A 40743-nucleotide genomic window follows, 5' to 3' on the forward strand; every position below is an offset into this window, starting at 1 on the left:
GGCCGGGCGGGGCCCTGCCCCGCGAGTAGTCGTCGAAGTGCGGAGAGGCACGCCCTCCCGCGCGAATCGGCGCCGCCGTGCGCGCAGGGGTGGGCTCAGTCCAGCTCGGTCGGCAGGGACGGGTCGCGGTGGTGCGCCAGGCACCGCTCGAGCTCCCAGCGGGTGGTCCGGCCCTGGCTGAGCTCGGGGAGCTCGTCGAGGCCGAACCAGCCGATCTCCAGGGTCTCCAGCTCGTCCGGCGGGCGGACGTCGCCGGTCGCGCGGCAGAGGAAGAAGAGCTTGACGACGTCGACGCTCATCGACGGCCGGTGGCCACGGGTCTCGCGGTCCCAGCACCCGACGAGCCCGACCACCTCGGCGGCGTGGCCGGTCTCCTCCCGGACCTCCCGCAGCACGGCCGACGAGGGCGTGTCGCCGGGGTCCGCCCAGCCGCCGGGCGCGGACCAGCGTCCGTCCGTGCGCTCGCGCATGAGCAGCACCCGCTCGTCCTCGTCGACGAGGACGCCGCGGACGTCGACCTTCGGCGTCGCGTAGCCGGTGTCGCGGCGCTCCAGCTCGAGCGAGAGCTCGGCCGCGCCGTCGCCGGGCAGCCCGGACAGCACCGCCATGAGCTCGGCCGCCAGCGCGCGCGCCGTCTCGAAGCGCTCGCGGTCGTAGTCGGTCGGCGTGTAGGCCAGGCCGCTCTGCGCCAGCGCCGCCAGGCGCACGGCCACCGCACGGACGCGCTCCGCCGGAGCGGGGGCCCCGGCGCCGGCGTCGGACGCGGCGTCCAACGCGGCGTCGGCGTCGGCGTCGGGCACAGCGCTCACGGCACCACCACGCCGCGGCCGGTGAGCGTGCCCTCGTGCAGACGCTGGTACGCCGTCGGGGCCTCGTCGAGCGTGAAGGTCTCGGTCTCCACGGCGACCTGGCCGCGCTGCGCGAGCTCGACCACCTCGAGCAGCTCCTGCCGGTACCCCCAGTACGGCACCAGGACGCTGACCTCGTACGGCACCCGCCCGAAGCCGACCGCCATCGACGGGGCCCCCGGACCGATCCCCACGACGGTGAGGTCCCCGCCCACGCGGACGAGCTGCGGCGCGAGGTCGAGCGTCGCCTGCAGGCCCACGAAGTCCAGGACGACGTCGGCGCCCCGGCCGCCGGTGAGCTCACGGACCGCGCCCACCGCGTCCGGGGAGGAGGTGAGCGCCTCGTCCGCCCCGACCCGGCGCGCCAGGTCCAGCTTCGCGTCGCCGACGTCGAGCGCGACGACGCGTGCCCCCGTGAGCACCTTGAGGAGCTGGACGCCGACGTGGCCCAGGCCGCCGACGCCGATGACGACGGCCGTCGAGCCCGCGCCGAGCTTCGGCAGCGACCGCGAGACGGCGTGGTACGGCGTGAGGCCCGCGTCGGTCAGCGGCGCCGCCGCGACCGGGTCGAGGTCGCCGATCGGGACGAGGTGGCGGGCGTCGTCGACGAGCATCTGCTCGGCCATCGCGCCGGGGGCACCGAGCCCCGGAGGGGCGATGCCGAGCTCGGCCGCCCGCTCGCAGTAGTTCTCCTGACCGGCGGAGCAGCGCACGCAGCGCCCGCAGCCCCAGGGCCCGTAGACGACGACGCTGTCGCCGACGTCCACGCCGCTCACGCCCTCGCCGAGCGCGGCGACGCGACCGGCGCCCTCGTGGCCCAGGGTCAGCGGCAGCCCGTAGACGTACTCCTCCTCGGGCAGGCCCATCACGTGGTCGTCGGAGTGGCACAGGCCCGCCGCCGTCACGTCGAGGAGCACCTGGCCCGGCCCGGGCGACAGGTCCTCGACCTCCACCACCTCGGGCCGACCGCCGATCTCCCGGTACTGCACCGCCCTCATGGCCGCCGTCCTCTCCGTCGTCGTCGGTGCGGGGCCGCCGTCCGTGGACCTCGCGCCCGCCCGACGCTATGCCGAGGGGCGCGTCCCCGCCGTGCGGCACCGGGTGTGACGATGAACCCGTGGGACGACGCGCCGCGGGGGCGGCTCTGGCGGCGCTGGTCGGGCTGGTCCCCGCGTCGGCGGCGGCGGCATCGACGCCGTCCCTGCCCTCGCCGTCCCTGCCCTCCCCGTCCCTGCCCTCCCCGTCCGGGTCCTCGACGCCCTCCCCGAGCGCCTCCGGCGAGCCGGCCGAGGACGCCCCCGAGGTCGACGTCGAGACGTCCACCGTGCCCGTCGGCGCCGAGCCGAGCGCCCCCGACGACGACGTCGCGCTCGACGTCGCCGTCTACCGCACCCCGGGCGGCGGCACCGACCGGCGGCCGGCGGTGCTGCTCGCCCACGGCTTCCTCAGCACGCGCGAGGACCGCGACGCCCAGGCGCGCGACCTCGCCGCGGACGGCTTCGTCGTCCTCACCTGGACGGCGCGCGGCTTCGGCGACTCCGGCGGGCTCGTGCACCTGGACGCCCCGGACTTCGAGGTCGCCGACGCGAGCGCGCTCGTCGACGTCCTCGCGGGGCGCGACGACGTGCTGCTGGACGCCACGGGCGACCCGCGCGTGGGGCTCGTCGGCGCGTCCTACGGCGGTGCGCTGGGCCTGCTCCTGGCGGGGACCGACGACCGCGTCGACGCCGTCGCCGCCTCCGTCACCTGGCACGACCTCGCCGACGCGCTCGCGCCGTCCCCGGTGCTGGACCCCGACGCCCGGACCCCCGCCGCCGTCACCGACCGGGACCCCGGCGTGCTCAAGCGTGCGTGGCTCACCCAGCTCGTCGCGGCCACCGGCGCGCTGCCCGTCGGCAGCGGACCGGGGTCCTGCGGCCGCCTGGCCCCGGACCTGTGCGCCGGCTACCAGGACGCCACCGAGAGCGGTCGGCTCGGGGACGACCTGACGTCGCTGCTGCGTGCCTCGAGCCCCGCGACCGTCCTGGACGCGGTCGACGTGCCCGTGCTGCTCGCCCAGGGGCAGCAGGACAGCCTGTTCCCGCTCACCGAGGCCGACGCGACGGCCCGGGCGCTGCTCGACCAGGGTGTCGACGTCCGCGTCCGCTGGGTCGAGGGAGGGCACGACGGCGGCCTCAGCCGCGACGGCTTCGGGTCGGCCGACGGCGACGTCCCGCCCTTCCTGGCCGGCGCGCTCTCCTCGGCGGACGGCTCCGGCGTCCCGCCGACGACGGACGTCCCGGCCTTCGCCGCCGACCTGCCCGGCGGCGGTCAGGACCTCGAGGCCGCCCTGGAGGAGGTGCAGCAGTCGCCGGGCGCCCCGCCGGTCGCGGGTCCCGAGCAGCCCGAGGAGCGCGACGTCCTCGAGCTGGCGGCCTACCCGGGCACCGCCGGGAGCGACCCGCTCGAGGTCCGCGACGTGCCGCTGCTCGGCGACCCCCAGCAGGTGCTGTCCCCGACGGGCGGCACCCCGTCGTCCCTGACGTCGCTGCCGGGCGTCGGCGCCCTCGGCGGCGCCGCCGGGGGGCTCGCCTCGGCGCTCGCCGTCCTGCCGGGCCAGAGCGCGACGTTCGACTCCCCGCCGCTGGAGGAAGACGTCCTCGTCAGCGGTGCACCCTCGGTGCGCCTCGTCGTCACCTCGACGGCGCAGGACGCGACCTTCTTCGCGAGCCTGCTCGAGGTCGACGAGACGGGCGGTGCCGAGCTGCCGCGCGGGCTCGTCTCCCCGGTGCGGCTCACCGGGCTGACGCCGGGCGAGCCGACGCGCGTCGACGTGGCGCTGCCGGCCGTCGTCCACCGCTACGCGAGCGGCAGCACGCTGCGGCTCGCGGTGTCCAGCACCGACCAGGCCTACGCCGTCCCGGACGACGGCCGCGTCTACGGCGTCGCCCTGGCCACCGAGGACGCCGACCCGGCCGTCGCGCTCCCGGTCGCCCCGGTCGACGAGGTCGTCACCGTCTCGGCGGGGACGGCGGCGGGCGTCGACGTGCCCTGGGGCCTGGTGGTCGCGCTGGCCGTCGTCCTGCTGCTGTCCGCGCTGCTCGGCCCGGTCGGCCGCCGCCTCGAGCGGCGCGGCGCCCGGCCCGCCACCGTCCCGGCGCTCGGCGGCGGCGTCCTCGCCGGGGCCGCCTCGCTCGAGGGCGACGGGCCGCCGCCGCCGCTCGTGGTCGACGGGCTCGCGCTCGTGTACGCCAACGGGCTGCGCGCCGTCGACGGCGTGAGCTTCACCGTCGGCCGCGGCCAGGTCGTCGGCCTGCTCGGGCCCAACGGTGCCGGCAAGACCTCGGCGCTGCGGATGGTGCTCGGCCTCGTGCACCCCACCGAGGGCCGCACGCTCGTCCTCGGCCACCCGGTCGTCCCGGGCGCCGAGGTGCTGTCCCAGGTCGGGGCCTTCGTCGAGGGCCCGGGCCTGCTCCCGCACGTCTCCGGCATCACGAACCTGCGCCTGGCCTGGCAGGCGACCGGCCGTCCCCTCGAGGACGCACGGATCGACGAGGTGCTCGAGATCGCCGCCCTCGGCGACGCCGTCCACCGCCCGGTCCGCGGCTACAGCCAGGGCATGCGCGCCCGCATCGCCATCGCCCAGGCGATGCTCGGCCTGCCCGACCTCCTCGTGCTCGACGAGCCGACCAACGGCCTCGACCCGCCGCAGATCCGGGCGCTGCGCGACGTCCTGCGCTCCTACGCCTCGTCCGGCCGTGCGGTCCTCGTCTCCAGCCACCTGCTGGCGGAGGTCGAGATGACCTGCACGCACGCCGTCATCATGCGGCGCGGGCAGGTGGTCGCCGGCGGGTCCGTGGAGGAGCTGACCAGCGGCGCCGGCGGGCACGGCGGGACCTCGGTCGTCGTGGACGACGTCGCCGCGGCGCGGGCGGCGCTCGCCGCCCTGCCGGGCGCCCGCGTCGACGAGGGGCGCGGCGACCCCGGCCCCGGCGTCGCAGGTGCCGGCGTCGGAGGTGCGGGCGGCGCGTCGCAGGGACCGGACGACGGGGAGCTGCTCGTCTCGGGCGTCGAGCCCGAGGACGTGGTGCGCGCGCTCGTGGGGGCCCGCGTGGGCGTGCACCGGGTCGCCCCGCGGCGCCGGCTGGAGGAGGTCTTCCTGGAGGTGACGGGCACGTGAGCGCGGAGGGCACCACGTCGGCGCAGGAGCCGCCCCGCGGGGAGGCGCACCCGAGCGGGACGGACGAGCTGGCGCGGGCGCTGGACGAGGGCGGCGCCCCCGACGAGGTCGCCGCCCCGGACGGGCGGTGGGCGCCGGCCGGCACCGGGGCGGCGGAGGGCTTCGCCGCCCGTCGCACCCTCACGGTGCGCGCGGAGGCGGCGCGGCAGGTCACGCGGCGGCGGACCCTCGTGACGGCGGTCCTGCTCGCGGCGCTGCCGCTGATCCTCGTGGGCGCCTTCGCCCTCGGCAGCGAGGAGGACACGGGCGCACCGGACTTCGTGGCGCTGGCCACCGAGAGCGGCGCGAACCTCGCGCTCTTCACCCTCTTCGCCGCCACGGGGTTCCTGGTCCCCCTCGTCGTGTCGCTGCTGTGCGGGGACCCGCTGTCCTCCGAGGCGAGCTGGTCGAGCCTGCGCTACCTGCTCGTGTCGCCGGTCCCGCGCGGGAGGCTGCTGCGCAGCAAGCTCGTCGTCGCCCTCCTCTCCTCGGTGGTGGCGGTCGCCGAGCTCATGGTCGTCGCGTACCTGGTCGGGACGCTCGCGTACGGCACCGACCCCCTGACCTCCCCGGGCGGGGAGACGTTCACGACGGGCGGCGGGGTGTGGCGGCTCGCCGTCGCCACCGCGTACGTCCTGCTCGGGACCCTCGCCTTCGGCGGCTTCGCCTTCTTCGTCGGGACCCGCACCGACGCCCCCCTCGCGGCGGTCGGCAGCGCCGTGCTCCTCGTCGTCGTCTCGACGGTGCTCGACCAGATCGACGCCCTCGGCGACCTGCGGGAGGTGCTGCCGACGCACTACCAGTACTCCTGGGTGGGCCTGCTCCAGGCCGAGCCCGCCTGGGACGACCTGCTCGCCGGGAGCCTGTGGGCGCTGCTGTGGGCGGTCGTCGCGGTCCGGCTCGGGTTCTGGTCCTTCCGCCGCAAGGACGTCCTGAGCTGAGCCCCGACGTCGGCCCCCGGTGCCACGATCACCGCCGTGGAGAGCTCGACGGGCCGCCGGACGACGACAGGGACGACGGCGGCGACGACGCCGGGGCCGACGACGGAGGAGCGGCTCGTCGCGCGAGCGGTGGCGCCGCAGGAGGCGGACGACGCGGGGCTGCGGAGGGACCTCCTCGCCACCTGGGTCGACGTCTCCGAGGCCGGGGGCGCGGTCGGCTTCGTCCCGCCCGTGGACCCGGCGGCGGTGGCGTCGGCGCTCGACCACCTGCTGGACCGGGTGCGCAGCGGCACCGACGTGCTCGTCGTCCTGCAGGAGGAGCCGTCCGGGCGGGTCGTGGGCCTGGGCGTGCTGGTGCGCGGGACCGTCGCGCTGACGGCGCACTGGCGGACGGTGCGGCGGCTCATGGTGCGGCCCGAGCGGCAGGGCCGGGGCGCTGGCCGACTGCTGCTCGAGGGCGTGCACGACGCCGCGCGCGACCTGGGCCTCGAGCAGCTCGCCCTCACCGTCCGGGGCGGGCAGGGCCTCGAGCCCTTCTACGAGCGGCTCGGGTACGTCGAGTGCGGCCGGATGCCCGGAGCCCTGCGGATCGCGCCGGGCGACGACCGCGACGAGGTGCAGATGGTGCGGCGGCTCTGACGGGTCCGCCGCGGGCCGTCAGCCCCCGATCGGGTCCCGGCCCTGCGTGACGCCGAGGTGCAGGTGGTCGGCGTGCAGGTCGTCGCTGAAGTACCCGCCGGTCTGCCCCTCCTGCCGCGGGCCGTCGAGGTCGACCGGCCCGCCCACCTCGGTCGCGCCCGCGGCCCCGGCCGTGCGCAGGGCCTGGACGACGACGTCGCGGGAGGCCGGGTCCACGACGGGCCGGCCGTCCACCCGCCACACGTCGACGGCGCGCCCGCGCGAGTGGTTGGACGTCCGGTCGGTCCCGAAGACCTCGACCGGGTGACCCGTGCGCACGACCGACACGTCGAGCACGTGGTCGCGGGCGACCCCGAGGAGCACGCGCAGGACGGCGTCGTCGACGAGGCCGCTGCGGACGTCGGCGGCCGCGGCGTCCGGCAGCCGCACGTGCGGCGACGCCAGCACCTCCTCGACGAGCGGGCGCGCCCCCGAGGGGGCGGGGCGGGCGTCGGCGGGCCGCACGCCGGTCACCCGCCAGCGGCCGTCGGGCGACGGGGCCGTGCGGACGTCGAGGGTGGTCCCACGGCGCACGAGCCCCCCGTCGGCGCTGCGCAGCCGTTGCTCGACGACGACCATGACGCTCGCGGCGTCCTCCGTCAGGCCGCCGTACTGCGGGTAGACGACCTCCGCCGCGGCCGCCGTCGCCCCCGCGTCGGCGAGCGGCTCCAGCGCGGCGGCGAGCGCCGACGCGTCGACCCCCTCGCCGAGGAGGCCGGCGACCGCCGAGCGCTCGACGAGGGCGGCGGCGGCCCCGTCCCCGGCGGAGCCCCAGGAGCCGGCGCCCTCGACGAACCTCGCCGCGGCGGTCTTGACCTCCGGCCGCACCTCGCCGGGGCCGGCCGTCCACGGCTCGGGCGTCGGCAGCGGTGCGGGCGCGGGGCCGGGCGCCGGTGCGGTGGGCGGAGGCGTCGGGGAGGACGACGCCACCGGACCTCCGGACGACGTCGCGGGACCCGCGGACGGCGTCGCGGGCGCCGAGGTCTGCGCGCCCGAGGGGTCGCTGCAGCCGGTGACCACCGCCAGCACGACCAGCGCCGTCCCCGTCGTCCGCGCGCGGGCACGGCGTCGACCGCCCGACGACGACGGCGCGGCGCGCGCCCGCGGGGCGCCCGGGCTCACGCGGCGGCGGGGCGGTGCTCCACCGGCTGCTGCACCGGCTCCTGCACCGACTGCTGCACCGGCTCCTGCACCGACTGCTGGGACGCACGACGCGGCCGGGGCGGTGCCGGGGCGGCGACCTCGGGCCCGCCGGCCAGGGCGCACCGGTAGGTGAGCACGACGACGCCGTCCCGGTCGGCCCGCTCGCGCACGCGCTCCCAGCCGAGCCGCTCGTAGAAGGCCGCGGCGCCGCTGTCGGCCCGCGTCACGAGCTCGGCGACCTCGGTCCCGGCGCCGCGGGCGGCGTCCGCGAAGGCCGCGAGGAGGGCCTCGCCGACCCCGGCCCCCCGGGCGGCGGGGGCGACCACGACCGCGGCGACGACCGCGACGGCGCCCTCGGCCGCACCGGCGTCGTCCGCGGTGCCGGGGGAGTCGCGGCCCAGGAGCCTGCGTGCGTAGGGCCGCAGCCGGGTGCGGGCGAAGCGGGCGGCGGTGCGCGGGCGGCGGAGCAGCGCGAGCGCGGCCGCGAGGGCGAGCGGCCCGCGGTGGTGGGCGACGACCTCGCGCACGTGGGCGACCTGGTCCGTGGCGCCCACGAGGAAGCCCACGGGGACCCGTCCCCGCGCGCCGGCGTCGAGCTCCGCGACGAGCGCGACCCCGTGGCGGCCACCGAGGTGCGTCGCGTGCCACCGCCGGACGAAGCGGGTGCCCAGGCTCGGGAAGAAGCCGTGCGGCAGGTGGAGCACCTGCCAGCGGGCCGTGCGCGGGAGGTCGGAGGCCGTGGCCGGTCGGACGACGACCGAGGACGCCGACCGCGGCCGCGAGACGGCCTCCTGCCGGGAGGACGGGGTCACGACCGCACTCCTTCTCTCGACGGGCAGTGGCGCCGGGTGACGCCCTGTCACATCATCGGCGGCCGTCCCTCGAACGGGTGGTGCGACACGCAGGCCCCGCCACCCCGGCCGCCGGCGCGCGGGGGGCCGCCCGGAGGCCTGCGCGCGGAGCGGTCCCGGACGCGGACGACGCCCGCCCCTCGGGGGGCGGGCGTCGTCGAGGCGCGGTCCGGCCGTCGTGGCCGGGGGCGGGCTCAGCTCTTGGCGGCGGCCTTGAGCTTGCTGCCGGCCTTGATGCTGACGCCGGTGGTGGCGGCGATCTCGATGGACTCGCCGGTGCGGGGGTTGCGGCCCTGGCGGGCGGCGCGCTCGACGGTCTCGACGCTCATGAGGCCCTGGATCGTGACGCTGTCACCGCTGGAGACGGCGTCGGTGAGGACGTCGGCGAAGCCGCCGAGGACCTTGTCGACGTCGCCCTTGGACACGTCGCCGTCGAGCTTGTCGGCGATCTTCTGGACGAGCTCGTTGCGGTTGATGGACACGCGGGACCTCCAGGTCGGGCCGGTGGGCCGGCCGGTCTCTCGGCGCCCGCCGGGAGCGGGGCGCCTCGTCGGGTGGTGTCGTTCGGTGCGGTGGTGCCGGTCGAGCTGGGTCGTCGGGGAGGCCCCGTCGACCCGGTGCACGCTGAGTGCTCGGCGACGACCCTACGCGCTGCCGGGGCGCCGGGGGCGGACGCGGTCCGTGCCGCCGGGCGCGTCGTCAGGCGCCGGTGCCCGCCAGGGTGGCCACCATGACCGCCTCGATGGTGTGCCGGCGGTTCTCCGCCTGGTCCCACACGACCGACGCGGGGCCGCGGAACACCTCGTCGGTCACCTCCATCTCCGTCAGGCCGTGGCGGGCGTGGACGGCGCGGCCGAGCGACGTGCCGAGGTCGTGGAAGGCGGGCAGGCAGTGCATGAAGCGGACGTCCTCGACGCCCGTCGCGGCGAGCACGCCGGCGTCGACGCGGTACGGCACGAGCAGGGGGATGCGCTCGTCCCACGCGCTCTCGGGCTCGCCGAGCGAGACCCACACGTCGGTGTGGACGAAGTCGGCGCCCTGCACGCCGGCGGAGACGTCGTCGGTGACGGTGAGGCGCGCGCCGGTGGCGCGCGCGGTCTCCCGGACGGCCGCGAGGACCTCCGCGGACGGCTGGAGCGGCTCGGGGGCCACCACGCGCGCGTCCATGCCCGTGAGCGCCGCCATCGCGAGCAGGGACGCCGCGACGTTGCCGCGCCCGTCGCCGAGGAAGGCGAAGGACGTCTCGGCCAGCGGCCGGGGCGAGTGCTCGGCCATCGTCAGCGCGTCGCACAGCGACTGGGTCGGGTGCCACTCGTCCGTCAAGCCGTTCCAGACGGGCACCCCGGAGACCTCCGCGAGCAGCTCGACGGTGGCCTGCGCGGCCCCGCGGTACTCGATGCCGTCGTAGAGCCGCCCGAGCACGCGACCCGTGTCCTCCACCGACTCCTTGTGGCCGAGGTGCGAGCCGGCCGGGTCGAGGTAGGTCGTGGTCGCGCCCTGCCCCGCGGCGGCGAGCTCGAAGGCCGCGCGGGTGCGGGTGCTCGTCTTCTCGAAGAGCAGGGCGACGGCGCGCCCCTCGAGCCGCCGGCGCGAGGTGCCGGCGCGGTGCTCGGCCTTGAGGCGCGCGGCGAGGTCGAGCAACGCGGACCACTCCTGCGGGGAGTGGTCCAGCTCCCGCAGGAAGCTGCGTCCTCGCAGGTCGACGTCGCGGTGCGGGTCGGCGTGGCCCGGGGCGGAGGTGGTCGTGTCGCTCACCGGCCCGATCCTGCCGTGGTCCCCGTCGCGTCGAGGACCACGGGCACCGGCGCGGCGCCGGTCGTGGTGGTTCCCGCGCCCGTCAGGAGCGGACGTCGACCGGCTCGCACTCCTCGCACGTGACGAACCCCTCCGAGGCGAGCCAGTCGCGGGCGACGAGGGCCGGGTCCTCCCCGTCGACGTCCACGCGGCGGTTCAGCTCGATGAGGACGTCGTTGCTGAGGGCCTGGCTGATCGGCTGGAGGACGTCCGCCAGCTCGGGGTGCGCGTCCAGCGTCTCGGTGTGGAAGACGAGGGCGGCGTTGTAGGCGGGGAAGAAGTCGCGGTCGTCCTCGAGGACCGTGAGGTCGAGGGCGGCGATGCGGCCGTCGGTCGTGAAGACCTCGCCGAAGCTGCAGCTGCCTGCTGCCGTCTCGGAGTAGACGACGCCGAGGTCGTAGATGCCCACCTGGTCGGCCGGCACGCCCTCGGGGGAGCCGAGCGGCAGGTCGTAGGCCTCGAGCAGCGGCTCGAAGCCGTCGGAGCGGCTGCGGAACTCCGGCTCCAGGCAGAAGGTGCGGTCCTCGACGGGCACCTCGGCGATCTGCGAGGTCGTCGTGATGCCCAGCTCGGCAGCGGTGCCCGGTCCCATGGCGAACGCGTAGGCGTTCTCCATCGGCGACGGCGGCAGCCAGGTCAGGCCGTTCTCCACGTCGAGGTCGCGGACGGCCTCGTACTGCTCCTGGGGGTCGGGGATGGTCTCCGTCTGCCCCAGGTAGGTGAGCCATGCCGTCCCCGTGTACTCGAACTGGACGTCGCTGCCGCCCTCCACGAGCGAGCTGCGGGCGGAGACGCTGCTGGGGATGCCGGACCGGTCGACGACGTCGGCGCCGGCCACGTCGAGCGCGATGGCCAGCATCTTCGTGAGGATCAGCTGCTCGGTGAAGCTCTTGCCGGCGACGATGACCTCGACGTCCTCCAGCGACGGCACCACCTCGATGGAGCCCGGCTCGGCGGCGGGGATGAACTGGTTGGCGCCCTGCAGGCCGCAGGACGCCGTCGACGTGACGAGCGCGGCGGCGACGGCGCTCGCGGCGAGGGTGCGGCGGGAGATGCGCATGGGTGCCTTCCGGGCGTGGCCGCGGGGGCGGCCGAGCGGTGGAGCGAGGAGCGGGACCGTGCGGGCCAGACGGGCGGACACGTCGGGCGGAGGCGTCGGGCGGGGCTCAGAGCCCCTTCGGGCGGGCGACCTCCTCGACGACGCGTCCCAGCCAGTCCACGAGCAGGGCCAGCAGGGCGACGAGCAGGGCGCCGGAGGCCAGCAGGAGGGGGTCGTCGAGCGTGATGCCCGTGGTGATGAGCTCGCCGAGGCCGCCGCCGTTGATGAAGGCGGCGAGCGTCGCGGTGCCCGTGACGAGGACGAGCGCCGTCCGGACCCCGGAGAGCATGACCGGCACGGCCAGCGGCAGCTCGACGCGGACGAGCACGGCGGCGGAGCTCATGCCCATGCCGCGGCCCGCCTCCACCAGCCGCTGGTCGACGCCGCGCAGGCCCGTGATGGTCCCGGCGAGGACGGGCAGCACGCCGTAGGCGACGAGGGAGACGACGGCGGTCCGGAAGTCCGCGCCGAGCCAGATGGCGAGCAGCACGATGAGACCGATGGCGGGGGCGGCCTGGCCGAAGTTCGCCACGAGGACGACCGGTCCGGCGGCGCCGCGGGCCCCGGGCCGGGTGAGCAGCACCCCGAGCGGGATGCCGATGACGAGGACGACCAGGGAGGCCGCCACCGTGAGCGAGAGGTGCTCGCCCGTCAGCGACAGGACGGATCCCGGCGTGAGCAGCGGCGCGGCCGTGCCGCTCACCTCGGTGAGGTTGAGCCACAGGGCGTAGAGACCGAGGACGGCCAGCACCACCAGCGGTTGCACCACGAGCCTGGCGTGCTCGCGCAGCACGCCGCGGCGGCGCTCCGGCTCCTCGGACCCGGCGGGGGTCCCGGCCTCCTGCACGCCGGGCGCCTCGCGCTCGGCGCGTCCCTCACGGGTCTCGTCGGCGAGGTCCTGCGCCGGGCGGCCGTCCCCACCGCCGGGGCTGGTCGTCGTCGTGCTCACGCGGCACCCTCCTCGACCGGGCGGGTGTCCTCGAGGGCGCGGGCGGTGTCGTCGTCGTTGCCGGCGACGGGCGTGGCCTCGCGGCTCTCCCGGCGGCGCGAGGTCTGCACGGCCTCGATGGCCGTCTGGACGAAGAGCACGCCCTCGTAGCCGTCCCGGCGGCCGGTGACGACCACGCCGCCGTAGCTGGAGCCGAGCATGGCGTCCAGGGCGTCGTTGAGCGTCGAGCGCCGGCCCACGGTGGGAAGGTCGTCGGCCCGGTCGCCGACCCGCTCGCCCTCCTCCTCCAGCTGGCGCACCCACACCCACCGGAGGGGACGGTTCCGGTCGTCGAGCACGACGGCCGCGGCGTCCTGGGCCGCGCGGGCCCGCGCGGCCACGTCGGCGACCGGCTCGCCGACCCGTGCGGTCGTCGTCTGCTCGAGGCCGTCGAGGTCGTCCACGCGGACGAGCGTCAGCGCCTTCAGCGCCGCCCCCGAGCCCACGAAGTCGCCGACGAAGCTGTCGGCCGGGTGCGAGAGGACCTCGGCCGGCGTGTCGTACTGCACGACCCGTGCGCCCTCGCCGAGCACGACGATGCGGTCGCCGAGCTTGACGGCCTCGTCGAAGTCGTGCGTGACGCACACGATCGTCTTGTGCAGCTCGTCCTGGATGCTGAGCAGCTCGTCCTGCAGGCGCTGCCGGGTGATGGGGTCCACGGCGCCGAAGGGCTCGTCCATGAGCAGCACCGGCGGGTCGGCCGCGAGCGCCCGGGCGACGCCGACGCGCTGCTGCTGGCCGCCGGACAGCTCCCGGGGGAAGCGGTCGCGGTAGCGCCTCGGGTCCAGGCCGACGAGCTCGAGCAGCTCGTCCGTGCGCTCGGCGATGCGCCTGCGGTCCCAGCCGAGCATGCCGGGGACGATGCCCACGTTCTTGGCGACGCTCATGTGCGGGAAGAGGCCGCCCGCCTGGATGACGTAGCCGATCTCCCGGCGCAGCTCGTCGCCGTCGAGGGACAGGACGTCACGCCCGCCGATGGTGATGGTGCCGCTCGTCGGCTCGATGAGCCGGTTGATCATCTTGAGCGTCGTCGTCTTCCCGCAGCCCGAGGGGCCGACGAGCATGACGATCTCCCCGGCCGGGACCTGCAGGCTGATGCTGTCGACGGCCGGGGCGCCCTGGCCCGGGTACGCCTTCGTGACGCCCACGAGGTCGATGGCGGCGCCGCTGACGCCCTCGCCACCGCTCGCGAGCGAGCCGGGGGAGGGAGCGGTCTGGGTCGCGGAGCGGTCAGGCACGGATCCCCCTGGGGGTGGTCAGCCGTCCGAGCAGGACGAGCAGCAGGTCGAGGACGAGGGCGAGCACGACCACCAGGAGCGTCCCGGTGAGCGCGGACTCGAGGGCGTTCGCGCCGCCGAGCCGGGTCAGGCCGGTGAAGATGAGGCCGCCGAGGCCGGGGCCGGTGACGTAGGCCGCGATCGCCGCGATGCCCATGGTCATCTGGGCCGAGACCCGGACGCCGGAGAGGATCACGGGCCAGGCCAGGGGCAGCTGCACGCGCAGGAGGCGGCGCGAGCGGCCCATGCCGAGGCCCTGCGCCGCCTCGAGGAGCTGGCCGTCCACGCCGGAGAGGCCGACGACCGCGTTCCGCCAGACGACGAGCAGGGCGTAGAAGGTGACGGACACGACCGCGGCGGTGATGCCCTGCCCGGTGGCGCCGTACACGAGGGCGATGACGGCCAGCGCGGGCAGCGTCAGGCCGATCGAGGAGACGGTCGAGGCCAGGCCGCGCGCCCAGGCGCGGCGGTGGCAGACCACGCCCAGCGCGGTCCCGAGCACGGTCGCCAGGAGGACGCACTGCACCACCAGGCTGACGTGCTGGAAGCCCTGGAAGGCGATCTGCTCGCGGCGCTCGACCACGAAGTCCCACAGGTCCATGGGGCGGGACGCTAGGCGGAGCCCTCGTGCCCGGCGAACCAGCCCGCGTCCGGGCGGCCCGCTCTGGCGCCGAGACCTGTTGTGCCGCAGCGGTTCAGGCGGTCACGTCACGATGTGGTCACTGCGCCGGCCCGGGATCAGGCGGAGGGGGCGCGAGCCGCCTCGGCGGCGGCCTCGAGGCCGCCGAGCGCGAGCACCTGCTCGGCGACCTCCGCCACCTTGCGTCGCGCCGAGCGCGACGCCCGGCGGAGCTCGCCGAAGGCGTCGGTGGCGTCGACCTGGCGCTGCGCCATGAGGTAGCCGACCGCCCGCTCGACGACGACGCGGTGGTCGAGGGCGTGCTGGAGCTGCTCGGCGAGCCGTGAGGAGCCCTCGGCCGCCGCGGCGGTGCGCAGCAGGCCGGCGGCCAGGCGCGCCGAGGACTCGAGGACCTCGAGCTGCGCGGGGCTCCACTCACCCGTCTCCTCGCGGACGGCGACGAGGCAGCCGACCGGGCCGCCCGCCACCGCGACCGGGACGGTGGCGACGGCGCGCGGCGCGCCACCCCTCGGGGCGGGGGTGCTCCCGTCCGGGCCGCGCCCGGAGTCGCGGCGCAGGACGTCCCCCTCGGACCCGACGTCGCGCCCGGCGCCGTCGGCACGCAGCGCCGGGCCGAGCGAGGGCCAGCGCGGGTCGACGAGGACGTCGGAGGTCGCGCGCGGCGAGCCGAGCACCTGGGCGTCCGTCGCGGGCCCGGACACGACCTCGTCCTCCGCCTCCTCCAGCGTCCGGGACGCGGAGCCCGTCCAGGCGACGCAGGCGAGCCGGCCCCCGGCGTCGCGGAGCATCAGCCCGGCCGAGGCCAGGGGGAGGGCGGAGGAGAGGGCCGAGAGCACCTCCGCGAGGGAGTCGGCGGCGGAGGAGCCGAGCGCCGGGGAGCCGTCCAGCTCCTGCAGGCGGGAGAGCCCGGCACGGAGGGCCTCGGGGTCGACGTCGGTCATCCACCCATGGTGACAAGGACGGGGGGCCCGCGCCCGTCGGCGCCACCCCCGTCCACCGTCCGCCGTTCCGGCCGCGGGGCGGCGGGCTCAGGCGGGCAGCGGCGTCCCGGCGCGCAACTCGGCCACGAGGGCGTCGACGACGGCGACGAGGTCCCCGCCGCTGCGGGCGGCGACGGCGCGCTGGCGCTGGTAGCCGGCGCCGCGGCGGGGGATCAGCTCGACGGCGGCGAGGGCGTCGGTGCACCCGAGGTCGCGGGCCACGGGCTGCAGGTCCTCGAGCAGGTCTGCCAGGTCGTCGGTCACCAGGCGCTCGCGCCCGGCTGCGTCCAGCACGACCTCGGCGTCCAGGCCGTAGCGCGCGGCACGCCACTTGTTCTCCTGCACGTGCCACGGCGGCATCGAGGGCAGGTGCTCGCCGGCGGTGAGCCGGCGGTCGAGGTCGACCACGAGGCAGTGCACGAGCGCCGTGACCGCGCGCAGCTCGGCCAGCGTCGGGACGCCGTCGCAGACGCGGACCTCGATCGTCCCCAGGTGCGGCGCCGGCCGGATGTCCCAGCGGACGTCGGACAGCGAGTCGATGACGCCGGTCCGCAGCTGGTCGTCGACGAAACCCTCGTACTGGCTCCACCGCTCGAAGGCGAAGGGGAGGCCGGCCGTCGGCAGCTGCTGGAACATCATGGCGCGGTTGCTGGCGTAGCCGGTGTCCGTCCCGGCCCAGAACGGCGACGACGCCGTCAGCGCCTGGAGGTGCGGCGCCCGGGTGAGCAGCGCGCCGAGGACGGGGAAGACCTTGTCCGCCGAGTCCAGGCCGACGTGCACGTGGACGCCCCAGATGAGCATCTGCCGGCCCCACCACTGCGTGCGCTCGATGAGCTCGGCGTACCGCTCGCCGTCGGCCAGCTGGTCGGTCGACCACTGCCCGAAGGGGTGCGTGCCCGAGCACGCCAGGTCGACGCCGAGCGGCTCGGCGACGGCGCGGACGGCGGCCAGCGTCGCGTCGAGGTCCTCGGCGGCCTCGTCGGCGTTCTCGCAGACGCCGCTCACGACCTCGACGGTGTTGCGGAGCAGCTCTCCGGTGACCGCGCCCTCGCGGACGGTGCCGGCGGCGCGCACCCCGTCCAGCACGTCGGCGGCGACGCCCGCGAGGTCCCGCGTGCCGCGGTCGACGAGCGCGAGCTCCCACTCGACGCCCACCGTGGGCCGCGCGGAGGGGGTGAAGGCGACGGCCACGGGATGATCGAAGCACGCCCGGCCGCGCGCCCGGGCTCCGCCGGGGACCCGGCCGCCGGGACGACCGGGGCCGGGCCGGGCGACGGCTCCGCTCGCCCGCGCGAGGTCGGAGGGCTTTGCTGGGCGTCGAGGACGGCCCCGGGAGCCGACGGGGACGACCACCGAGGCGAGGAGGAGCACGTCATGGCACGCAGGACAGCCGTCGTCACCGGGGGGACCGCCGGCGTGGGCCGGGCGACCGTCCGCGAGCTCGCCGCGCAGGGCTGGGACGTCGCCGTCCTGGCCCGGGGCCGCGCCGGCCTGGACGCCGCGGTCGCCGACGTCGAGGCGGCCGGCCGTCGCGGCCTCGCCGTGGTCTGCGACGTCGCCGACCACGCCGCGGTCGACGCCGCCGCCGAGCGGGTCGAGTCCGAGCTCGGCCCCGTGGGCGCGTGGGTGAACGTCGCCTTCGTCGGGTCGCTGGCGCGGTTCTGGGACACCACGCCCGAGGAGTACCGGCGGATGACGGAGGTCACCTACCTCGGGCAGGTCAACGGCACCCGCGCGGCGCTACGGCACATGCGGCCCCGGGACGCCGGCGTCGTCGTCAACGTGGGGTCGGCGCTGTCGCACCGCGGGATCCCGCTGCAGTCCGCCTACTGCGGGGCGAAGCACGCCGTGAAGGGCTTCACCGAGTCGGTCCGCGTCGAGCTGAAGGCCGAGGGGAGCCGCGTCCGGGTGTGCCAGGTGATGCTCCCCGGCCTGAACACGCCGCAGTTCGACTGGAACCTCACGCGGATGGAGCACCACCCGCAGCCCGTGGCCCCGATCTTCCAGCCCGAGACCGCGGGACGCGCCATCGCCTTCCTGGCCGCGCACCCGCGCCGGATGATGTGGGTCGGCGTCTCGACCGCGTACACGATCCTCGGCGAGCGCGTGGCGCCGTGGCTCGTGGAGGCCTACCTCGCGCGGACGGGCATCGACGGCCAGCAGGTGGCGAAGGACCTGCCGCGGCACGGCTCCAACGTCTTCGAGGCCCGGGACGAGCACGCCGACCGCGGGGCGCACGGCGCCTTCGACGACCGGGGCCTGTCGTCGGACCCGTGGTCGGCGGTCTCCATGCGGCGCGGCGCCCTGGGTGCGGCGGCGGCGGGCGTCGGTGCCGCGGTCGGGGCCCTGGCGCTGCTGCGTCGGCGCTGACGCCGCTCCCGGGCCCGACCGGGTCAGGGGAGCCGGCGGTAGCGGCGCACGCCCCAGACGCACCACCCGGCGGCCACGGCGGCGTCGGCGAGCGCGGCTCGCCGGCGACGCGCGTCGCCCAGGCCGAAGGCCGCCGCGGTGAGGGCGTGGACGGCGTCGACGGCGGCGCCGCCTCCCACCGCGAGGTGCGGCGGCAGCAGCCGGGCGCCGGCGGCCTGCACGAGGTGCCGCGCGCCGAGCACGCGGACGACGCGACGGGCGCGCACGTCCGGCTCCCGCCCGGCGAGAGACCGCTCGACGAGACCGGGCGCGAGGAGGCACACGGTCCCCCAGGCGGCCCGGGCGACGTCGGGCGTCGTGGAAGGGTGCCGCGGGGCGGCCGTCGGCGAGGCGCTCATCCGGCCAGGGTGCGTCGGTCGGCGACGTCGCGCCCGTCGACGCGAGGTGTCACCCGCTGTTCACGTCGACGTCCTTCTCGTCCCGTCTGTCCGTCGCCCGGGCTCAGCAGCCTGCGGCCATGACGACGACGAGCTGCTCCCCCGCCCCCGAGGCCCGTGAGCCGGAGCCCCGGGTCGCGCCCCGGACCGGGCCCCGGACCGGGCCGCGCCGCGGCCTGCGCCAGCCCCTGCCGATGACGGGCCACACGCTGGGCTCCCGCTCGGCGCAGACCTGCCACTTCCGCTGCGGCGACGCGTGCCTGACGCCGAGGCCCAGCTCCTCGACCGCCCCGCCGTTCGAGGAGCTGGCGCAGCAGGCGGTCGGCCGCCGGGCGCTGCTCGCCGGCCTGGGGGCCGCCGCCGTCGCGGGCGCCGCCCTGGCGCCGCGGCAGGCCCGGGCCGCCGGCCGCGCTCGGGGCTCGCGCGCCGCCGCGGTCGTGGCCCCCGGCGCCGCGGCGCCCGCCGGCGCCCTCGCCGGCTTCGCGCCCGTCGGCCCGGTGCCCGCCGACGTCGACGACGTCGTCGTGCCCGACGGCTGGGAGTGGCACTGCGTCATCGCCTGGGGCGACCCCGTGGTCGCGGGCGCGCCCGCGTTCGACCTCGACGCGCAGACGCCCGAGGCCCAGCTGACGCAGTTCGGCTACAACTGCGACTACCTCACGGTGCTGCCGCTCGGCGGCTCCGGGAAGCGGGCCCTGCTCGTGGCGAACCACGAGTACACCAACGAGAACATCATGTTCCCGGGGTACACGGACGACGCGTCCCTCACCGCCGAGCAGCGGATGATCTCCATGGCCGCGCACGGGATGTCGGTGGTCGAGGTCCGCCGCGACGGGCCGGGCCGCCCGTGGCGCTCGCTGCCGTCGCGCTACGGCCGCCGCATCACCGCCTCGACCACGCCTTTCCACCTCACGGGCCCAGTGGCGGGCAGCGAGCTCGTGCGGACGTCGGCGGACCCGGAGGGACGCACCGTGGTCGGCACCCTCAACAACTGCGCCGGCGGCACGACCCCGTGGGGCACGGTCCTGTCCGGCGAGGAGAACTTCCAGGGCTACTTCAGGAGCAGCGACCGGCTCGACCCGCGCAACGGCGTCTACGGCATCAGCGACACCGGGCGGGGCTGGGACCTCGGCGACGAGCGCTTCGACACGGCGAAGGAGCCGAACGAGGTCAACCGGTTCGGCTGGATCGTCGAGGTGAACCCCTTCGACCCCTTCTCGACGCCCCGCAAGCACACGGCGATGGGCCGCTTCCGGCACGAGGGCGCGACGCCGTCGATCGCCGAGGACGGGCGCGTCGTCTGCTACATGGGCGACGACACCGGCGGCCAGCACCTGTACAAGTTCGTCTCCCGCGACCGGGTGGCGCAGCGCCCCCGGTCCGGCCGGGAGAACGACGTCCTGGAGCACGGCGACCTCTACGTCGCGCGCTTCGCCGTCGACGGCGAGCCGAGCAGCGACCACGACGGCACCGGCGAGTGGCTGCCGCTGACGCTCGGCGGCCGGTCCGTGGTGCCCGGGATGAGCCTCGAGGAGGTGCTCGTCTTCACGCGCACCGCCGCGGCGGCGGTCGGTGCCACGCCGATGGACCGCCCCGAGGACGTCGAGCGGAACCCGGTGACGGGCAAGGTCTACATGGCGTGCACCAACAACTCCGGGCGCCGCGAGCCGGGCCCGGCGAACCCGCGCGTGCGCAACCGGTACGGGCACGTCGTGGAGATCACCGAGGACGGCGACCAGACGGCGACGACCTTCACGTGGGCGCTGCCCGTCGTGTGCGGCGACCCGGAGGACCCGAGCACCTACTTCTCGGGCCTGCCGGCGTCGGAGGTCATGCCCATCGCCTGCCCGGACAACGTGGCCTTCGACGCCTACGGCGGCCTGTGGGTCTCCACGGACGGCCAGCCCGGGTCGCTCGACCTCGCCGACGCCCTCCACCACGTGGCCACGGAGGGACCCTTCCGCGGGAAGGTGACGACCTTCCTCACCGTGCCGGTCGGCGCGGAGACCTGCGGGCCGCTCGTCGACGCCGAGGAGGGCAGCGTCATGGTCTGCGTCCAGCACCCCGGCGAGGTGGACGGCGCCAGCGTGGAGAACCAGGTCTCCCGCTTCCCCTACGACGGCGCGGTCCGGGTGCCGCGGCCGGGCGTGGTGCAGGCGCTGCCCCGGCGATGACCGGGTGACGACGGCCCGGTGACGACGGCGGCCCGGTGAAGGCGGCCCGGTGACGACGGCCGTCGTCACCGGGCCCCCGTCGGTGCGGCGCCCTACCGTCGTGGGCATGAGCCAGGACACGACCGGAGACGGCCCGGGGGAGCGGGAGGCCGCGTACGGAGGGCACGGCGACGCCCCGCCCCCGACCCCCGGCACCAGCCCGCGGGGGCCGGCGGAGGCCGAGGGCGGCTCCGCCTCGGCCGTGCCGGAGCTCACGGACGACGAGCTCGCCTTCCTGCACGGCGTCTTCGACGCCGCGCGCGAGGGCCGCGCCGACGAGCTGGCCCGGGTGGTGGACGCGGGCGTGCCGGTGGACCTCACGAACTCCTCCGGCGACACGCTGCTCGTGCTCGCCGCCTACCACCAGCAGCCGGCGGCCGTCCGCGTCCTGCTGGAGCGCGGGGCCGACGTCGAGCGCACGAACGACCGCGGGCAGTCGGCGCTCGCGGCGGGTGTCTTCCGCCAGGACGCCGAGGTCGTGCGGACGCTGCTGGCCGCCGGGGCGGACCCGCACGCCGGGCCGAGGTCGGCCGTCGAGACGGCTCGGGTGTTCGAGCTGCCGGAGATGCTCGCCCTGCTCGAAGGAGGCTCGTCCGCGCCGTGAGCGGGTCCCGGCACGGGGTGCCGCACGCCGTCCTCGTCGGCTAGGTTGGAACCAGTCCAGACAAGGCCACGGGCGGCACGCGCCGCCCACCGGCCCGGCGCGCGCACGTGCCGGGCCGACGGCGAGGGACGACAGAGAGGGCATCCGCGATGACGACGACCGAGGACCGCGGCCAGCACGTGCTGACCAACCGGCAGGGCCACCCCGTCTACGACAACCAGAACCAGCGCACCGTGGGCTCCCGCGGCCCGGCGACGCTCGAGAACTACCAGTTCCTCGAGAAGATCAGCCACTTCGACCGCGAGCGGATCCCCGAGCGTGTCGTCCACGCCCGCGGCACCACCGCCTTCGGCCACTTCGAGGCGACGGGGCAGTGGGGCGACGAGCCGATCGAGCGCTTCACCCGCGCCCGGCTGTTCGCCGAGGCCGGCAAGAAGACCGACCTGGCGATCCGCTTCTCCACCGTCGCCGGCGGCCGGGACTCCTCCGAGGTGGCCCGCGACCCGCGCGGCTTCGCGGTGAAGTTCTACACCGAGGACGGCAACTGGGACCTCGTCGGCAACAACCTCGCGGTGTTCTTCATCCGCGACGCCATCAAGTTCCCCGACTTCATCCACAGCCAGAAGCCGGACCCGGTCGACTTCGAGCGCCAGGTCGCCAACCGTGTCTTCGACTTCATCAGCCAGAGCCCCGAGGCGCTGCACATGATCACGCTGGTCTTCGGGCCGCGCGGGATCCCGGCCTCCTACCGGACCATGCAGGGCTTCGGCGTCAACACGTACAAGTGGGTCAACGCGGCCGGCGAGACGAAGCTCGTCAAGTACCACTGGCTCCCGCAGCAGGGCGTGAAGTCCTACACGGCGGCCGACGCCGCCGTGGTGCAGGGCTCAGACCTCGGCTCGCACACCCGCGACCTCTACGACGCGATCAACCGCGGCGACCACCCGAAGTGGGACCTGTACGTCCAGATGATGGACGACCACGACCACCCGGAGCTCGACTTCGACCCGCTGGACGACACCAAGGTCTGGGACGAGACGCAGTTCCCGCTGGGCAAGGTCGGGACCATGACGCTCACCGGCACGCCGACCGACTTCTTCACGGAGAGCGAGCAGATCGCCTTCGGGACCGGCGTCCTCGTCGACGGGCTCGACTTCTCCGACGACAAGATGCTCGTCGGGCGCACGTTCTCCTACAGCGACACCCAGCGCTACCGCGTCGGGCCGAACTACCTCCAGCTGCCCGTCAACTCCCCGAAGGGCACCCGCGCGGCGACCAACCAGCGCGACGGCGCCATGGCGTACGTGGTGGACCGCCCCGAGGGCGCCAACCCGCACGTCAACTACGAGCCGTCCACGCTGGGCGGGCTGCGCGAGGGCGACTACCCCACGCACGACGAGCAGGGCCCGGAGATCACGGGCCGGCTCACGCGCAAGCGCATCGCCCGCACGAACGACTACCTGCAGGCCGGCCAGCGCTACCTGCTGTCGGAGCAGTGGGAGAAGGACGACCTGGTGGCCAACCTCGTCGACGGGCTCTCCGCCTGCGACCGGCACATCCAGGAGCGGATGGTCTGGCACCTGCTGATGTGCGAGGACGAGCTCGGCGGCCGGGTCGGCGAGGGCATCGGCATCAGCGCGGACGACGTCCGCCACCTGGACCCGCTGCCGACGCAGACCCTCAGCCCCGAGGAGACCCAGCGCGTCGAGAACCTCGGCAAGAACGGGCCGCGCGACGTCTCCGGCGTCTCGCTCACCCACGTCGTGCCGAACGAGCGCGTCGAGCGCTGACCACCGGCTCCGCACGGGGCCACGAGCACTCCCCGCAGGCCGCACCGGACGTCCGGTGCGGCCTGCGGCATGCTCGGGCCGTGACGAGCGCCGCTGGTCCCCGGACGAGGCCGGCCGTCGCCGACGAGGTCCGCTGGGTCGAGACCACCTGGGACGACCCGGCGGCGACGGCGCTGCGCGCGGCCATGGACGTCGAGATGGGCGAGCGGTACGCCCACGTCGAGGACGTCTTCTCGACGCTCGTCATGCCCGCCGGCACGCGGTGGCTCACGACGTGGGTGGCGCTGCGGGGCGAGCAGCCGCTCGCCACCGCGACGCTGCGGTGGCTGGGGGAGGGGCCCGGACGCCTCGCCGAGGTGAAGAAGGTCTACGTCGCGCCGGCCGGCCGTCGCCAGGGCCTCGCGAGCGCCGCGCTGGGGCGGGTCGAGCAGACCGCGCGCGAGCTGGCGGTCGGGCGCCTGCACCTGCACACCGGGAGCCTCCAGCCCGAGGCGATCGCCCTCTACGAGCGGGAGGGCTGGCAGCGCGTCCCCGTGTTCCCGCCGTACGAGGTGCTGCCCGTCAGCGTGTGCTTCACGAAGCCGGTGCCCGCCCGGCCGTGAGCCTCGACGCCCTCCCGTGGCGAGAAGTCGTCGACGTGCGGGGGGACGGCGCCCTTCGCCGCGAGAAGTCGTCGAAGTGCGGCAGAACGGCGTCCTTCGTGACGAGAAGTCGTCGAAGTGCGGAAGAACGGCGCCCTTCGTGACGAGACGTCGTCGACGTGCGGGGGGACGGCGCCTGCTGGCGGTGGTCTCGGGCCTGCGCGTCAGGTCGAGGGGGACGGCTCGGGGACCCGACGGCCCGCCGCCACCGCGACCGAGCCGACGCCGAGGAGCAGCACGGTGAGCGAGCCGACGACCACGAGCAGCGGCACGGCCCAGGAGCCCGTCGCGCCGTGGACGGCCCCGAGCACGGAGGGCCCGAGCGCGGCGAGGGCGTAGCCGCCGCCCTGCACCAGCGCCGACGTCCGTCGGGCCTGGCGGTCGCTCGCGGACATGCGGACGACGAGCAGGAAGACGATCGTGAAGACGCCGCCCTGCGCGACGCCGCCCAGGGCGGCGAAGACGAGCCACCGCTCCGGGGCCAGCAGGAGCCCCACCGGCAGGGCGAGCCAGCACGCGCCGACGACGCCGAGCGCGACGACGGGGGTCGAGCGGGCGAGCAGCACGGGCACCCCGAGCGCCCCGACGACGGCGAGCAGCTGGAAGACCGACGACGCGGCGCCCGCCGTGGCCGCCGACTGCCCGACGCGGTCGGCCAGCAGCGTGGGCAGCCAGGCGGTGAGCCCGTAGTAGGAGAAGGCCTGGCCGCCGAAGCCGAGCATGAGCAGCCACGGCGCCCAGCCCGGCTGGCGGGCCACGTGCGGGGCGTGGCCGGCACGGGCGCCCCGCTCGGCGGGCGGGTCCTCGGGCAGCCGCCTGCGGCGCACCGTCGCCAGCGCCCACAGCAGCGCCCCGACGACGACGAGCACGAGCCACGACGCCGTCGCCGTCCGCCAGCCGAGCCGGGCCGCCAGCGGCTCCGTGCCGAGCGAGGTGAGCATCGCGCCGACGTTGAGCGCGGCCGTGTAGGCGCCCGTGACGCCGCCGGCCCGGGACGGGCGGACGGACCTCCGGATGATGACCGGGACGACGATGTTCCCGATGGTGATGGCCGTGCCGATGACGGCCGTGCCGGCCAGCACGACGCCGGTGCCGCCGCCCGAGGAGCGCAGCAGCACGCCGACGGTGATGCCGGCGAGGCAGGCCCAGACGGCGGTCTCCGGCCCGGCGCGCGCGATCAGCGCGGACGCGAGCGGCGTCATGACGGCGAAGCAGACGACCGGGATGGTCGTCAGCAGCCCGGCGGTCGCGGCGGTGAGCCCCAGGTCGTCCTGCACCCGGGCGAGGACGGGGGCCACCGTGACGATGGGCCCCCGCAGGCTCAGCGCGAGGACGAGGACGGCGGCGACGACGAGCGCGGCCTGCGGCGCCCTCCGGGCGGCGCCTGCCCGTCGTACGTCGGTCGCCGGTCCGCTCACCCGCGCATCGTGCCCGAGGCCACCGGTGCGCGAGGACGCCGACCGCTGCGCGGGACGGTGCCCCGGCGCGGGGGTGCCGCAGGATGGCCGCGTGAGCGAGACGACGACCACCGGTCCCTGGAGCACGCTGTCCCACCTCGAGTGCCCGCGCTGCGGCGACCACCTCGACGCCTCGGTGCACCAGGGCCTGTGCCCGCGCGACGGCTCGCCCCTGCTGGCGCGCTACGACCTCGGCGCCGTCACGGTGACGCCCGACGACGTCGCCCGTCGCGCGCCCGACCTGTGGCGCTACCACGAGCTGCTCCCCGTCCAGGGGCCCGAGGGCGTCGTCACCCTCGGGGAGGGCATGACCCCGCTGCTGCCGATGCCGCGCCTGGCCGCCGACCTGGGGCTGGGGCGGCTGCTCGTCAAGGACGAGGGGCTGCTGCCCACGGGGTCCTTCAAGGCTCGCGGGGCGGCGATGGGCGTCTCCCGGGCGAAGGAGCTCGGCGTCCGCGGTCTCGCGATGCCCACCAACGGCAACGCCGGCGCCGCGTGGGCCGCCTACGCCGCGCGCGCGGGACTCCCGCTGCTCGTGGCGATGCCGGTGGGGGCGCCGGCGATCACCCGCGCCGAGGTCGTCGCCGCCGGCGGGCAGCTGCACCTCGTGAACGGGCTCATCAGCGACGCCGGGAGGCTCGTCGCGGCCGCCGTCGCGGACGACCCGGACCGCTGGACGGACGTCGCGACCCTCAAGGAGCCGTACCGGATCGAGGGCAAGAAGACGATGGGCTTCGAGATCGCCGAGCAGCTCGGCTGGCGGATGCCCGATGTCGTCGTCTACCCGACCGGCGGCGGTGTCGGGCTCATCGGCATCTGGAAGGCGCTGCAGGAGCTGCTCGAGCTCGGCTGGGTGACCGGCCCGCTGCCGCGGCTCGTCGCCGTCCAGGCCACCGGGTGCGCGCCGATCGTCCGGGCCTTCGAGGAGGGCGCCGAGGTCTCCGAGCCGTGGGCGGACGCCTCGACGGTCGCCTTCGGCATCACCGTGCCCAAGGCGCTGGGCGACTTCCTCGTGCTGCGGGCGGTGCGCGAGACGGGCGGCACGGCGGTCGCCGTCGACGACGACGAGCTGCTCGCCGAGCTGCAGCACGTCGGCTCGCTCGAGGGCCTCGTCCTGTGCCCCGAGGGCGCCGCCACGGTGTCCGCGGTCCGGCGGCTGCGGGCGAGCGGCTGGATCGGGGCCGACGACGAGGTCGTCTGCCTCAACACCGGCGCCGGGATCATCTACCCCGAGGCGCTGCCCGTGGCGGTCGGCGACGGCGAGGGGGAGGTGCCGGTCGTGGCCAAGGAGGGCCCGCTCACGGTGCGCTGAGGTCGCCGGCAACGGACGCACGTCACCCGTCAGGTCGGGGACCGACGCAGGGTCTGCCGAGGGGTAGGTACGAGCGCTCCCCGGCACCTGCCGTGCGCTCATGGACGAGCTCGTCGACGGCGACGCGGCGGCCGAGGGCGCGCCTGAGCCTCTACCTCTCGCGGTGCCCCAGCACCTCGGCGTCGACCTGGACCCGCCGCTCCGCGAGGCCCTGCACGAGCTCCTTCTCGACGAGAGCGGTCAGCTCGGCCAGGTCTACCGGGCCATGGTCGAGCACCCGGGGCCGGTCCCATAGACCTGCTCCCGCACACGACCTGTGCCAACGCGGGGGTCGTCGCCAACCGCAGGGTCGTCGTCCGCGCGGTGCTCGACGGCCTCACCTCCTTCGCCCCGTCGGTGGCGCTGCAGGCCGCTCGCTCCGTCCGGACGCTGAGGAAGCGGACGACCGACCCCGTGGTCGTCGATCACCTCGAGTCGGTCCTGGACGACCTCCGTGGGCGCGCCGACAACGAGGACGCAGTCGCGGCCGAGGACGTCGAGCCGAAGGCTGCTTCAGAGGAGCTGAGCAAGACTCTCGCGGCAGCGTCCGGCGTCTACGTGTACACGTACCCGCACTACTGGCGGCACCCGTACTCGACCGGCTCCGAGCGTCGTCTCCTCAAGGTCGGCCGGACTGGGAGCAAGGCCTGGAACCGCGTCCTGAGCCAGGCGCGACGGACGGGGATGCCCGAGGACCCCGTGCTGCTCAGGGTGTACGAGACAGACGACCCGGCGACGGTGGAGCACCACTTCCATGTGCTGCTGGACGCGGCGGAGCACCAGCGCAGCCAGGGCGTCGCGGTGGGCACCGAGTGGTTCGTCACGACGATCGACTTCTGCGACGCCGTTGCGGAGGTCTTGGGGCTGCCGACGCTCAAGGCGTCCGGGATCGAGACGGCGTAGTCCCCGCCCCGCGCGTCGACGACCCACCGAGCGAGGTCCTCAGCGGCGGTCGACCACCCGGTCGCCCACGTCGTGGCTGGTCGTGGGTGCCCGGGGCTAGGGTGGTCGCATGTCCACCACGGCGGACCGCCGGAGCGGGGAACGCCTGGGCGAGGTGCTGGCCGCGAGCGGGCTCGGCATGACGTCCGGCGAGCTCGTCGCCTCGTTGGAGGAGCTGCTCGGCGCGACAGCGTCCCCCCGGGAGGACGCGCCGCTCACGGTGGACCAGGAGCGGTACCTGCGGGAGCGTGCCGGTCTCGACGTGGAGGCCGCGACCGACACGGGCGCGGCGCGTCGTGCCGGGCTGGCCGCGTCGGCGCGGTTGGTGGCGACGAGCCTGACCGGGGCCGAGCTGGCCCGACGCGCCGGGGTCGACGACTCGACGGTGCGGCACTGGGCCCGTCACGGGGACGTGGTCGTCGTGGGCGAGGGGCGGCGGCGGCGCTACCCGGCCTTCCAGGTGGGCGCCGACGGTCGTCCGCTCCCCGGGCTGCGCGCGGTGCTCAGCGCTCTGCCGCCAGGCTGGCACCCCCTGGCGCTGGAGGCCTGGATGACCCGGACCGACGCCGACCTCGAGGTCGACGGGCGCGCGGTCAGCCCGGCCGCATGGCTCGCCGACGGAGGTCCGGTGGCCGCGGTCGTCGTGCTGGCCGAGGGCGTCGGCGCCCGCGGGGGGACGTCACCCACCGAGGTCGCCCGCGTCCGCGCGGCCCGTGGTGCCGGGCGCGGGCGGCGACCCGGGGAGCGGCCGGAGGACCTTCGTGGACCGGAGGCATCGGTCTCTGACCCCGACGCGACCACGTGAGCGGTCTGCCGTGGCCGCCGGCCGCGGCGGACCTCCGTGAGCGTGGCTGCACGAACCGGCTGCTGCCGGTGGGGACCACGCTCTGGCGGGTGCACGCGACGGTCGGCCCCTACGTGCTGCCCTGGGACCGGGCGCGGACCTACGGCCCCGTCGACCGCTTCGACCCGCACCCCCTGCCGGTCGGTGACGACTCCGGCGTCGGTGTCCTCTACACCGCGCTGAGCGTGCGCACGTGCCTGGCGGAGGTGTTCCAGGACAGCCGGGTCGTCATGACGGAGCAGCGCCCGTACGCGACGTCCTGGCCGACGACGCGCGACCTCGACCTGGTCGACCTCACCGGGACGGCTGCGCTGCTGCTCGGGGCCGCTGACGCCATCGGCGCTGACCGACGTCGGGCGCGGACCCAGGCCTGGGCGCGAGCCCTGCTCGAGGCCTTCCCCGCGGTCGACGGCTTCTGGCACCGCTCCGCCATGGACGGCGGCGACTGCGTCTGCCTCGTCTCCTGCGTCGCCTCGGGTGCGCTGGACGCGGTGCCTCCGCGGCCCGCCTTCTCGCTCCCGCTCACCCACCGGTCGATGGCCGACGTCGTCGACGTCGCGGCGTCGGAGATCGGCTACCTCGTGGTCTGAGGGGTGCGGACGACCGCGCGCGAACCGTGGTCCACGACCGGCTGCGGGTGAGGTGGCGGGACTACCGCGGCCGCGACGTCGGTTGGGACCGGTGCCCGACGTCACGACCTGACGCCGGCGACCCCGAGCACCGAGGTGAGCGCCATGACCGTCCCGCTGTCCGTCCTCGACCTGGCCCCCGTCGACGAGGGCACGAGCGTCGGCGAGTCCGTCGCCGGCAGCGTCGCGCTGGCGCAGGCCGCGGAGCGCGCCGGGTACCGGCGGGTCTGGTACGCCGAGCACCACAACATGCCGATGATCGCCTCGTCCGCGACGAGCGTGCTCATCGCCCACGTGGCGGCGCACACGAGCACGATCCGGCTCGGCGCCGGCGGGGTCATGCTGCCGAACCACGCGCCGCTGACCATCGCCGAGCAGTTCGGGACGCTCGCCGCGGTGCACCCGGGCCGCATCGACCTCGGCCTCGGCCGGGCGCCGGGGTCGGACCAGGCGACGATGTACGCGCTGCGGCGCGACCCGTCCTCGGCGGACACCTTCCCCCGCGACGTCCAGGAGCTGCAGGGCTACCTCACCGGGCGCTCGCTCGTCCAGGGCGTCCACGGCGTCCCGGCGGGCGGGGTGGACGTGCCGCTCTGGATCCTCGGCTCGTCGCTGTTCGGCGCCCAGCTGGCCGCGGCGCTGGGGCTGCCGTACGCCTTCGCCTCGCACTTCTCCCCGCAGGCGCTGGAGGCGGCGGTCGCGACGTACCGCCGCGACTTCCAGCCGTCCGAGCAGCTCGACGAGCCCTACGTCGTCGCGGGTGTCAACGTGCTGGCCGCCGACTCGCGCGAGGAGGCCGAGCACCACCGCGCCGTCGTCCGGCGTGCCCGCGCCCTGGCGTTCTTCGCCCGCGGCCGCACGCTCACCGACGCCGAGGCCGACCTCCTGCTCGAGTCCGGCGCCGGAGCGCAGGTCGACTCGATGATGGTCCACACCGCGATCGGCACCCCCGAGGACGTCCGCGAGCAGCTCGACGCCTTCGCCCGGCTGGCCGACGCCGACGAGCTCATCACCGCCCACTCGGCGCCGACCGCGGCCGACCGGGTGCGCTCGGTCCAGCTGACGGCGAGCGCCGTCGCCGCCGTCCCGGCGTGAGCAGCCGGCGCCGGTAGATCTGCCGGGGCGGCACGCCGTCCGTCCGCCGTCCATCGCCCGGGCAGGTCCACCGGCGACCGGGACGGAAGGTCGGCGGACGGTGCACCCGCCGTGACGCCCTCGACGGAGGCGTCGTCGACGACGACGCGGGCCCCGCCTCGTCCCCGGCCGCTCCGTCGGGGAGGGTGGACCCGTGCAGACCCCGCGCGACGGACGACCCGACCACCAGGACGACCGCACGGCGACGAGCCGCTCGCGGGACGACTCCCCCGACGACCGGCCCCTCGAGCGTCCCTGCGCCATCGAGCACCACGGCGTCGTGGGGGACCTGCGGACGATCATGCTCGTCACCCACGACGGCGAGGTCGACTTCGCCTGCGCCCCCGACTTCGACAGCCCCGCCGTCTTCGGGCGGCTGCTCGACTCCGGCGCCGGCTCGTTCTCCGTGCGCCCGACCGACTGGGACACGACGCACCAGTACTACCTGCCGAGCTCGGCCGTCCTCGCGACGCGCTTCTCCAGCGCCCGCGGCACGCTCGAGGTCCTCGACGGGATGGTCCCCGCCGAGGCCCTGCCCGAGGGCGTCGACCGGCGGCCCCTGCTCGTGCGGCTCGTCCGCGTCCTCGACGGCGAGCAGGACGTCGTCGTCGACTGCCGTCCCGGCTTCGACTGGGGACGGGCGGAGCACGAGGCCGAGGTCGTCGACGGCGTCGGCGTGCGCTTCACGGCGGGCGAGGACCGGCTGGTGCTGCGCTCGTCCGCCCCGCTGTCCGCCGACGGGGGCTCGGCGCGCGCCCACGTCCACCTGCGGCGCGGCGAGGAGCTGGCCCTCCTCCTGCACTGGGGCGACATGGCCGCCGGGGAGGTCGGCGAGGTGGGCGCGCAGGAGGCCCAGCACCTGCTCGACGCGACCCACGCCTACTGGCGCGCGTGGGTGCGCCGGTCCACCTACACGGGTCGTTGGCGCGAGACGGTGCACCGCTCGGCCATCACGCTGAAGCTCCTGACGTACTCCCCGACCGGTGCCGTCGTCGCCGCCGGCACGACGAGCCTCCCCGAGCAGCTGGGCGGGGAGCGCAACTGGGACTACCGCTACGCCTGGCTGCGGGACGCGGCGTTCACCACCTTCGCGCTCATGACCCTCGGCTTCACCGAGGAGACGGACGCCTTCCTCGCCTGGCTCGAGCAGCGCATGGCGGCGGCGGGGGACGACGGCCTGCTCCCCGTGTACACCGTCCGCGGGGACCGGCCCCCGGAGGAGGAGGTGCTCGACCACCTCGCCGGCTACGCGGGCTCGCGCCCCGTCCGCACGGGGAACGCGGCCTCGCAGCAGCGCCAGCTCGACTCCTACGGCGAGGTGCTGGACTCGATCTACCTCTACAACAAGGTCCGGCCGATCAGCTGGGACATCTGGCAGGAGGTCGTCGGCACCCTCGACTGGCTGGCCGACCACGCCGACCAGCCCGACGCCGGGCTCTGGGAGAGCCGCGGCGAGCTGCGGCGGAACACCTACTCGCAGGCCATGGTCTGGGTCGCCTTCGAGCGGGCCCTGCGCCTGGCGCGCCAGCGCGGGCTCCCGGCGCCGCGGGAGCGGTGGGAGGCGTGCGCGGACGCCGCCTACCGACGCGTCCAGGAGGAGGGGCTCGACCCCCGGACCGGGGGCTACCGGGTGAGCGCGCAGAGCGACCAGCTCGACGCCAGCCTGCTCATGCTCCCGCTCGTGAAGTTCGCGGGGCCCACCGACCCGCGCTTCGCCGCCACGCTCGAGGCGCTGGAGCGCGAGCTGGTCGTCGACTGCCTCGTGCGGCGCTACCCGACCGACGGCGCCGACGGCCTGGACGGCTCGGAGGGCTTCTTCGTCGCGTGCTCGTTCTGGTACGCCGAGGCGCTGTCGAGCGCGGGGCGCACGGACGAGGCCGAGGACGTCTTCGAGAAGGCGCTGCGGTTCTCCAACCACCTCGGGCTCTTCGCCGAGGAGGTCAGCGCCACCGGCCACCAGACCGGCAACTTCCCGCAGGCGCTCTCCCACCTGGCGCTCATCAGCGCCGCGGTGCACCTGGACCGCGCGCTGGGCTGAGCCCGCGCGGGGCGGGTCGTCACCTGCTCGCCCCGCCCGGGCGGTCAGCCGTCGACGAGGTGGCCGTAGACGACGGTGTTGTCCTCGTAGTGGCCGCTGTCGCGGTCGAAGTCGCCCCCGCAGGTGATCAGCCTGATCTGCGGGTCGGTCGTGTTGCCGTAGACGCGCACGGTCGGGAAGTCGTCCTTGGGGTACCGCTCGAGACCGTCGACGACGAAGGTCGCCGTGGAGCCGTCCGCGCGGTCGACGAGGACCTCGTCGCCCTTCGCCAGCTCGCCGAGGTGGTAGAAGACCGACGGGCCGGCCTTGGAGTCGATGTGCCCGGAGATGACGGTCGGGCCGATCTCGCCGGCGCGCGGCGAGCCGTCGTACCAGGCGGCCTTCAGGTTGTCCTCGCCCGTGCGCGGCGGGACCTCGAGCGTCCCGTCCTCGTTCAGCCCGAGGTGCAGGAGGTCGCTCTCGACGTCGATCGCCGGGATGCGCAGCCGCACCGGCTCGGCGACCTCGGGGGCGGCCTCCTCGGTGGGCTCGGGCGTCGGCTCCGTCGCGGCGTCCTCGCCCATCCGGACGACGCCGGGGATGGCGCCCGACGGTGCCGTGATGCTCTGCGGCAGCACGTCGGACTTGCGGGAGCCGGCCGGACGGGTGGGGGAGCTCGTCGGCGCGCCGCCGTCGGTGCCCGACGCGGACGGTGCCGTGCCCTGCGGGCCGGGGACGTCGGCGGTCGGCGTCGACGAGGAGGGCGTCGACGAGGAGGTGTACGGGGCGGCCGCCGCTCCCACGTCGGTGCGGGCCGGCTCCACGGGCTGGTCGGCCTGGCCCACGAGCGCCGTCGTCACCAGCCCCACGCCGACCACCACGGCCGTGGCCGAGGCGACCAGGGCGGCGCGGGAGCCACGGCGGCGAGGCGCCGGGGCGGGGCTCGCCCCGGAGCCGGTCTGCTGCTGCGGGTCGTCCGGGCTGCCGGACGTCGGTCCCTCGTCCGTCATCTCGCCCTCCGGGGCTGTCGACTGGTCTGGCGCGTCAGTGGTGCTTCGGCACGACGGACCCCGCGGTTGGGTGCGGCGTCGCGGACCCACCCGGGCGGAGGACCGCCCCGCTCGTCCCAGGGTAGGCGTCGGTTCCTCGAGGGGGCGGGCGGTGAGCTGCTCGCGAACGGATGCTCCCCGGTGCCACCGACGACGAGCGGGCCGACGACGGCGGCAGCACCGGACGGGTGCCGTCACCGCCCGTCCGGGGGGCCGGCGGTCGCGGGCTGCTCGACGCGGACCTGCGCGTCGCCGACCGTGCACGCCGTCCGGGACCCGTCGGGCCAGCCCACCGTGACGCGGCGGCCCTCCACCTCGGCCGCCGGCGGCGCGTCCGCGGGGTCGGCGCCCGTGAGGCTGGACGCGGAGACCAGCAGGCCGTCGCCGGCGGCGGCGACGAGCTCGGGCACGAGGGCCCACGCGCCGTAGGCGGTGCCGTGCGGCGCGCGGACGACGCGCGCCCCGTCCCAGCCGGAAAGGGCCACGAGCTGGGCGGTGAGCCCGTCGGCGGCGAGCCGGGCGCCCCGGTCGTCGACGTCCTGCCTGATCGCCCACGGCCCGGCGGCGGCGAGGGGCCAGCCGCTGACGACCACGGGCGTCCCGGCCGGGACGGCGGCCAGGTGGTGCACGTGCACCTCCCACCGCCCGTGCGCGAGGACCGCCGAGGTGATGCGGGCCTGCGGCAGCGGGTGCCCGTCCCCGCCCGGGACGGGCCGGTGCCAGGACGCCGCCCATCCCGGCCCGGCCCCCAGCGGGTGGATGCGTCGGCGACCGCTGCCGGTGCCGCGGTGCACGAGCCGGACGTGGTTGTCCGGCGTGCTGCCCCGCGACGTCGGGCCGGTGCGCGTGGAGTAGGCCAGGCGGGCGTACAGCGGGTCCGGGACGCCCGCGCCGGCGCCCTCGCGGACGGCGTCGCTGCCGTGGTTGTGCACCCGGACCAGCCCGTCGGCCCGCGTCGTCTGCACGAGCCAGCCGACGGAGGGCACCGGGACCGTGCGGTCGGGCCCCGCCGCCGGCGGGTCCTCCTCGACGTCGCGCCACAGCGGCGCCGACGCCGGGAGCAGCAGGCCGAGGAAGCCCTTGGACGCCCAGTACGGCGACGCCGGGCCCGAGTACCGCTGGAGCGTCGGCGCGTGCGGGCCGTGCCAGCCGAGGGTCAGCAGCCCGTCCCGCAGCGCCCCGCGGTCGAGGAAGTAGCGCAGCGCCCCGGACATCAGCCGCCGGGACTGCCCGGGCCGCAGCGGCGTCCGGCCGACGAGCTCGCCGAGGGCGACGGGCGCCAGCGTCGCCCACCGGTAGGTGAGGGAACGGCCCTGGTGCAGCGGGGCGCCGTCCGCGTCGAAGGTCGCGGCGTAGGAGCCGAGGAACTCCTCCAGGCGCGGGCCGAGGGCGGTCAGGCGGCGGGCGTCGCCGGCGAGGTGGGCCAGCAGCACGGGGTAGAGGTGCATCGCCCAGCCGCCGTAGTGGTCGAAGGCGCGCGCGTCGCCGTCGCGGTACCAGCCGTCGCCGACGTACCAGCCCTCCGCGAGCTCCTCCGCCCGTTCGCGCGCCCGCGCCGTGAGCTCGTCGCCGCGCCCGACCGCCTCGAGGAACGTCGCGACGGACGCGGGGAACCAGTACCAGTTGTTGGGCGCCGGATCCCCGAGCAGCGCGTCCCGCAGCCAGCCCTCGAGCCGGTCCTGCTCGGCGCCGTCGAGCCGCTCCCACGTCCAGGGCCGCGACAGCAGGAGGCCGATCGCGACCGAGGCGGCCTCGACCATGGCCTGGCCGGCCGGGCCGTCGGTGCGCACGCGGTACCACCCGTCGGGGTGGTCGGTGCCGGCGTGCCGCGGGCCGCTGACCAGCCCCTCGGCGTAGGCGTCCGCGAGCCCGTGCGGGTCCGCGCCGCCCTCGCCGGCGAGGCGGGTCGCGGCCAGCAGGAAGGTGCGGGCGAAGCCCTCGAGCCCGTCGGAGGTGACGCCGGACGCCGACGGCGGCCCGGGGAGGTCGATGCGGCCGCCGCCGGGGGAGCGGAAGCGCAGCGCCGCGGCGAGCAGCCCGTCCGCGACGGCGGCGTGGTGCGCCCGCGTCCACCCGGTGGCGGGGCTCAGGCGGCGGTCCTGCGGGGGCAGGCCGGGGATGGTCGCGTCGTCGGTCTCCACCGGCGCCAGGGTGCCGCCGGCGGCGTGCGGTCCGCCAGAGGAGACCCTCAGCAGGTCTGCGAGACGTACCCCGGCTCGCCGCGCGGCACGACGTCGCGGTCGCGCAGGAGCACGGAGACGCGCCCGCCGCGCTCGGCGCACGCCCGCCGGAAGGCGGCTCGACCGTTGTCGGTGTACTCGATCTCGACCACGCGACGCCCGTGGACGGCGGTGTAGGCGTCGCACTCGTCGTAGACCTCGCACTCCTCGGCGACGGCGAAGTCGAAGCCGGCGGTGCGCACCTGCGAGCGCGTGAGCTCCGGGGCGTTCTTCTGCGCGACGGCGAGGCCGCGGGCGTGGGCCCGCCGGGCGAGCAGCTGCGCCAGGGCGAGGTTGCCGCCCGTGGTGAGCCGACCGCCCGAGCGCAGCCACGAGTCGAGGTTGTCCAGCTCCACGGCCCGGTAGCCCTTCGCGGCGCAGCCGTCGAGCCAGCCGCCGACGACGGCGGCGACCCCGGCGCGCGTCGCGGCCGTGCGGGTGTCGAGCAGCAGCTCCCCGGGCCAGCCCTCGTCCTCGACGGTGCGGCCCCGGCCGTCCCGCAGGAGCAGGTCGGGGTGGTGCCGCCGCCACCAGGCGGCCTCCTGCGGCTGGGTCTGGAAGGCGTTGACGTAGCAGACCGAGTAGACGCCGCGGGCAGGCGGCTCCGTGCGGTCGCGGGTCACGACGCCGACACCTCGCGCGGGCGCGTAGGCCCCGCCGAGCTGGTAGTCCGCCCGTGCGCCGACGGGCGGGGGCGTCACGACCGGCGTGGCCGTCGTCCGTGCGGCCCCGCCCGTCGCGGTCGGGCGTGCCGCGTCCCCGCCCGACGTGGCCGTGCCTGTCGTGGCCGGTCGGGGCCGGGCGGCCGCGCCCGCGTCGGGCGAGGCGGAGCAGCACGCCAGCACGAGCGACGCGCCGAGCAGGAGCGCCAGGCGGCGCCAGCGGTGGGTCTGCACGCGCGCGAGTCTGCGCGTCCGCGGCGTNGGCCGTGCCTGTCGTGGCCGGTCGGGGCCGGGCGGCCGCGCCCGCGTCGGGCGAGGCGGAGCAGCACGCCAGCACGAGCGACGCGCCGAGCAGGAGCGCCAGGCGGCGCCAGCGGTGGGTCTGCACGCGCGCGAGTCTGCGCGTCCGCGGCGTCCCGCGCCGCCCCCCGCGCCCCTCAGGGAGGTGGCGTCACCCTGACGGCCCGGCGTGCGGGCCGGCCGGCGCGGGCGCAGCATCGCTCGGCGTGCGCATCCTCGTGCTCGGCGGCGGCGGCTTCCTCGGCCACCACCTCGTCTCCGCGGCGCTCGCCGGCGGGCACGAGGTGACGCAGCTCTCGCGCTCCGGCACACCCCGCGAGGGCGTCGAGGTGCTCGTCGGCGACCGCACCGGCGACCTGTCCGCGCTCGAGGGCCGCACCTTCGACGCGTGCGCGGACACCTTCAGCGACCCGGGTGCCGTGGCACGGACGGCGGCGCTGCTGTCCGGCCGCGTCGGCGCCTACGGCTACGTCTCCGGGATGAGCGTCTACCACCCCCGCGGCGACGCCGTGCCGGACGAGTCGTCCCCCGTCCGCACCCCCGCGACGGCGGGGGACGAGGACCCGCTGCAGGAGCGCTCGCTCGCCAAGCTCGCGGGCGAGGGCGCCGTCGCGGAGCACTTCGACGGACCCGCCCTCGTCCTGCGCGTCGGGATCATGACGGGGCCGCGCGACCCCACGGACCGGTTCACGTGGTGGCCGGTGCGGATGGCGCGGGCGCTGGCGGGCGACGCCGACCGGCAGGTGCTCGTGCCCGGCGACCTCTCCCGGCCCGTGCAGCACAGCGACGCCCGCGACGTCGCGGCCTTCGCCGTCGCCCGGCTCTCCGCCGGCGCGGGCGGCACCTACGACGTCGTCGGCCCGGGCCGGCGGGAGACCCTCGCCGACGTGCTCGGCGCCTGCCTGCGAGCGGCGGGGGGAGTGCCGGGCGACCTCGACCTCGTGGCCGTCGACGAGGACGCCCTGCGCGAGGCGCTGGCCGACGTCGAGGAGGAGCAGCGGCCGCTGTGGTTCCCCGAGGACCAGATCCCGCAGGAGGCCGTGGACAGCTCCGCGGCCGTGGCCGCCGGGCTCGCCTTCCGCCCGGTCGAGGACACCGCGCGCGACGTCCTCGCCGAGGTGCGCGAGCACGGCCGGCTGGAGGACCTGCGGGCGGGAGTCCCGGCGGACCGTGAGTGTGCGCTGCTCGAGCGGCTGCCGCGGGCGTGAGGGAGAGCGGGTGCGGTGGGCCTCCGTAGAGAGTTCGAGAACCCCTGCGCGGCGTTGAAAACGGTGGCTTCTCGGAGGTCGCGGGGGGTCTACCGGCGGGATCGGAGGCCTCTGGAGCCGCCTGTGGTGGACTCGCGGGGGCGGATGGTGCGCGCAGTTGGGATGACTCAAACCTTTCTGAGCCCGGCGCAGGTGGACGAGCTGGTGGGCCTTTACGAGGCGGGCGCGACGCTGGTGGAGCTGGGTGAGCGCTTCGGCGTGCACCGCCGAACGGCTGCTGCACATCTGGTCCGCCGCTCGGTCCGGATCCGCAGGCGCGGTCTCGATGAGTCCCACCTCGCCGAAGCGGTCGAGCTGTATGCCGGAGGGCTGAGCCTTATGGAGGTTGGACTGCGGTTCGGGGTCAGCCAGCAGGCAGTCCGACGCGCAATGGCCGTGGAGGGCGTCGAGATTCGCCCCAGCGGGCGCCGCCAGTCCGTATGAACCAGCCCTCGTGCTCGGTGTCGTGATCACTCGTCGCACCCATCGACGGGCCGGGCCGGGCCGTCGCCTTCGCAGTCACAGGCTGGCGGCGACCAGCACCTCGACCAACTGCTCAGGTTCGAAGATCAGCTTGGTATCGAAACGCTCATCGAGCTTGTCGTCCTTCTCGCGGGTCAGGGCACGCACCCACTGTTGCTCGGTGAACACCACGTCGCAGTAGACAGCGGGAACGGGTAGTTGGACGACATCGATGAAGTCATTCGCCTTCCACTTCTGATGTGGACGCGGATGGAGGTGCTTGCTCACCCGCAGCGCGTTCGTCACCCGTCGGGTTGGGAGAGACTCAACGATCTGGAGAAGACCAACTCCGCCCAAGGACTCGGCCACTTCCGTGGCGCTGATGCCTGCAGCCGTGACTCGATCACGGATGGCCGGGGCGATGTCGTTGAAGTCCGAGTGGATAACCGCCGGAAGCAACTCGGCACGCGGTATCTTCCGGCGCGCGATGTCTTCAGCGACGCTGGCTTCGTGCTGTACGAACAGGTCACCCCAATTGATTAGGTCGAGCGGGAGGCCCACGCGCGCGTGAGTGTTTGGACCTGCGCGCAGCAGTAGCTCTTCGAACTGGCGGTGGATCGGGGCTCGGATGTCGCTGGTCTTGTCCTCCGAGTCGGCCCGCTCGTCGGTCGGTCTCGTTGAGTTGCGGACGCCGCCAGCGGTCAGGTGAGCGATGCCACGCCCGAAGACGCGAGGCGCCGTCACATTGGTTGGGCGTCCGAGACGGGCCTGTAAGGCCATGTCGATCTCATAGTAGAGAAGTTGCCTGGGTGTGGTGATGGCGTCGAAGTCGGACAACTCGATCATCGTGTCGACCAGGCGGTTCCTGGCTCTTCCCAGATGAGGGTGTAGGTTGGCCGGGCGCGTCGGTCCGCAGGTAGACGTCGAGGTCTCCCGACGATGGAGGTTCCTACGCCATCCATCCGAAAGACCTCGACGTGGCCGACGTTACCCCGCCGGCCGGCTTCGGCCGCCCTGACCTGACCGCCTTCGCGTCTTATCCCAATCGGCTCTGATCGGGTCTGCTGATCCTCTCAACGAGAACGCAGCGACATCACAGCCACCCAACCCCGACCGTCCGGGAAGCCGGGGCACGTCACATGGCCTGTGCTGCGGGCGTGTCGAGTGGGTCGTCCAGGGGCGACGCAGGAGCGTCGACGCGACGTGCTGAGAGGTGGTTCTATGGCATGGCGATAGGTCAGGAACGGCGTCGCTCCCTGCGCAGGAGGGAGCGCAGAGTCTCGGCGTTCGCGTAGCCGACCCGTAGCGCGATGTCGGCGGAGGTGAGGTCCGTGGTTGCTGAGAGGTGCCGAGCTCGTTCGATGCGAAGCCGTTGGACGAAGCCGAGCGGAGTGAGGTTGAGCGCCGCACTGACTCGTCGTTCGAGGGTGCGCCGGCTGGTGCCGAGCGACTGCGCGACGAAGGCGACGTTGAACGGTTCGTCCAGGCGGGCGCGCACGAAGCGTTCGAACTCGACGACGATCGGGTCATCGTGCCGGAGATGTTCGTAGGCGACGAAGGCCGCCTGCGACGGACGCTCGTCGATGATGAGGAGCTTGGCGACATGTTGGGCCAGGTCGGGGCTGATCGATCGCACGAGTGAGAGCGCGAGGTCGATGTGGGCGAAGGCGGCGCCGGCGGTGACGAGGTTCCCGTCGACCACGACCATGGTGTCGAGATCGAGGGCGACGGTCGGATAGCGCTTCAGGAACTCCGGCCCCAGGAACCAGCTGGTCGTCGCCCGCCGATGATCCATCCGTCCGGTCTCGGCGACAGCGAACACGCCGGTGCACGCCGCGGCGATCCGGGTGGTCGCGTCGTCGAGGCGCCCGAGCGAGGCGATGACCGAACGAACATCTCGGCTCTGTAGGGCGTCGTTGGTAGCGGCGGCCGTGAGGGTTCCAAGCGCAGGGACGACGACCACGTCGAACTCTGCGGACTCCGACAGCGGGTGGCCCACCGACAGGGTCATCGATGCCGTCGTGGTCACTGTCCGTTTCGGTCCGAGGATGGCGAGTTCGATCGGGTCGATCCGCGGGTCGACATCGCGGCGGGCTCCGTCGGCCACCCGCACGATGTCGATGATCGACGCGACAGCCGAACCGAAGCAGCCGTCGATCGCGATCAGTCCGATACGCATGGCGCAAACAATAGCAATACTGCCGTATACGCCACTGCCCACCGGCCCTCGCTCGTCATACGCTGAACTCGTCCCACGAAGAACCCCGACTGCAAGGAGAGTCCCTCATGTCCACACCCGCATCACTTCCGTATGCCTTCGTCGCCAAGATCGTCGCGGCCGATGGACAGCACGACGCGCTCGCCGATCTGCTCGCCGGCGCTGTCGCGCTCGCCAACGAAGAAGTAGGAACGATTGTCTGGTTCGCGGTCAGGACCCACGCCGACACTTTCTGGATCTTCGATGCATTCCCCGACGAGGCCGCTCGCGACGCCCACGCCAACGGCGCCATCGTCGCAGCCCTGACGGACAATCAGCACCTCCTCGGCGCAGCACCCGAGATCCTGGCGGCCGACGTCCTCGCGTCCAAGCTCCCGTAGTCCGCCAACGCACGAGACGATCGCGCCCCGCCGAGCCGTCGGAACCGACCGCCTCGACACCCGCACCACGTTGACGATCCCCGACGGGCCGATCACGAGGAGGCCAGGCAACACCAGGCGCAAGCCTGGAGCGGCACTGGTTCACCGGTGGTCATCGAGAGAGCCAGCGCGGTTCCATGGCAGCGCAACTGTGGCAACTTGCCCTCCGTCCCGCTAGGCGCTGTGGGCGGGTCTTGGTTGCGATCCGTTGCAGAGGAGAGCGACGTCGGTGTCGGGCAGAGCCGTGAGGCCAGCGCATCGCGCGACCACCAGAACCGAACAGCCCCTGCCCTGCGTTTCC

37 protein-coding genes are annotated in these 40743 nt (G+C 75.5%); 18 read left to right on the top strand and 19 right to left on the bottom strand.

All coding sequences use genetic code 11. From position 1 onward, the window contains the following. Positions 1 to 95: 95 nt before the first annotated feature. Together WDZ17_RS14570 and WDZ17_RS14575 are read right to left on the bottom strand one after the other, a co-directional pair. A complete protein-coding gene (locus tag WDZ17_RS14570) occupies positions 96 to 809 on the bottom strand; it encodes an NUDIX hydrolase N-terminal domain-containing protein (RefSeq protein ID WP_339575900.1) in 714 nt (237 codons plus the stop codon). After that, entirely contained in the window at positions 806 to 1846 is a 1041-nt protein-coding gene (locus WDZ17_RS14575; protein ID WP_339575901.1) for an NAD(P)-dependent alcohol dehydrogenase, read from the bottom strand. The genes WDZ17_RS14570 and WDZ17_RS14575 overlap by 4 nt, the downstream gene beginning before the upstream one ends. Positions 1847 to 1965: 119 nt before the next feature. Here WDZ17_RS14575 and WDZ17_RS14580 point away from each other — a divergent pair, with 119 nt between their 5' ends. From WDZ17_RS14580 to WDZ17_RS14590, 3 genes are read left to right on the top strand one after another with little or no spacing between them, the layout of a single operon-like run. After that, a complete protein-coding gene (locus WDZ17_RS14580; RefSeq protein WP_339575902.1) occupies positions 1966 to 5007 on the top strand; it encodes an alpha/beta fold hydrolase in 3042 nt (1013 codons plus the stop codon). Beyond that, positions 5004 to 5987 (top strand): ABC transporter permease, encoded by a 984-nt coding sequence (locus tag WDZ17_RS14585; protein WP_339575903.1) that lies wholly within the window; start codon positions 5004 to 5006, stop codon positions 5985 to 5987. Before WDZ17_RS14580 ends, WDZ17_RS14585 begins: the two co-directional genes overlap by 4 nt. Before the next feature lie 36 nt (positions 5988 to 6023). Next, on the top strand, positions 6024 to 6626 hold the full coding sequence (locus WDZ17_RS14590) for a GNAT family N-acetyltransferase (RefSeq protein ID WP_339575904.1): 603 nt from the start codon (positions 6024 to 6026) through the stop codon (positions 6624 to 6626). A gap of 18 nt (positions 6627 to 6644) precedes the next feature. On the opposite strand, the gene WDZ17_RS14595 is transcribed toward WDZ17_RS14590, so the two are convergent. The 10 genes from WDZ17_RS14595 to WDZ17_RS14640 all read right to left on the bottom strand — a co-directional run bounded on the left by WDZ17_RS14595 (position 6645) and on the right by WDZ17_RS14640 (position 16628). Beyond that, complete coding sequence (locus WDZ17_RS14595; protein ID WP_339575905.1) at positions 6645 to 7787, bottom strand: hypothetical protein; 1143 nt, start codon at positions 7785 to 7787, stop codon at positions 6645 to 6647. Further along, on the bottom strand, positions 7784 to 8620 hold the full coding sequence (locus tag WDZ17_RS14600; RefSeq protein WP_339575906.1) for a GNAT family N-acetyltransferase: 837 nt from the start codon (positions 8618 to 8620) through the stop codon (positions 7784 to 7786). The genes WDZ17_RS14595 and WDZ17_RS14600 overlap by 4 nt, the downstream gene beginning before the upstream one ends. A 233-nt stretch (positions 8621 to 8853) precedes the next feature. Beyond that, on the bottom strand, positions 8854 to 9141 hold the full coding sequence (locus WDZ17_RS14605; protein ID WP_339575907.1) for an HU family DNA-binding protein: 288 nt from the start codon (positions 9139 to 9141) through the stop codon (positions 8854 to 8856). Between the two features lie 217 nt (positions 9142 to 9358). After that, positions 9359 to 10414: an ornithine carbamoyltransferase gene (gene argF, locus WDZ17_RS14610; protein WP_339575908.1), complete on the bottom strand. Its 1056-nt coding sequence runs from the start codon at positions 10412 to 10414 to the stop codon at positions 9359 to 9361. An 82-nt stretch (positions 10415 to 10496) separates the two neighbouring features. Next, complete coding sequence (locus WDZ17_RS14615) at positions 10497 to 11513, bottom strand: glycine betaine ABC transporter substrate-binding protein (protein ID WP_339575909.1); 1017 nt, start codon at positions 11511 to 11513, stop codon at positions 10497 to 10499. A 106-nt stretch (positions 11514 to 11619) separates the two neighbouring features. After that, positions 11620 to 12345: an ABC transporter permease gene (locus WDZ17_RS14620; protein ID WP_422631997.1), complete on the bottom strand. Its 726-nt coding sequence runs from the start codon at positions 12343 to 12345 to the stop codon at positions 11620 to 11622. Between the two features lie 152 nt (positions 12346 to 12497). Continuing rightward, entirely contained in the window at positions 12498 to 13778 is a 1281-nt protein-coding gene (locus tag WDZ17_RS14625) for an ABC transporter ATP-binding protein (RefSeq protein ID WP_339575911.1), read from the bottom strand. After that, positions 13771 to 14412, bottom strand: coding sequence for an ABC transporter permease (locus WDZ17_RS14630; RefSeq protein ID WP_422631998.1), 642 nt, complete (start codon positions 14410 to 14412; stop codon positions 13771 to 13773). The genes WDZ17_RS14625 and WDZ17_RS14630 overlap by 8 nt, the downstream gene beginning before the upstream one ends. Positions 14413 to 14555: 143 nt before the next feature. Continuing rightward, positions 14556 to 15398, bottom strand: coding sequence for an ANTAR domain-containing protein (locus tag WDZ17_RS14635; RefSeq protein WP_339575913.1), 843 nt, complete (start codon positions 15396 to 15398; stop codon positions 14556 to 14558). Positions 15399 to 15485: 87 nt separating this feature from the next. Further along, positions 15486 to 16628 carry a glutamate--cysteine ligase gene (locus WDZ17_RS14640; protein ID WP_339575914.1) on the bottom strand — a complete coding sequence of 381 codons (1143 nt, stop codon included), beginning with the start codon at positions 16626 to 16628 and terminating at the stop codon, positions 15486 to 15488. A gap of 183 nt (positions 16629 to 16811) precedes the next feature. Between WDZ17_RS14640 and WDZ17_RS14645 the strand changes: the two genes are divergently transcribed. Further along, a complete protein-coding gene (locus WDZ17_RS14645; RefSeq protein WP_339575915.1) occupies positions 16812 to 17807 on the top strand; it encodes an SDR family oxidoreductase in 996 nt (331 codons plus the stop codon). A 23-nt stretch (positions 17808 to 17830) separates the two neighbouring features. Here the strand turns inward: WDZ17_RS14645 and WDZ17_RS14650 are convergent, their stop codons facing one another. Continuing rightward, on the bottom strand, positions 17831 to 18205 hold the full coding sequence (locus WDZ17_RS14650) for a hypothetical protein (RefSeq protein ID WP_339575916.1): 375 nt from the start codon (positions 18203 to 18205) through the stop codon (positions 17831 to 17833). 119 nt (positions 18206 to 18324) lie between these two features. Here WDZ17_RS14650 and WDZ17_RS14655 point away from each other — a divergent pair, with 119 nt between their 5' ends. From WDZ17_RS14655 to WDZ17_RS14670, 4 genes are all read left to right on the top strand, one after another. After that, positions 18325 to 20418, top strand: a complete 2094-nt coding sequence (locus WDZ17_RS14655) for a PhoX family protein (RefSeq protein ID WP_339575917.1) — start codon at positions 18325 to 18327, stop codon at positions 20416 to 20418. Between the two features lie 241 nt (positions 20419 to 20659). Continuing rightward, positions 20660 to 21061, top strand: coding sequence for an ankyrin repeat domain-containing protein (locus WDZ17_RS14660; protein WP_422631999.1), 402 nt, complete (start codon positions 20660 to 20662; stop codon positions 21059 to 21061). Positions 21062 to 21210: 149 nt separating this feature from the next. Beyond that, the gene (locus WDZ17_RS14665) at positions 21211 to 22851 is read left to right on the top strand and encodes a catalase (RefSeq protein WP_339575919.1); all 1641 of its coding nucleotides are present in this window, start codon (positions 21211 to 21213) and stop codon (positions 22849 to 22851) included. An 80-nt stretch (positions 22852 to 22931) separates the two neighbouring features. Beyond that, complete coding sequence (locus WDZ17_RS14670; protein ID WP_339575920.1) at positions 22932 to 23453, top strand: GNAT family N-acetyltransferase; 522 nt, start codon at positions 22932 to 22934, stop codon at positions 23451 to 23453. Positions 23454 to 23656: 203 nt separating this feature from the next. Here the strand turns inward: WDZ17_RS14670 and WDZ17_RS14675 are convergent, their stop codons facing one another. Further along, a complete protein-coding gene (locus tag WDZ17_RS14675; protein ID WP_339575921.1) occupies positions 23657 to 24910 on the bottom strand; it encodes an MFS transporter in 1254 nt (417 codons plus the stop codon). Between the two features lie 91 nt (positions 24911 to 25001). Between WDZ17_RS14675 and WDZ17_RS14680 the strand changes: the two genes are divergently transcribed. The 7 genes from WDZ17_RS14680 to WDZ17_RS14710 all read left to right on the top strand — a co-directional run bounded on the left by WDZ17_RS14680 (position 25002) and on the right by WDZ17_RS14710 (position 31887). Then, positions 25002 to 26261: a threonine synthase gene (locus WDZ17_RS14680; RefSeq protein ID WP_339575922.1), complete on the top strand. Its 1260-nt coding sequence runs from the start codon at positions 25002 to 25004 to the stop codon at positions 26259 to 26261. Between the two features lie 100 nt (positions 26262 to 26361). Further along, positions 26362 to 26556, top strand: coding sequence for a hypothetical protein (locus WDZ17_RS14685; RefSeq protein WP_339575923.1), 195 nt, complete (start codon positions 26362 to 26364; stop codon positions 26554 to 26556). A 101-nt stretch (positions 26557 to 26657) separates the two neighbouring features. Further along, complete coding sequence (locus tag WDZ17_RS14690; protein ID WP_339575924.1) at positions 26658 to 27203, top strand: GIY-YIG nuclease family protein; 546 nt, start codon at positions 26658 to 26660, stop codon at positions 27201 to 27203. 109 nt (positions 27204 to 27312) lie between these two features. After that, positions 27313 to 28047 (top strand): MerR family transcriptional regulator, encoded by a 735-nt coding sequence (locus tag WDZ17_RS14695; RefSeq protein ID WP_339575925.1) that lies wholly within the window; start codon positions 27313 to 27315, stop codon positions 28045 to 28047. 89 nt (positions 28048 to 28136) lie between these two features. Further along, positions 28137 to 28676, top strand: coding sequence for an RES family NAD+ phosphorylase (locus WDZ17_RS14700; protein WP_339575926.1), 540 nt, complete (start codon positions 28137 to 28139; stop codon positions 28674 to 28676). 144 nt (positions 28677 to 28820) lie between these two features. Beyond that, positions 28821 to 29810, top strand: a complete 990-nt coding sequence (locus WDZ17_RS14705; RefSeq protein ID WP_339575927.1) for an LLM class flavin-dependent oxidoreductase — start codon at positions 28821 to 28823, stop codon at positions 29808 to 29810. Between the two features lie 193 nt (positions 29811 to 30003). Further along, positions 30004 to 31887, top strand: a complete 1884-nt coding sequence (locus tag WDZ17_RS14710; RefSeq protein ID WP_339575928.1) for a glycoside hydrolase family 15 protein — start codon at positions 30004 to 30006, stop codon at positions 31885 to 31887. A 44-nt stretch (positions 31888 to 31931) separates the two neighbouring features. Here WDZ17_RS14710 and WDZ17_RS14715 read toward each other — a convergent pair whose 3' ends face one another. From WDZ17_RS14715 to WDZ17_RS14725, 3 genes are all read right to left on the bottom strand, one after another. Then, positions 31932 to 32876, bottom strand: a complete 945-nt coding sequence (locus tag WDZ17_RS14715) for a class F sortase (RefSeq protein ID WP_339575929.1) — start codon at positions 32874 to 32876, stop codon at positions 31932 to 31934. A 233-nt stretch (positions 32877 to 33109) separates the two neighbouring features. Beyond that, a complete protein-coding gene (locus WDZ17_RS14720; RefSeq protein WP_339575930.1) occupies positions 33110 to 35056 on the bottom strand; it encodes a DUF2264 domain-containing protein in 1947 nt (648 codons plus the stop codon). A 47-nt stretch (positions 35057 to 35103) separates the two neighbouring features. Next, positions 35104 to 36030 (bottom strand): endo alpha-1,4 polygalactosaminidase, encoded by a 927-nt coding sequence (locus WDZ17_RS14725; RefSeq protein ID WP_339575931.1) that lies wholly within the window; start codon positions 36028 to 36030, stop codon positions 35104 to 35106. 272 nt (positions 36031 to 36302) lie between these two features. Between WDZ17_RS14725 and WDZ17_RS14730 the strand changes: the two genes are divergently transcribed. Next, entirely contained in the window at positions 36303 to 37304 is a 1002-nt protein-coding gene (locus WDZ17_RS14730; RefSeq protein WP_339575932.1) for an NAD-dependent epimerase/dehydratase family protein, read from the top strand. Between the two features lie 192 nt (positions 37305 to 37496). After that, positions 37497 to 37787 (top strand): hypothetical protein, encoded by a 291-nt coding sequence (locus tag WDZ17_RS14735; RefSeq protein ID WP_339575933.1) that lies wholly within the window; start codon positions 37497 to 37499, stop codon positions 37785 to 37787. 75 nt (positions 37788 to 37862) lie between these two features. On the opposite strand, the gene WDZ17_RS14740 is transcribed toward WDZ17_RS14735, so the two are convergent. Both WDZ17_RS14740 and WDZ17_RS14745 read right to left on the bottom strand, forming a co-directional pair. Further along, a complete protein-coding gene (locus WDZ17_RS14740; protein ID WP_339575934.1) occupies positions 37863 to 38651 on the bottom strand; it encodes a hypothetical protein in 789 nt (262 codons plus the stop codon). Between the two features lie 391 nt (positions 38652 to 39042). Next, complete coding sequence (locus WDZ17_RS14745) at positions 39043 to 39984, bottom strand: GlxA family transcriptional regulator (RefSeq protein WP_339575935.1); 942 nt, start codon at positions 39982 to 39984, stop codon at positions 39043 to 39045. A 107-nt stretch (positions 39985 to 40091) separates the two neighbouring features. Here WDZ17_RS14745 and WDZ17_RS14750 point away from each other — a divergent pair, with 107 nt between their 5' ends. Beyond that, entirely contained in the window at positions 40092 to 40403 is a 312-nt protein-coding gene (locus tag WDZ17_RS14750) for a putative quinol monooxygenase (protein ID WP_006895180.1), read from the top strand. The last annotated feature ends 340 nt before the right edge of the window (positions 40404 to 40743 follow it).

It is taken from the genome of Pseudokineococcus basanitobsidens, assembly GCF_037482545.1.
Taxonomy (GTDB): Bacteria; Actinomycetota; Actinomycetes; order Actinomycetales; family Quadrisphaeraceae; genus Pseudokineococcus; species Pseudokineococcus basanitobsidens.

What these genes read in the sequence shown, in the direction of transcription:
- WDZ17_RS14575 (WP_339575901.1), bottom strand. Translation starts at nt 1,846, where the DNA reads ATGAGGGCGGTGCAGTACCGGGAGATCGGCGGTCGGCCCGAGGTGGTG.
- WDZ17_RS14665 (WP_339575919.1), top strand. Translation starts at nt 21,211, where the DNA reads ATGACGACGACCGAGGACCGCGGCCAGCACGTGCTGACCAACCGGCAG.
- WDZ17_RS14615 (WP_339575909.1), bottom strand. Translation starts at nt 11,513, where the DNA reads ATGCGCATCTCCCGCCGCACCCTCGCCGCGAGCGCCGTCGCCGCCGCG.
- WDZ17_RS14645 (WP_339575915.1), top strand. Translation starts at nt 16,812, where the DNA reads ATGGCACGCAGGACAGCCGTCGTCACCGGGGGGACCGCCGGCGTGGGC.
- WDZ17_RS14695 (WP_339575925.1), top strand. Translation starts at nt 27,313, where the DNA reads ATGTCCACCACGGCGGACCGCCGGAGCGGGGAACGCCTGGGCGAGGTG.
- WDZ17_RS14705 (WP_339575927.1), top strand. Translation starts at nt 28,821, where the DNA reads ATGACCGTCCCGCTGTCCGTCCTCGACCTGGCCCCCGTCGACGAGGGC.
- WDZ17_RS14745 (WP_339575935.1), bottom strand. Translation starts at nt 39,984, where the DNA reads ATGCGTATCGGACTGATCGCGATCGACGGCTGCTTCGGTTCGGCTGTC.
- WDZ17_RS14715 (WP_339575929.1), bottom strand. Translation starts at nt 32,876, where the DNA reads ATGACGGACGAGGGACCGACGTCCGGCAGCCCGGACGACCCGCAGCAG.
- WDZ17_RS14655 (WP_339575917.1), top strand. Translation starts at nt 18,325, where the DNA reads ATGACGACGACGAGCTGCTCCCCCGCCCCCGAGGCCCGTGAGCCGGAG.
- WDZ17_RS14740 (WP_339575934.1), bottom strand. Translation starts at nt 38,651, where the DNA reads ATGATCGAGTTGTCCGACTTCGACGCCATCACCACACCCAGGCAACTT.
- WDZ17_RS14635 (WP_339575913.1), bottom strand. Translation starts at nt 15,398, where the DNA reads ATGACCGACGTCGACCCCGAGGCCCTCCGTGCCGGGCTCTCCCGCCTG.
- WDZ17_RS14685 (WP_339575923.1), top strand. Translation starts at nt 26,362, where the DNA reads ATGGACGAGCTCGTCGACGGCGACGCGGCGGCCGAGGGCGCGCCTGAG.
- WDZ17_RS14750 (WP_006895180.1), top strand. Translation starts at nt 40,092, where the DNA reads ATGTCCACACCCGCATCACTTCCGTATGCCTTCGTCGCCAAGATCGTC.
- WDZ17_RS14650 (WP_339575916.1), bottom strand. Translation starts at nt 18,205, where the DNA reads ATGAGCGCCTCGCCGACGGCCGCCCCGCGGCACCCTTCCACGACGCCC.